The sequence below is a fragment of the Blastocatellia bacterium genome (genome assembly GCA_025055075.1).
Classification (GTDB): domain Bacteria; phylum Acidobacteriota; class Blastocatellia; order HR10; family HR10; genus HR10.
Genome location: JANWYV010000006.1, coordinates 114411 through 159969, shown reverse-complemented (window position 1 = coordinate 159969; position 45559 = coordinate 114411). Strand labels below are relative to the sequence as shown.

Below are 45559 nucleotides of genomic sequence, written 5' to 3'. Positions count from 1 at the left end.
GACTCTCCGGCACTCTCACACTCCAGAGCACGGCCACCACCGCCCGATAGCTGAGCCCCAGGGCATACAGCAGCACATTCAAGGCCCGCATCCGCTGGCTCCGCTCAGAATGCGCCTTGATCCCCTCCGGTTGACACGTCCAGGTCCGCCCACACCGCCCACACTGCATCCGCCACTTCAGTACCCGCCCCAGCCGGATATCCACCACCCCTCGCTCCTCTCGCTGATGGATATGCCCGCTCGCTCTCTGACAGGTGGGACATCGCCGATCCACTTGCGCTTCTTCCTTTACCACGGGAAGAATATAGCGCCGCATTCCCGCAACCATAAAGCATTACAGCTTGCCAGAGAAACCCCTCGCATCAAAACCGTTCGAGTGATCCATTGGCAAGTCGGGCGGCGATGAGTATAATCGGCCATTTGCATGACAGCGCACGACGCGGGAGGAGAATGGTGAAGGTGCGACAGCATGCGGAGATTCCGCCTCATGGTGGACGTCTCGTCAATCGGCTCTCGCACGGCGCAGAGCGGGATGCCGAGGAGCAGGTGGCACGCACGGCCCCTCGCCTCGCGCTGGATGCGTGGGCGATTTCGGATCTGGAATTGATCGCCACCGGGGCCTTCAGTCCCCTGGAGGGCTTCATGGGGAAGGAGGATTACGAATCCGTCCTTCATCGGAAGCGACTGGCCAATGGCTTGCCCTGGACGATTCCCATCACCCTCGCGGTGACGCGCTCGGAAGCTGACAAGCTCGGCGAGGGCGAGCCTGTCGCGTTGACCGATGCCGACGGACGCGTGCTCGGCGTGCTCTACCTGGAACAAAAATATCGCGTGGAGAAGGAGCGCGAAGCGCGTCTGATCTTCGCGACGACCGATCCGGCCCATCCGGGCGTTCGGCGCCTCTACGAGACAGGGGAGATCTACCTCGCCGGGAAGATCAGCCTGCTTCATCGCCCCGAGCACGGGGAGTACCAAGCGTACTGGCTCGATCCGGCCGACGCCCGCCGCGTCTTTCAACAGAAGGGCTGGCGCACGATCGTCGGTTTTCAAACGCGCAATCCCGTTCATCGCGCGCACGAGTACATTCAGAAGTGCGCGCTGGAGATCGTAGATGGTCTCTTCCTGCATCCGCTCGTTGGCCAGACCAAAGGTGACGACATCCCGACCGCCGTACGCATGCGCTGCTATGAGGTCTTGCTCCAGCACTACTATCCGCAGGAGCGCGTCGTGCTCGCCGTCTATCCGGCGGCGATGCGATACGCCGGACCGCGCGAGGCCGTCTTTCACGCCCTCGTCCGCAAGAATTATGGGTGCACGCATTTCATCGTGGGACGCGACCATGCGGGCGTTGGAAATTATTACGGGAGCTTCGACGCGCATCGCATCTTCGAGGAGTTCGATCCCGAAGAACTAGGGATCACTCCCCTCTTCTTCGATAACGCGTTCTACTGCCGGCGATGCGGAGGCATGGCGTCGGCCAAGACGTGCCCGCATGGGGAAAGCGAGCATCTCACCCTCTCGGGGACCGAAGTGCGGCGCCGCCTGCGCGCAGGTGAACCCCTGCCACTGGAATTCACTCGTCCGGAAGTCGCCGAAATTCTAGCCGCCGCGTTCGCGAGCGAAGGAGGAAGCTGATGGAGAGCGTACGGGAGCATGGATTCGCCCTCTGGTTCACTGGCCTCCCCAGTTCCGGCAAGACGACGATCGCGCGCTTGGTCGAGCGCGAGCTGCGTGCTCGCGGCCTGAAGGTCGAAGTGCTCGACGGCGACGAGGTCCGACAACATCTCAGCCCGCAATTGGGGTTCAGCAAAGAAGAGCGGGACGTGCACATCCGGCGGATCGCCTACGTGGCCCAGCTTCTCGTGCGCAACGGTATCGTTGCGATCGTCGCGGCTATCTCCCCGTATCGCGAGACCCGTCAGTATGCGCGCGATCTGATCGGTCGCTTCGTGGAAGTGTACGTGAACTGTCCTCTCGAGGTCTGCATCGAACGCGATGTGAAGGGGCTCTACAAGAAAGCCCTACGAGGGGAGATCACGAACTTCACCGGCATCTCTGATCCATATGAGGAGCCGCTCGCTCCGGAGTTGGTCATCTCCAGCCATCAGGAGACACCCACGGAGAGCGCTCGCCGCGTCCTGGCGCGATTGATCGAACTCGGCTACTTGCGCTCCTGAAGGCGCGCTGCCTCACGCCTCCGGCGAAGAGAGCTTCGCGCGCACGATCTCATTGACCCGGCGCCCTTCGACGAGTTGCCCAGCGAGTTTCGCCATCACAGCCTTCATCACCGGCCCCAGATCTTTCAGCGTCTTCGCCCCAAGCTCGGCGATCGTCTCTACGACGATCCGCTCGATCTCCGCATCGCTCAGCGGAGCCGGCAAATATCCCTCCAGAATCTCGATCTCCCGAGCTTCCTTCTCGGCCAGATCAGCGCGTCCGCCCTGCCGATATTGCTCGATCGCCTCTCGCCGCTGCTTGATCAGTCCCTTCAGTACGTCAATGACATCCGCATCCGTGAGCGACCGCATCTCGGCGACCTCCCGATGCTTGAGCGCCGTCTTCACCATACGCAGCGTGCTCACGCGCAGCTCTTCGCGTGCCTTCAAGGCGGCGAGGAAATCTCGCTCGATGCGCTCTTGTAAACTCATGGCCTCCTTCCCCCCTGACTCAGGACGATTTTCCGAGCGCGCTCCAGAGCTGATCCCGTTCCAACTTGCGCACCAGCTCCAGCGCCTGCAGCAGATTCTCCTTCACGACGCTCCAATCCGGGTAGGTCTCCGTCTCGATCCCTTGCTCGACTTCGACGAGCACCGGATGCAGGAGCTGCCGAAGCCGTTCCAGATCTGCCTTCAGTTCGGCCATCGCGTTTGCTCCTCATCAAATGTGACGCTCCCAAATATACCACATCTCGCAGATGGAAAAACGTCTCCCAGAACCTCTCCGCTGCTCTCGACACAGGACGCTCCAGTCGCTACACTCAATCGCCTATGACGACGAGACTGCGTGTCGGCGATCCCGCTCCGGATTTCGCTCTGCCGGATCAAAAGGGCGAAACGCGTCGGCTCTCGGACTTCCGAGGGCGATGGGTCGTCCTCTACTTCTATCCGAAGGACAACACCCCTGGCTGCACAAAGGAAGCCTGCGGCTTCCGCGATCGCTTTCCGGAATTTCAGCGGCGAGGGATTGCGATCATCGGCATCAGCACGGATTCAGTCCGCAGCCACGAGAAGTTCGCTGAGAAGTACGCTCTTCCCTTCCCCTTACTCGCCGATGATGAGAAAGCGGTCGTTCGCGCTTACGGCGTCTGGGGCCAAAAGTCCTTCATGGGACGCACGACGATGGGTACCCACCGCATCTCGTTCCTCATTGATCCGGAGGGACGCATCGCCAAAGTCTATGAGAAGGTGAAACCAGAAACGCATGCCGAGGAAGTCTTGCGGGACCTCGAGCAGTTGCAGAAAGCCAACTGACGCTGAACGTGGGATCAAGAGGCCTTTCCCGCTCGACCTTCCCGGGCGCGATGCTTCCGCTCTCGCCGGAAGATCCACACCGTGCCCAGGATCGTCATCATCCCTGGGAGGAGCAAGAGGAGGAATCCCCAATCCAAAGTCCACCGTCCGCTCGCCGGATCATGCTGAAGATGGTCACCATGGCCGTCGGCACCGAGACGAATTACAGAGATCACTCGCCTTAGAACCTACTGCCACTTCGGCTGCGCGAAGTCCATAATAGAGGTGCAAGCTGTGCCGAAGAACTTCACGAGGAGCGCGTCATCGGTGAATCCCGTCTCCGCTCATTTCAAGAACGAGAGCGCAAGGATGATCCAGGTCGCGAGAAATCCCCAAAGCACCGAGATCGAGCTAACTGTGGTGATCAAAATGCCGGAGGACTTCCGGCTCCGTCTCCTCTCCTGCCATCAGAACAGGGGTTTCACGGAGGGCGGAGATTCTGACAGGGATGCTCCGATACCCCGGCTGCGAATACGCTTTCTCACGCGATTCAGGTGTGATCCCTCATGCCGAAAGGCGAGCGGCGAGCGCGAGAGATCTTCTGCGCGCATCAAGGGGATTGCCGAGCGAGCGCAAAGATCATTCTATGGCTTCACCCCGCTCTTTTTTTCGTATCCGGGAAGAGAGGGCCTCCCCGAAGGGATCGGGGAGGCCGCGTGATTTCAATCTCCGACGCCGATGCCGACGTTCGGCGTCTTGCTCTTCAAGCCCCTCAACTGCACCAAGGGTTCGATCGGCTCGTTGAGCACGAGCTGACGATAGAGACGCGCCATCTGCTCGTTCTCCGCCTTGCTCAGACGACGCCGCCACAGCTTCTCCTCGCGCGCGTTCTTCGGGATGCCCAATCGCTCCAGATCATGCTGCACATCTTGCGTCACCAACTCTTCGCGCACGAGGAGCGAATGGGCGGTGCTGGAGAGGGGCACGCTCTTGCCGCCGGCGAAGATCTCGTGTCGCCCGTGTTGCTCGTACCACTTCGAGAGCGTCGCCGTCATATGCATCTTTTCGACGATCTTCCGCCAGCCGATGCCCGTATTGTAGGCGCAGAAGGAGATCTCTCCCTCTTGCGTCGCATAGGGGATGATGCAACGCTCAGTCCGCCGGAAGTCGTAGTTGAACAGGTCCTGGAACCACATGCCGGCAATGAAGAGGAAGTTCCACCGATCCCGGCGCCGTCGCTCGATGTCCTCGCGGGTACGATTGCCGCTGACATCCCCATAGCTGCGACCCGTCGCCCCGAAGGATTTGTCGAACTTCACCAGCAGGTCCCACAGCTTGAAATGCTTCGGCGCCTTGAACGGATCGTAATTCTTCATGAGCGCCAGCGCCATGCCCAGGATCGAAAGCCACTTCCCGCGCGCCGCATCATTGATCTTCATCACATCGCGGGCCAGTTGATCCCCATTCAGGAAGGCCGTAACGGGGACGGCCTCGCGCGTCTCCTTGTCCACCATGACGGCCATGCCCACGCCGCAATTGGGATGACAGCCACAACCGACCTGCCCCCAATCCGCCTGCGGCCCGTGCACGAGGTCGGACCAATCGCAGAAGGTGCTCACGAACGAGAGCGGGAACCAATCGCGCGCGGGCTCGCCCAATCCCAACTGATTCTTCAAATCGTGGGCCAGATGGCTGAGCGTATACCGCTGCGCCATGCGCCGCTCATCGCTGATCTCCTCGTCGCGTCCAGTGAAGGAGACCGGTTGGAAGGCGACGAAGGCGATCTTCTTCGGATTGTCCAGGGCAAATTGCACGATCCGGCCCACCTGCTCATTGTTGATCCCGTTGACGATGGTCGTCACCAGGATGATCTCCACGCCGGCGTTATGCAAGTTCTCGATCGCCCGGAGCTTCACGTCGAAGAGATTGCCGACGCGCCGATGCGCATTGGCGGCATTGCCGATGCCATCAAACTGCAAATAGACGTACCGCAAGCCGGCTTCGGCCGCCGCGCGAGCGAACTCCGGACTCTTGGCGAACTCGATGCCGTTGGTCGCCGCTTGCACGCTGTTGTAGCCGAGCTTACGCGCGTAGCGAATGGCATCCAGGAAATAGGGTGAGAGCGTGGGCTCTCCGCCGGAGAATTGCACCGAGAGCTGCCGCTTCGGTTTGAGCGTGATGGCATCGTCGAGCAACTTCTTGATGTCCTCCCAGCTCAATTCGTGCACGAACCCCACCTGATTGGCGTCCATGAAGCAGGGATCGCACATCATGTTGCAGCGATTAGTGAGATCAATGGTGAGGACGGCGCCACGCCCGTACTTGATGGTGCTCGACCCATGATTGTGCAACCGCTCATCATTGTGCGCACGAATGTCGCTCCCCGGATAGGCCTGCTCCAGGTGGCGCGTGAACTCCGGATCAATGGAGATGATGTCCTCAAAATGTCCGTGCTTCGGACAATCCTTCACCATCCAGATCTTTCCATCGCGCTCGATGATCTGCGCCTTGATTTGTCCGACGGGCTGCTCCCGCAAAATGTCCACCGGGAGTTTTCCGTCCAAGATCTGTTGCCGGATCTCCGGCACGCACTTGGGACAGAGGCTATCGGTCGTGCGCGGCCATCCGAGCGGTGGCTTCACCTTCTCATAGGACTTCAGCAGCGGCCGATCCGACCACTTCGGCGTGAACGAGGGATTCGGCCGAATGCGATTCAACCGCTCGAAGACAAACCAGGCTGCGCGCGCGACATAGGTCAGCGCTTTCTCCACATACTTGATCGGCTTATGCATAGACTCTCCCTCCTTCGCTCGAAGACCTCATGCTACAGCCCGCGGCCGCCTTCATTCAGCGCGCCGCACTTCGTACGCGGACGTGACCGGCGCCCGCCAGACCTTGACCCCCAACGTCTGCGGATCGCGCCAGTTGTCCAACTCCGCCACCTGCTGCACGCAGGAGATCGTGCAGTAGGGCGCACAGGCTTTCTCCGTCAGATACTCCCGCCGCATGTCCTCACGCGTGTACGTTTCCAGCGGGACTCCCGGATACCCCCGTTGCTGCGAACAGTAGTGCACCAGACCATCCTCGCACACGTAGAGGTACCGAGCGCCCGCCCGACACCGCCACCGATTGGGCCTCCCCTCAACCAAATTCCGCTGGAACCGATTCACCCGACTGTAACTCCACTTCCCGAGTTTCTGCACGGCCAGGAAAATCTCCCGCTCCCGCTGCGAGAGCGGTCGCAGCCGCCCCCACTCGTCATGGATCACTCCGACCGAGCACGAGAATCCTAATTCGACCGCTCGCCGCGCGATCACCAGCGCATCCTCAGGATTCCGCACGCCGCTTCCCAAGACCGTATTGATGTTCACCTTGAACCGCGCCAGCTCGCTCAACCACAGGAGCTTCTGATCGAGCACCTTCAAGCTCTTCTTCGAGACCTCATCCGGCTGAACATTGTCAATACTGATCTGCAGGTACTCCAACCCCGCCTCATTCAGCTTCTTGATCCGCTCGCGCGTCAGCAAATATCCATTGGTGATCAGCCCGGCGATGATCCCATGCCGTCGAATATGCCGAATGACCTCCTCCAACTCCGGATGCAAAAGCGGCTCCCCACCACTGATCGTGATGATGCTCGCCCCTAACTCCGCCAGCCGATCCACTCGCCGCCGCAGCACATCCGTCGGCACCGGTGTCGAGACCCGATCGTACTCGTTGCAATACCCACAGGAGAGATTGCACCGTCGCGTCACGATCAAATGCGCGAGCACCACGTGATCCGTCCAAAGCAATCCCCTCACGATCATCCGCAGCTCACGCCAGGAACGAATCGCCTCCCCGAAGATGCCCACAACATAAGAGGCCCCCTTAAGCCAAGCCTTCAGTTGGCGATACCACGCTGTTCGCTCTGATGTCTCCATATTAGCGCCCCGATTTCGTCCGAGTATATAAGCAAATTCCATGCCCAAGAGCAAGACCGTGCGCGCCCTTTCGACTCAAGTTAAGCCATTTCTTTCAATTAGCCTGAGTCCAGGATCCCACCGAGAGACTCCAAGTGGCTATTTTTGACACACAATGTCCGAAGAGGTCTCGGATTCACTGGACCTAAATGACACGAAGTCCGTCCGAGACTTCAGCCAGCGAGTCATTTTTACTCGATGTAGAGATGCATTCATCCGATCTCGACGGCTCTGACCCCTTGTGCTATGATGCCCGTTCATGACTCGAGGCGCTCGCGAAGGAGGAAGCGATGAAAGTGGATCTCATTCTCCCGCGATTTCGTTTGGAGGATGTTCCGGCTCTGGCTCGGCGCGTGGAGGCTCTTGGCTTTGACGGTCTCTGGTTCGGTGAAACCGGAGGGGATCCATTCCTGGCGATCGCGCTCGCCGCTGAGCACACGACACGAATCACATTGGGGACGGGCATTGCGGTCGCCTTTCCGCGCAGCCCGATGATCACGGCATACATCGCGTGGGATTTACAACGTTTGTCGCGGGGCCGGATGATCCTCGGACTAGGAAGCCAAGTGAAGGGCCACATTGAGCGACGATTTGGGCTGAAGTGGAAGGCGCCGGCACCGTGGCTACGCGAATACATCGCGGCGTTGCGCGCCATCTGGGCAGCATGGCGCGATGGTGCGCCGTTGAACTTTCGCGGCGAGCAGTACACGCTGAGTCTGATGACGCCGTTCTTCACGCCGGAGCCGAATCCATACGCGGACATTCCCGTACACATCTCGGCGGTGAATCGCAGGATGTTACGGCTTGCCGGGGAAGTGGCCGATGGCGTGCACGTGCATCCCCTGCATTCGGAACGATACGTGCGCGAGATCGCACTGCCGGAGCTTGAAGCTGGATGGCGAGCGGCTGGTCGGGAACGCTCGCAGTTTGAGATCGTCGCAGCCGCCATCATCGTCTCGGGGCGGGATTCAACCGAATGGGATGAGAGCCAACGTTTCGCTCGAGCGCAGATTGGCTTCTACGGCTCGACGCCAACGTACCGCCTTCTCCTCGAATTGCACGGCTTCACGGAGCAGGCGGAACGGCTACGTACGCTGGCCGCGGTCGGACGATGGGATGAGCTCGCTGATGTCGTCTCCGAAGAGATGCTGCAGACGTTCGCCATCGTCGCTCCACCGGAGGAAATGGCTGAACGACTCCGCGAGCGGTATCGTTCGCTTGTGGATCGAATCGTCTTTTACGGGCTGCGCCCGCCGCGTCCCTTAGAGGATGAAGCCTTTTGGAGAAAGACGATTCAAGTCCTGAAGGCCTGAGGCCCTCCCGAATCGAATGGGATCACGCCAGCACTCGTTCCGCGGCGTGGCTGGGCACGACGATCATCTCCTCGCGCTCAGCGCCGGTTGAGATGATGGGGATGTCACATCCGACCAGTTGACTCAAACGCTCGATGTAGCGTTGGGCTTTCGGCGGTAATTCCTCGTAGCGAGTGAGTCCGCTCGTCGGTGCCTGCCACCCCGGGACGGCCTCGTAGATCGGCTCGCATTCGCGGAGGGTTTCGCAGGAAGCTGGATATTCGTCGAGCAAACGTCCGCGATAGCGGTATCCCACGCAGATTTTGATCTCTGGCAGTGGATCGAGCACATCGAGTTTGGTGAGGGCCAGCGCCGTGCACCCGTTGAGCATCACGGCATAGGCGACGGCGAAAGCATCAAACCATCCGCAGCGGCGTGGGCGTCCTGTTGTCGCCCCATATTCTCCCCCTCCCTGCTGGAGGAGCTGCCCGATTTCATCTTGAAGCTCCGTGGGAAAGGGACCTTCTCCCACGCGCGTCGTATAGGCTTTGACGACACCCAAGACGGCTGTGACGCGCGTGGGCGGGACGCCCGTCCCTACGATCGCGCCGCCAGCCGACGCGTTCGAAGAGGTCACGAATGGATACGTCCCATGATCCACATCGAGCATCGTCCCTTGCGCGCCTTCGAAGAGGACGGTCCGCCCTTTGGCGATCGCTCGATTCAAGTAAGCGACCGTATCCGTCACGAAGGGCGCGAGCTTCTCACCTAGCTCTCGACACCGCTCGTAGAGCGATTGCGGATCCACTGGCTCAGCGTCGAAAGCGCGCAACATCCGGTTGACGTGCTCAGCAACCAGCGCGATTTTTTCACGCAAGCGCTGGGGCTCGCAGAGATCGTCCATGCGCAGGCCGCGCCGCCCATATTTGAACTCATACGCCGGTCCGATGCCACGCATCGTCGTCCCCACGCGCCGTTCTCCCAGGTGTCGCTCCACCACAGCTTCCAGAGCGCGATGATACGGTAAGATGACGTGCGCGCGGTGGCTGACGAGCAATCGCTCGGGCGTCACCGAGATCCCTTCGCGTCGGAGCATCGCCATCTCTTCGAGCAAGGCTTCGGGATCCACGACGACGCCATTGCCGATGACGCACACCTTTCCATCTCGGAGGATCCCCGACGGGATGAGATGTAAGACGAAGCGGCGCCCCCCGACTCGAACCGTATGCCCAGCGTTATGTCCCCCTTGATACCGGGCGATGATGTCGAAATGCGCCGCCAGCCAATCGACGATCTTCCCCTTCCCCTCGTCGCCCCACTGGGCACCGACGACGACGACGTTCCTCATATCCCTCCCAGATAGGGCGCGAACATGCGGACGATGTTCTCCTTGGCCGTCACGCCGATGATGCGATCCTTCTCCTCCCCATCTTTGAAGAGGACCAGCGTGGGGATCCCTTGGATCCCATACCGGCTCGGCGTCAGGGGATTTTCATCCACGTTCAACTTCGCGACCTTGAGGCGCCCGGCGTACTCTTCAGCGATCTGTTCCACCGTTGGAGCGATCGCCCGACAGGGCGCGCACCAAATGGCCCAGAAATCCACGAGCACAGGGATGGGCGACTCCAAGACTTCCGTCCGAAACGTGGCATCGGTGACTTCGATGACGTTTCCCGCCATATTCTCCTCCCTTCCAACCGAACGTTTCCTCACCTGTCATGCGGGCTCCCCGAAGGGCCCGTCCCCGCGGATCACCCGCTCGTACAGCTCTCGATATTGTGCAGCCGAACGATCCCAAGAGAAATCGGCGCGCATGCCGTTCTCCATGCAGGCTCGCCACAGCGATGGATCGGCATAAACCTGCAATGCGCGCTCGACGGCCGCGAGCAAATGATCGGCCCGATACTCGACGAACTTGAATCCATTCCCCGATCGCGTCGCTGGATCGAAGGGCTCGATCGTATCGTCGAGCCCGCCGGTCGCGCGGACGATGGGGACCGTGCCGTACTTCAAGCTGTAAATCTGATTCAGGCCACACGGCTCATATCGTGAGGGCATCAGGAACATGTCGGCACCGGCTTCGATCTTATGCGCCAATTCATTGTGGAATCCCACATAGACGCCGACGCGATCCGGATGAGCGCGTTGCCATTCCCGAAAGAACTCCTCCAACTCGCGCGCTCCCGATCCGAGCAGGACATACACGACACCAGCCCGCAGGAGGCCGTTGGCTGCCTCGCGCACCAGATCGAATCCCTTCTGCGCGACCAATCGAGAGATCGAACCGATCACTGGGCGCTCGAGATCTTCCGGCAACCCCATCGTCCGCAGGAGATCGGCCTTGCAGAGGCGTTTCCCACGCAGGTCCTCCATCGAGTATCGCGCGGCGATGAACGGATCGGTGGCCGGATTCCACTCCTCGTAGTCCACGCCATTGAGAATGCCGACGAGCCGCGCGGCATGCGCTCGCAGCAACCCGTCCAAACCGTAGCCGTACTCCGGCGTTTGGATCTCCTCGGCGTACTTCCGACTCACCGTCGAAATCGCTGTCGAGAAGACAATCCCGGCCTTCATGGCGCTCGCCTGGCCGTAGAACTCGATCCCCCCTTCGGTTCGATAGATCTCTGGACTCAACCCGAACCGTTCCAGAAGCATCGGCGAGAAGAGCCCCTGATAGCCGATGTTGTGAATCGTGAAGAGCGTCTTCGTCCTCTGAAAATGCGGGTCTTCACGATACGTCGTCCGAAGATAGAGCGGGATGAACCCCGTCTGCCAATCGTTGCAATGAATGAGATCGGGAGGGGGATTCAGACGCCGCGCCCACTCGATCACTGCGCGCGAGAAGAAGGCGTAGCGTTCGACATTATCGGGATACTCCTCGTTCGGATTTGGGCCGTAAATCCCTGGGCGATCGAAGTACTCCGGGGCATCCACGAAATAAAAAGAGACGCCCCTATGCTCATCGGCGTAGATGGCGACCGTCTTCGTTCCGAAGGCGAAAGGGACATCCACCCGCTCGTCCACGCAACGTCCCACGGCGCCCGCTCGCTCTCCGCGATAGCGCGGGAGGATAACCTTCACCTCCACGCCCAACTTCGCGAGCGCGCGGGGAAGCGCTCCGGCGACATCGGCTAATCCCCCGGTCTTCGCATATGGAGTGGCTTCGGAAGCGGCGAAGATGACCTGTAGACGTTCCCGCATGGTCGCCCCCTCGTGTCTCACAAAGTAGGCTATAGTAGGCCCTCACTCCAAGGCTTGTCAAGAATGGAAGACCAGCGCCTCTCTTTGCCTTTCTCCATTCGTTCGTGCTACAACGTCTTCTCGGCACAGGAGGCGCGCTTGTTCTGATGCGACGAGCGCATCGAAAGCGGAAGTTGATCCGCTGGATACTCGCAGGGCTCCTCGTGGGAGTTCTCGTCTATCACAGCACGATTCTCATTCAAGTCATTCGCTTCCGAACGATCGCTCCGCGGATGACGGCCCTCATGCGACAACGGGCGGAGGAAGCGCGAGCGCGCGGTCAGGTGCCCAAGCGCGTGCACGTGTGGATCCCCTACGAGCGCCTCTCGCCGCATCTTGTGCGCGCCGTGCTCGCGGGTGAAGATCCGCGATTCTTTGTCCATCACGGCTTCGATTGGGGCCAGATTCGGGAGGCGCTCAAGGAGAATCTCGAGGAGGGAGAGATCGTGCGCGGGGCTTCGACGATCACCCAACAATTGGCGAAGAACCTCTTCCTCTCGACGTCGCGAAATCCCTTGCGCAAGGTGCACGAGGCCGTGATCACCGTGGAATTGGAGGCGATCTTGGGAAAGCGGCGGATCCTGGAACTCTATCTGAACGTGATCGAGTGGGGGGATGGGATCTATGGCGCCGAGGCCGCCGCACGACATTATTTCGGCATTTCGGCCGCCCATCTCACGCCGGAGCAGGCGGCTTTCTTGGCGGCGATCATCCCCAATCCCCGCGAGACCTACAATCCGGCCAAGCATCCCGCCCGCGTTGAACGCCGACGTCGGATCATCCAACGCCGCATGCGAGAGGTCAGCATCCCCCCACAATTCCGCGCCGCAGGGACCGCCGTCCCTCTGCTCCTTTCACCTTGACTCGAAGTGACATCGCAGGTATGCTCTATTGCTCGCTCATCAATGCGATGTTTGGGATATGGAGTTGGCCGATGAGGGGCTCGCGGGGGTCAGCAACGTGATGCCCTCGATACCCTCACGGCAAGAGATCGGGCGCTTCGACTGGTCGCGAGATCTGCCGAGGTCCCCGTTCTGATGCTCGAAGCCCCGCGCGCAGAGCGCGAAGCCGCTATGCCTCTTCCGCCCTGCTTCGGTGGCTTCCAAGTAACGATGCTGAGGAGATGGTATGTCCGTGAAACTCTATGTCGGGAATTTGCCCTACAGCGTGACCAGCGAGGACTTGGAAGACCTCTTCAGGCCCTTTGGTCCCGTGCTCTCCAGCCACGTCATCACCGACCGGATCACCGGACGCTCTCGGGGATTTGGATTCGTCGAACTCGCTTCCGCTGAGGCGGCCGAAGCCGCTATCAGCCAGTTGAACCAGCGAGAATACGAAGGTCGCACACTCATTGTGAACGAAGCTCGGCCCAGGCCAGAACGTCCCTCTAATCAGTTCGGGTACGATCGTGGAGGTGGTCCTTCTCGCGGTGGGCGTCGTCCCCCGCGGGGATCGGGGCGCTCTCCTCGATGGTGAAGATCGAGTGATGGGCCTCGCGCTTCCGAAGGCGCGTCAGGCCCCCGTTCAGCACCGCGCGCACACTCGCCGAGTGAGATCCTCTCTCCTCGCCGAGGGAGATCTTCGCTCGCTCGCCGACCTCAACGATTCTCGCCGTTGACACGCTCGTTCGCACGGTGATATCCTCGGAAGGCATCGGAGGGGGATATGGAGAAACCAAATGTGCGACGGATCCCAATCCGTTTCGCCGAAGATCACGGAGAGACTGGATATACGGTGCGCCCATCCGAAGACTCTTCGACGACGCACGCTCCAACGGAGCCGGAAACGGAAGAACTCGGGGCGACGATTCATGAGCTTGGTCAGGAGCTGCTCGAGCCATCACCCCAACTGACCTCAGCGTCTGCGGAAGAGGGATCCGCGCTCGCCCAGTGGCAGCAGGAAAAACAAGCCCTTTATGATCGGCTCGTGCGTTTGGCCGCCGAATTCGATAACTATCGCAAGCGCATCGAGCGCGAGCGGGAACGCATGCGAGAAGATGCGCGGGCTGAAGTCTTGACCGAATTCCTCCCTATCGTGGACGACTTCGAGCGCGCCTTGGAGGGAGCCGAACTGGTACGCGACATGGATGGACTATTGTACGGGCTCCGTATGATCCATCGCCGACTCCTGGAGTTGCTCGCTCGGTTCAATGTGCGCCCTATTGAGACGATCGGACAGCGCTTTGACCCCACGCGCCATGAGGCCTTCGCCATCGAACCGACGGACGAGTTCGAGGAGAACACGATCCTGGACGAATATCAGCGCGGATACCTCATCGGCGATCGCCTGCTGCGTCCGGCGCGCGTCAAAGTCGCCGTGCGTCCGACTTCAAACACCTCATCACCTCCGCGCGAACCAGAGCGCTCCTCCCATGACCGATAGCCGATATCCTCTGTCTTGAGCGCGTTTCCTGACGAGCTGGAAAGGACAATCGCTTCCGACAAAGAGAAGGCTTACTCAGAGAGCCTTCTTGCGCGGCTCCGTGAAAATGGACATCAAGATCCCGACTTCCACAAGGAAGAACTGCTGCACAATCGGCCCCGCTGCGCCGCACAGCGACGCTGTCCCGATGAATCGCCTCCAACCCTCGATTCGAAGATCCGTCGCTCAAAAATCAAGGCTCGGGAGGAGCAAAATGTGAAGTTCCCGAACACCGCGGCCGGTTGTGGGCTCATCGAAAGCAGACCAACGGCCGCGATCAATCCGGCAGCAAGGAACTCGCCGATCGAAGCTCGAACGGATCCTCGCTCGTCGTAGGTCGGGAGGATGACCGACACGGTCTTGCTCCGCCTCATCGGCCCGCCTTCTGCATCGAGGTTCAGCTCACGAATCGGTCGCGCGCCTTTCCGTCTGCCGACGACCCCCATCATCGCCGAGGGGACTTCGCCAAGCTACAGCAAACGTTCGTACAAAAGGGCGAGAGCGGCCTGGGCCGCTAGTTCTCGGATGCGAGCGCGATCACCTGAGAACCAATGGCGATGGCTCTCCACGTGCACATCGTCGGCCAGCGCGATGAAGACGAGCCCCACGGGCTTCTCTGATGTTCCTCCCTCGGGTCCGGCGAGCCCAGTGACGGCCAGGCCAATCGTCGTCGCAAACTGCGCCTTCACCTGTTGAGCCATCGCCTCGGCGACCACTGCGCTGACAGCCCCATGGGCCGCGAGCAGATCGGCCGGAACACCCAAAAGCGTGGTCTTCGCTTCATCCGAATATGCGGTGATCCCGCCGCGAAAATAACGTGAGCTGCCGGGGACATCGGTGAGTCGCTTGGCAACGAGGCCCCCGGTCACGCTCTCGGCGACGGCGATCGTATAGCGCTTGATCACACAGAGGCGCCCGATCACCTCCTCGAGCGATTCGCCACGGGTCGTGAAGACGCGCGCGCCCAACGCTTGCTCGATGCGATCGGAGAGTTCATTGAGGCGCGTTTCGATTTCCTCCTCGGTCGGCCCGACGGCCGTGAGATGAATCTCGATCCCACTCGTAGTCGCCAAGATCGTCGTTCGTGGATTCGTGTACTGCGTGTAGATCGGCGCGATCGCTTGATCCACAGCGGATTCGCTCATGCCAGCGATCCGCAGCGTGCGATATCTGAGCTTGAGCCCACCGGCCAAAGGTTCCAGCAGCGGCACGACCTCACTCTCGAACATGACTCGCATCTCCGAAGGCGGCCCAGGCAAAGCGACGAGCACATGCCCCTGATGTTCCAGGAACATCCCCGGAGCCGTACCATACCGATTCTCCAGCACGATCGCCCCTTCCAAGACCAAGGCCTGCCGCTCGTTGATCGCCGGCATCACGAGCCCGCGACTGGCGAATCGCATCCGAATGCGCTCGAGGACTTGCTCGTCAAGCACGAGCCCTCGCCCGAGCGCGCGCGCGAGCGCTTTTCGCGTCACGTCGTCCTCGGTCGGCCCCAACCCCCCAGTCAAGATGAGGATCTCTGAGCGAGCGAGCGCTTCGCGCACGAGGCGTTCCAAAAGCGCTTCATCATCGCCGACGATCGTCTTCACGACCACCTCGATCCCGAGCGCGTTCAACCGCTCGGTGAGCCACAGCGAATTCGTGTCCACGTGAAACGGCGTCAGCAGTTCCGACCCGACGGCGATGATCTCCGCTTGGCGCGATCGCTCCGATCGCATCGGCCTCCCCTCATGAGAGTTGTCGCGCGAGGAGCAAGATGGCGTGGGTCGCGAGCCCCGCGTATCCCCCCGCCAACACATCGTCGGCCATGATCCCAATGCCAGACGGCCAGCGCTCGACTCGCCGAATGGGATACGGTTTCCAAATGTCGAATAGGCGAAAGCAGACGAAGCTCACGCCGATCGCACTCCATCTCGGCCATGCCGCTCCGCTTCCGAAAACAATTGCCAGTGCCAGATATTGTCCGACGATCTCATCAATGACGATTTGCGGCGGATCGGTCCGTTCGAAACGCCGACCCGCGCGAGACGACGCCCACACACCGACGCCCAGGAAGATGCTGACGACGATCCACCCTACTCCCTTCGCCTCAAAAGCGCGCTCTACGAAGAGAGTGCCCACGAAGAACAGGACGCCCAGAAACGCGCCTACCGTCCCCGGGGCGATCGGTGCCAGACCACTTCCCCCTCCCGTGGCGACCCACCAAGCAAGATGATCCCCAAGAGAGAGCCGAATCGGTGCTCGCTCCACGATCTCCGACTCAGCACGCGTTCTCATGACGCACTCGTCCGATCAGATCGGATCCGAAGACATCGAGGATTTCGACTTGGACGAACTCTCCTGGCCGAGGTGGCTGTTTCGCCTCTCCCACATCGAGGATCACACCCCCATCTATCTCCGGCGCTTGCGCGGCCATGCGTCCTCGCAACACGAGCGGCGTCGCAGTCCGATCGTCCGAAGAAGATGCGCTCGCCGCCACATATCCTTCGACCAAAACCTCGACGGTTCGCCCAATCCATCGCCGATGCCGCCGCTGCGCGATCCGCTCCAACTCGCGAAGGAGCCGCCGCTGACGCGCGCGCGCCACGGACGATGGTACCTTCCCCGTCAGCCCGTAGGCCTCCGTCCCCTCTTCGTCCGAATAAAGGAATGCCCCCGCATAATCGAATTCCACTGACCGACAGAAGTCGAGCAGCTCGCGAAAATCCTGCTCCGTCTCCCCCGGAAATCCCACGATGAAGGTCGTGCGCAGCGTCGCCTCTGGAAGGCGACGTCGAATGCGTTCGATCAAGCGCTCGAGCGAACGGCGCGTGCCTCCTCGACGCATGGCACGGAGCAGACGAGCGCTCACATGCTGCAGGGGGATGTCGAAGTACGGGCAAACCTTCTCCTCGGTAGCGACGGTCTCGATCAAGGCATCGCTCACGTGATTGGGATAGCTATAGAGGAATCGGATCCATCGAATCCCCTCGATCCGGGCCAGCGCGCGTAGAAGCGTCGCTAACCCCTCTCGCATCCCGATGTCCACGCCATAGTGCGTCGTGTCCTGCGCAACCAACACCAATTCTCGAACGCCACGCGCCGCCAACTCCTCGGCCTCCTTGAGGAGAGACTCCAGGGGACGACTCCGAAAGAGGCCGCGCAGTTTGGGAATGATGCAGAAGGAACAGGTGTGATCACAGCCTTCGGCGATCTTGAGATAGGCTGTGGGGCGCGGCGTCGTCAGCAACCGCGGATGCGTCGGACCCTCCACGTATCGAGATGCGATCTCCGCTGAGAGAACTGGCAAAGAACGCTTTCGACGCTTCTCCTCTCCCTCGCGGCAGATCTCGACGACGCGCTCCAGCTCTCGCGTTCCCAAGATAGCATCCACCTCGGGCAATGCGCGCCGCAATTGATCGCCATAGCGCTCGACCAAACATCCCGTGACGATCAGCTTGCGACAGCGCCCGCGTTCCTTCCACTGCGCCATCTCCAAGATCGTCTCGATGGATTCCCGCCGGGCCGGGTCGATGAAGGCGCACGTGTTCACGACGAGGATCTCCGCCTCCTCCACGTTCGTCGTGAGCGCGAATCCCTCGCGCACGAGCCATCCCATCATGACCTCGCTGTCCACGAGGTTCTTCGGACACCCGAGGCTGATCCACCCTACCTTCGGCATACCTGGGCATGGTAAATCGAGCGACGCCCCATTGTAAAGGAGGCATCCGAACGACGAGCGAAATCGCTCGCCGGGGCTTGACATGGAGACGAAACAGTTTATTATCTTCTCGAACAAAGTCATGGGCGAGCATGGATACAATTCGGCGACTCCGGCCAATCACGGGCTCCTCAAGCGGTTGAACATGCTGGCGTTGTTGGAGCTCGTGCGGGCCTCTGGGAGGACCTCGCGGGCGGAGCTGGTGCGTCGTTCGGGCTTGAGTCCCCCGGCTGTCTCCACGTTGGTGGCGAAGCTCGTGCGCGCTGGATTGCTCATCGAAGAAGGCACAGGCGAATCTCGCGGTGGACGACCGCCGGTGCTCTTGCGCTTCAACGCGCGCTTCGGATACGTGCTCGGCGCGGACCTGGGAGGGACGCGCGTGCGCGTCGCTTTAGCGGATCTCAACGGCGATTTCCTTGCGCAATTGGAAGAGCCGACGCGAAAGGCACCTCCTCATGCGCGCACTGTCGTAGAGCAAATCGTCCGACTCAGCCGCCAGCTCGTCCAGACGATGGGTTTGCGATGGCGCCAGGTGAAGGGAATGGCCATCGGCGCTCCCGGCATCACCGATGTCGAGAGCGGTGTCGTCCGCCATGCCCCGAATCTCCCGGGTTGGCGCGACGTCCCCTTGCGCAAACTCCTAGAGGAAGCGCTGCGCCTTCCCGTTCATGTGGACAATGACGTGAACATGGCCGTCCTGGGCGAACACTGGCGCGGAGTCGCGCAAGGACGCCAGAACGTCGTCTTCATCGCCATCGGCGCGGGGATCGGGGCGGGCTTGCTCATCAATGGGATGCTCTATCGCGGCGCCACGCATGCAGCCGGAGAAGTCGGCTACATGCTCTTAGACCCGAAGGCATTGTGGCAGGAATTCCGCGAATTGGGATTCTTGGAACTACGCGCGTCTGGGCCCGCTCTGACCGCTCGTGCCCGTCGGGAGATGAAGCGCCCACGTCTGTCGGACGCTCGGGCGATCTTCGAGGCTGCCCGTCAGGGCGATGCGGCCGCTCAGCGCGTGGTAGAAGAAGCCATCGAGTACCTCGGCACAGCCGTCGCCAATCTAGCCACGGTGCTCGATCCAGAGATGATTGTGCTCGGTGGGGGGGTGAGCTTAGCCGGGGAGATGCTCCTCGAACCCATTCGAGCGGCTCTCGAACGAACGGTTCCGGCCAAACCGGTTGTCGTCGCCTCGGCGTTGAGAGATCAGGCGCAACTCTATGGCGCCGTCTTCTCAGCTCTTCAACTCGTCGAGCGACAACTCGCCGATTTGGTCGCGCGACTTTAAAGCAGGAGGGGGGTATGAAGAACTTGCTTCTCGCGACGTTTCTGCTCATTCAGGCACAGGCGACCGATGGGGTCATCGAGGGGATTGTGATGGACCCATCAGGAGCGGTCGTTTCTGGAGCCACTGTACGCATCGTCAATCTGGACACGGGGTATGCGCGAACGCTGACGACGAATGAGCGGGGATTTTATCGCGCGACGTTGCTGCCACTTGGCCGCTACGAAGTCAGTGTGGAAGCCACTGGATTCAAGCGAGCCGTGCGCTCGGGCATCACGCTCACGGCTGGTCGAACGGCCGTCGTGGATGTCACGCTGGAAGTCGGACAGATCGAGCAAGCTGTGACGGTCACGGCCGATGTCCCTGTGGCTGACATTGGGAAGATCGAACAAGGCAACACGATCTCGGTGCAAGAGGTGCGGAACCTCCCCTTGGTTTCCCGCAACATCTACAACTTCATGCTCTTGCAACCGGGAGTCAGTGCGCGTCCCAATCCCGAATTCGGCGTCCCGCGTAAGGTGAATACCAACGGGTTCCTGGATCGGATCAACTACCAGCTTGATGGAAACACGAACACGCAAGCCGATCGCGCGGGCATTCGCTTGATGCCGATCTCGGAAGTGTTCGTCCGAGAGATCCAAGTCGTCAACAACGGCTTCGCTCCGGAATTCGGGACGACGACAGGTACTGTCTACAACGCGATCACCGACTCGGGGACGAACGAATTACGCGGCGAAGCCGGATATCGTTTCCGCCGCAAGTCCTTCTCGGCGCGTCCGACGCTGCTGGCGCCCACACAACCCAAACCGGATTTCGCCGCCGATACGGTGACGGTGCGGCTGGGCGGCCCGATCCAACGCGACCGACTCCACTACTTCAGCGCCTATGAGTTCACGCGGCGTGACATCCCGCGCCCGATTACCATCACGCCGGAGAATGCCGCGCGCATCGGATTGACCCCCAAGCAGATTGGCGTCGTCCCGGCCTCGCAACGGGTCAACTTCTTCATCGTGCGGAGCGACTACACGATCTCCGAGCAGCATCGCCTGATGTCCCGGTATAACCTGTTCCGCAACAGCTCGCCGAACAACATCGGTGGCGCGCTCTCGGCCGGACTTCTCTCGCTGACGCGCTCGACCGATTTCATTGACGCTGCCGATTCGGTGGCGACGCAGTTGACCTCGACGTTCTCGGCGCGCGCGATCAACGAGTTTCGCTTCCAATACGCGCGGCGACGCTTCTTCCGCGTGGCCAATCCGGAGAATGCCGTGCGCGGTCCGGCCATCACGATCTCCGGCGTAGCGCTGTTTGGGGGTCCGACCGACGATGGGCAGCGCTTCCGTCAAAGGAGCGTGGACGTCGTGGACAACTTCACGTTCATCCGGGGGAACCACGCCTTCAAGTTCGGATTCGCGATGACGACCTATGACGATTTCCGACGGGAACCGCTCTTTGCCGAATACGTCTTCCCGAACATCGACGCCTATCTGAACGCCGTCAGAGGGGTGAACCCGAGAGGATACACGACCTTCCGGCAGCGGTTAGGGGATCCGGAGATCAGCGAGCGCGCGTTCTTCTACTCGGCGTTCTGGCAAGACGATTGGCGCGTCACGCAGAACCTCAAGCTCCTCTATGGCGTCCGCTATGAGCTGTACGACGTCCCGAACGCGGATCGGAATTCTCCGCTTCCGATCTCGCGCGACTTCAACGTGGACAAGAACAACTTCGCTCCGCGCGTGGGCCTCTCCTACGGGATCGGACGAGAGCGGAAGACCGTTGTGCGCGCGAGCGCCGGCATCTACTACGACTTCCCGAAGCTCGACTTCTACCGCCTGGCGATCCTGAACAATGGCAATCCGCGCTTCCGCGAGATCTCGGTCGCGGGGACGAGTCCCTTCGCCCCGGCCTTCCCGCAGACGCTCGAGCAGTTGCCGCCGGGATTCCCTCTGCCGCGCGTGAGCGTGAACGCCGTCGCTCCGGACTTCGCGAACCTGTACTCGGGCAATGCGAATCTGCAGATCGAGCGGGCGCTCACCAACGACATGTCCGTCGTCCTCAGCTACGTCTTCTCCAAGGGGACGCGCATCCCTGTGCGGCGGAACATCAACCCGATCAACCCGATTCGAACGCTCGCGGACGGGCGTCCCGTCTTCGACACGGCCGTGAATCCGCAGACGCGGCTCTTCCCCGAATTCGACAACGTCTTCCTGGACGAGTCCGTGGGGAACTCCAACTACAACGGCGTCACCGTGCAGCTCATCAAGCGATTCTCGAACGGGTACCAATTCACGGCTTCCTACACGTGGTCGCACGCCATTGACGATGCGCCCGAGGTGAACGTGCTCGACAGCAACGTGCAGCTCTCGGACCCGACCAATCGGCGTCGCGATCGCGGCAATTCGCTCTCGGATCGCCGTCACATCTTCTACGTGAGCAGCGTCCTGGCGCCCAAGGTGAACGTGGAGAACCGATTCTGGAATGCGCTCTTGAACGACAATCAGGTGAGCCTCATCGTGAGCGCCGACAGCGGCGACACGTTCAATATCTTCGCCAATCGCGATCTCAACAACGACCGCATCTTGATGGATCGGCCGCTCTTCATCGGACGCAACACGGTGGATGGGCCGAACAACTTCAACGTGGACCTGCGGTACTCCCGCTTTGTGCGCTTGAGCGAGCGCGCCAACGTCGAGTTCTTCGCGGAGTTCACCAATCTGACCAATCATCCGAACATCACGGACCTGACGACGACGGTGGCCGTGAACGCCGACGGGAGCTTAGTCTCACCGTTGCCCACACGCTTCCCGCGGGCGGGAGCGCTCGAATCGCGACAGTTGCAGCTCGGGTTCAAGCTGAATTTCTGAACGAGATCGCGTGAAGGCAGCCGAGGGGATGTCGGAAAAGCGCTCGCCGACGTCCCCTCGTCTTTCATCTCGTGATCCATCGAGAGGACCTATGCCACGACGATCTGCGAGTCTCCGCGCGTGCTGCGGTTTCCTTCTCCTCTTCCTGTTCGGAGCGGCTCTGCGCGCAGGGTGGGGAACCCCACAGCCGATTTCGACCTGGGAAGCTGATGAGTCGTGGACCGAGGTTGTCCCCAAGCCCAGTGTGGATTCCGGGCTGCCGGGACTGGTGCAGGCGCTGCGGAAGTTGCGCACGACGGCGCGACTGCTGCATGTGACGGCGCATCCGGATGACGAGGATGGCGCGATGCTGACGCTGGTCGCACGGGGCTTGGGCGCTGAAGTGATGCTGCTGACGCTCACGCGCGGCGAAGGGGGACAGAACAAGATAGGGCCGGAGTTACTGGATGCGCTCGGTCTCGTGCGCACCCTCGAGTTGCTCGCGGCCGATGCCCACTATGGCGTCCGGCAGCGTTTCACGCGCGTGGCCGATTTCGGTTTCTCCAAAACGGCGGAGGAGACGCTTCGGAAATGGGATGGAGGTGAGCCGGCCCTCGCCGATCTGGTGCGCGTGATCCGCAGCTTTCGTCCTGATGTCGTGGTGGCGCGCTTCCACGGAGCCCCCCGCGATGGACACGGAAACCATCAAGTGGCGGGGATCCTCGCGCGCGAAGCGTTTGAGGTCGCAGGCGACCCCACACGCTTCCCGGAGCATATTCGAGAAGGATTGTCGCCGTGGTCGCCGAAGAAGCTCTACGTCAGCGTGCGCGCCGATGAAGCGCACACTGTGCGTTTGAACACGGGGGCCTATGATCCGGCGCTCGGACAATCCTACGCGCAACTGGCCATGAAGGGCTTGAGCCTTCAGCTCACGCAAGGCGTGGGCGGCGTGATCGTTCCCCCCGGAGATCGGTACGTTCACTATCGGCTCATTGCTTCGCGGGTGCCAACGGCAGAACGGGAAGAGCATTTCTTCGATGGTCTGGACACGAGTCTGCCCGGGTTAGCCGCTCGCCTGGGAGCGGAGGAGCGAGCGCTGCCGTTCCTTCGCTCCATGTTGCGCGAGGTGGATCAACACCTCGCTGAAGCCCAGATGGCGCTGTCCCTCGAACATCCGGAGCGCGCGGCGCGTCCCTTGCTGCGCGGTCTCGCGGTGCTCACCGATCTCATCGCCCGCATCGAACGCGCGCCGTTGTCGCCCGCGATGCGAGAAGATCTCCTGCTCCATTTGCGCACGAAGCGGATGCAGCTCTCGCACGCGATCAATCTGGCGCTCGGTCTGGTCATGGAAGCCCGCGTAGACGCGTCAGCGACGACCGGGGATCGGGGGGACGAGCCGATGGGCTTCGCGCGCTCCCGCGAACCCTTCGTCGCGGTCTCTCCGGGGCAAACGTTCACGGTGACGGCGCGATTGTGGAATCGCGGCCGCGCCGCGGTGATCGCCGAAGACCTCGCGTGCGAGGCTCCGAAGAGCTTCACCGTCGTCACGCTTCGACGCGATCTGAAGTCGCTCGGCTCTAACGAGAGTGCCTTCCTTCAATGCCGCATCACGATCCCTCCGGATCTCGATCGCATTGCTTGGACGCGTCCGTATTGGAGGCGCGAGGATCCGCATCGGGAGGCGATCCTCCGACTCGACGTCCCGGATTATGCCACGCTTCCTTTGCCACCACTGCCCGTGCGCGTTCGCGCGCACTACACCCTCGAAGGAATGCGTAGTGAAATCGCCACCGTCGTCCGCGCCCGCTCCGTGGATCCGATTTACGGCGAGGAGGATCGGCCCCTTTTGATCGGCCCCCCTCTCTCCGTTCAGGTCCATCCGGAATCGGTCGTGATGCGCGCGTCTTCTCCCGAAACGATCCCTGTGACCGTGAGCGTGCGCTCTCACGTGCCCGGCGAAGCCCGCGTCACGCTTCGCTTGGCGACGCCGTCGGGATGGCGCGTCGAGCCTGCTGCGCAATCTTTGAGCTTCTCGCGCCAGGGAGAAACGCAAAATGTCACGTTCCAGATCACGCCCGGGAATGTGCGCGAAGGCCACTACGACGTGACGGCCATCGCCGAGTATCAGGGACGATCGTACACCGAGGGCTATACGCTCGTCGGGCGACGCGAGATCGGGTGGTTCCCCTTCTTCCAACCGGCGCGCGTGCGCATCCACGTCGTGGACGTCGTCGTGCCCTCGACCGGCCTGCGCGTCGGGTACATCATGGGCGCGGGCGATGAGATCCCGCGCGTCCTCGCGCAGCTCGGATTGACCGTCGAAGTCCTCGCTCCGGGACAGCTCGCGCGCGAAGATCTGAGTCGCTTTCAGGTGATCGTGCTGGGCATTCGAGCGTACGATGTGCGAGAAGATGTGCGCGAGCATAATCGACGACTTTTGGATTTCGTCGAGCGCGGAGGGACGTTGCTCGTGCAATACAACCAGGACATCGCGATATTCAACGGCGGGAACTTCACGCCTTATCCAGCGACGCTCGGGCGCGGACGCGTGAGCGTAGAAGACGCTCCGGTCGAGATCCTCCTGCCGGAGGATCGGCTCTTTCACTGGCCGAATCGCATCACCGAACGCGATTTCCAGGGCTGGGTGCAGGAGCGCGGCCTGTACTTCATGGAGCGATGGGATGAACGGTTCACGCCGCTCCTGGCCTCGCACGATCCGGGCGAGCCGCCCCTCCAGGGAGGACTCCTGCGCGCTCGCTACGGACGGGGGACATACCTCTTCACCGGCTATGCGTTCTTCCGCCAACTTCCCGCCGGCGTGCCCGGCGCCATTCGCCTTTTCGTGAACTTGCTTTACGCCGGGCGAGAAGGACGCTGAGGAACGCTTCCGCTTGGACAATTGGACAAATGGATCGGGAGAGGACGACGATGCGAGAACTCCTCGCGATGATTCTTCTCCTGGCTCACGTGGGCTCGGCCGTTCCAGGACGCCCACCATCATCTTTGCCCCCCTCCTCACGCGTGCGCATCCGCATCGAACATCCGCGCGAGGGAGCGCCGATTCTCTTCGGGCTGCCCTTCCCCAAGGGCGCACTTCATTCGCCCGACCATGTGCGCGTCCTCGCTCCGGATGGGCGCGAGATCCCCTCGCAGATCACGGAAGTGAACACGTGGGCGCCCGCCGATGAGAGCGTGAAATGGATCTGGGTCTTCTTTTTCGCCGAGGCCTTCGATGAATATTTCGTCGAGTATGGGCCGACGGTGCGACGAACGTGGCCGCCTCCGCAGCGCGCGATCGTCATCAATAACCAAGGCGAGCGCGGGTTCGCCGAAGTGACAACCGGACCATTGCGCTTCCTGGTACGGAAGGGCGAAGGGGGATTCTTGCATCGCGTCCAACTGGATGTGGAGGGGAACGGGTTCGATGAGTCGGATGTGATCGCCGAAGGTCCCGTCGGACGCGGATCGTTCCTCGACTTTCTCGATGACGCCGGCGTGGATCCCTCGCGCGCGGTCGTTACGCGAACGGTCGTTGAGAAGGGATCCGGCCCGCTCCACATCATCCTGCGCGTCGAAGGCGAATACCGGTACGCGCGCGCCGATAATCCGGCGGCGCCTTTCGTGATGCGCATTCACGCCTATGCGGGAAAGCCGTATATCCGCGTCCTCCACACGTTCATTTACACGGGCGTGCCCGATAAGCATCGGCCGCTGGAAGGCGAGCACGCGCACGTCGCCACACAGGGCGAGAAGATTCGCCGCGAAGAGCCGGGCGATCCCGGATGGACGCAGCCGAACGATCGTATCGCAGCCGTCGGTCTGGCGCTCGATGTGAAGTTGTCATCTCGACGGCGGATGCAAACGGTTTATCGCGAAGGAAAATGGTGGCAGGACGGACGGCGTCGCGAGCACGTTCGCGAGATCGCAGGAGCGCGCACGATCTCTCTGCTTCAATCTGGTCCACAACCGACGCGCATGCCCCCTGTTCCCGAATCCACGCCGGATCGGCGATTGGAGGGCTTCTTCGCCCATCTCGATGTAGACGAGCAGACGGTCGCCCGGGCCGAACGCGCCGATGGATGGTTGAGCCTCTCGGATGAGCGATGGGGCGTCGCCGTCGGAATCCGACACTTCCTCGAAGAATATCCGAAGGAGCTGCGCTGGGAGGCGCCGGGACGTCTGACGGCGTTCCTCTGGTCGCCGCGCGTCGAGCCGATGAGCTTCGCGCGTTGGTCGAGCGAACTGGAGTACGAGGACGGTTCCGAAGGGACGGTGGAGAATTGGGCGCAAGGGCTCGCGAAGACGAGCGAGCTGATCCTGTACTTCCACAAGAGCGGCGCGGCCGACATCGAACGAACGATGAGTTACGTTCTCGCCCCTCCCGTCGCTCATGCCGATCCAACGTGGTACGCCGAGAGCGGGGTATACGGCCGCTTCGCCCCGCGCACTGACCGCTTTCCCGAATTCGAGCGCGCGCTGGATTACAAATTCGAGTGGTGGCTCTTCAACCAACGCTGGGCGCCGTGGTTCGGGATGTTCGACTACGGCGATGGGAAGTTGAACTTCGATGGGGAGAAGTGGGACGTCTGGGTGTGCAACGAACCGGCTGTGGACTTCATGCTATGGTTCCACTTTTTGCGCACGGGAGACCGTCGGATATATTTGGCGGCGGAAGCTGCGAGTCGGCATTCGATGGACGTGGACAATACGCATTGGCCCGCGGATCCAAAGTACTACGGGGATACGAACTCCGCGCTCGACTTTTGGGAGACGCTTCGGCAGCCGCCAGGGACGAAATACCTCGGCATTGGCCGCCGACACGGGATGCAGCATTGGTCGCGCGCCTTGAGCGCGCATGTTTGGGTCGCGGGATGGCTGGCCAGTTACTACCTATCGGGCTATCACCGAGGATTGGAGGTGGCGATCCAAACGGCCGAGACCTATCTCAAGCGGATTTGGGGCGACCATGACCTGACCGGGCGTCGCCTCTATCTCTCAGTGTGGAATCTCGTCGAAGTGTGGGATGCCACTAAGGAGGAACGGTACCACCAAGAGCTGCGCGATCGGATCGCGCGCATGCTCTTTTGGCAAGAGCGAGAGCAAGGGGGGAGTCTCGTCATGGATCGCTTCGGATATGCGCAGAATTATGCCTCTCACGCGCTGGCGCGATATCTCGATCTCACGGGAGATCCTCGTGTGCGCGCAGCGCTCGTACGACATGCCCGGCGCGTGCGAGATGTCCCTCCGCTCAGTCACCGGATGGAATCATACTTGGCGACGATCCATAGCCTCGTCGTCGGCTATGATTTGACGGGTGATCCGAGCTTCCTCCAAGAGTTGCGGCAACGCATCGAGCCACTGAAGATGGAGGCCTTGCCTCGCCCGATTGACGATTCCTGGACCCAACGGGAATTGTTCGCGGCCTTGGAGAAGGCGAGCCATCTTCCTCGAAATCCTGACGGGAGCCGTCCGATCTGGAGCTTCACGCACGGATTGCGCGTCTTCGGATGGACGCACGCCTATGGCGTGCCCTACGCCCTGCGCGTGCTCGCTCGGCCATGAGCCTCCGTTCTGTCTCTGCAGAACTCGAAGGCTCTCACGGACGACTTCGGCGATCGGCGCGAGGCACGCGCCATCACCTCGCATTTCGCAGCGTTCACCGAGAACCCGTCGAGAGGCGGATGTTGTAGACGTCGAGCGTCGTTCCCATCACCCGCTGCAGCTCGGCGATCGCTTTGTTATACGCAATGAGCGCTTGAAGCTCGGCTCCGCGCGCTTGAGAGAGCTGATTCTGATATTGCAGGACGAGGAAATTCGTGGACATGCCGGCAGCGAAGCGTTCCTGCTCGCCTTCGAGCTGTTTCTCGCGGGCCAGGCGCGCAGCGCGCGCGGCCTCGATACTCTGACGCGCGGCTTCGACGTTCTGCAGCGCGTTTCGCACCTCGATGGCGATCCGTTGAAGGAGTTGCTGTTCTTGAAAGTCCAAAGCGCGCGCTTGCGCTTTCGCCTGTCCCAGTTGCGCTTCGGCCGTGCGATTCCGAAGGGGGAAGCTGATGCTCACCCCAATGGCCACGTTGCGAAATCGCTGGCGCAGCGCATTCTCAATGGCTTGACTCGGACCGCCGAGGAACTGCGCAGCAACTCCCCCCGCCAGAAACGGAAACTCTGGAGGAGGGGGGACTTCCGTCCCCGCCAATCCGAAGGACGCATAGCGCGCGATCAGATTGATCGCCGGTCGCGTCTGATTCGCGAAATACTGAATGGCGATGTCCGTTTGTTCCTTCTGAAGCCGCAACTGCTGCACCTCCGGGCGATTCGTCAGCGCCACTCGCAAGGCGCTCTCCTCGTCGAGAGCTAGCGGCACGAATTCGATGCTCTCCGTCGGCACGATATTAGCCCGCCAGAGCGGATCGTTGAGACTCGGGAGAATCAAGCCCTTCAACGTATTTTCGGCGACCGTGACCTGCGCGACGGCAGCGATCAGCTCCTGATTTCGCCGCTCGATCTCCGCCAGCGATTGATGCAGCTCGATAGGGGGAAGCGTTCCTGCCTCCACGCGCTGCTGGTTCTCCTCATGTTGCCGCCGCGCCAGCTCGACGGCCTCTTCCAAGATCTCGACGTTCCGAATCGCGAAGACGAGGTCGTAATAGGCCTTTTGCACCTGGGTGATGATCTCGATGACGCGCTGCCGGAATTGACTATCGGACAGGTCGAGCGCCTTCTTGGCGACTCGAATCTGCTGCTTCGTCGAATTCCACCGGAAGTTGCGCCAGAGCGGCTGCACGAAATCCAAGGAGAGCGTCGTGAAGAACTGAGGGTTCAGTGTGGCGAAGATCGAGTTCGTCGTCGTGCGCTGATTCGATAAGGTGAATTGCCAGCTCCCTCCGGTCGGGAGCAACTGACTCATGCCGACGTTGTAGGTGAATGTTCGACTTCGCAGGGCATTGGCATCGCGCCCGGCCTGCAAGCGCGAAGCCACGGGCGTCGAACGCGACTCGAAGCCGAAGCCCTGTGTCGCGGCGCCCCCGATGAAACCTCCGGCGGCTGCGGCCGCCGCTGGAGGCGGCGCGCCGATCGAAACGACGGGATCATATGCGCCTTGAGCGGCACGAAGCGCAAATTCGCTCACCTGAACCCCAGTGCGCTGCACCTGGATTTCGGTGTTGTTCTCCAACGCCTTCAGGATGGCATCGTGCAAAGAGAGATACCAGAGGTTCTCCACGTCCACGCCCACGCGCTTGACCATGAGCGGTCGAACGCGTCCAAGCGAGACCGATTCTTGAGGGGCTGGCTTCTTCGAGGATGGCGCGGGCTCCTGTGCCCTGGTCCCCCGAACAGGAAAGAGGATGAAGCCCAGGATCCACACGCTCATCCAGACGCTGAAGGCGACATGCCGTTTCCTCATTGTATGTTCCTCCCGCGAGTGAGATCATGGCGACATATTCTTCCTCGCTCGCCATCGCTGAGGCAAGCGCTCTTGACAGCGCCGAGGCGCTTCCTCCTACAATCCCGCCGTCATCACCACAGCAGAGGGAGGGAGAACATGATGCCGAAGACGTGGGTGAAACGCATCCTCGTCCTCTCGATAGGCGTTGCGAGTCTGTGGCCGGGAGACGCTCGGATGGACCTTCGAGCCATCCAGCGCGGGAGCGCCTCGCCCGCCCAGATCGAGGCATACAAGCAAGAACTACTCGCGACGGTCGAAGGCATGCGCAAGCTCACGCAAGTCATGGTCGACATGATCTTCAGCTTTGCCGAATTGGGCTTTCAAGAATTCGAGACCTCGCGATACGTGACCGAGATCTTGGAGCGAGAAGGCTTCCGCGTCGAGCGTGGCGTCGCGGGCATTCCAACGGCGTGGGTGGCTAGTTGGGGGCGGGGTCGTCCAGTGATCGGCTTCATCGCCGACATTGACGCCATCCCCGGTGCCTCGCAAAAGCCCGGCGTCGCCTATCACGATCCGATCGTCGAAGGGGCGCCAGGACATGGCGAGGGACATAATGCGGGACAAGCGGTGATCGTCACAGCCGCTCTTGCCCTCAAATCGCTCATGGAGCGGCATCAGCTCGCGGGAACGCTTCGACTCTATCCCGGCGTCGCCGAGGAGCTGCTCGGGAGCAAGAATTACTTCGTGCGCGCGGGCCTCTTCAAAGATGTGGACATCGTCCTCGGTGCGCACATCAGCGATGGCTTCAGCACAGCCTATGGGGTGACCAATACGGGTTTGGTCTCGACGCAGTTCACTTTTCGCGGGGAAGCGGCGCATAGTGCGGGAGCGCCTTGGCGCGGGCGCAGCGCCCTAGATGCCGTCGAGTTGATGAACGTCGCGTGGAATTTCCGACGCGAGCACCTCCGCCCGCAGCATCGGTCGCATTACGTCATCGTGGAAGGAGGGGACCAACCCAACGTCGTCCCTGATCGCGCGACCGTGTGGTACTACTTCCGCGAGACAGACTACGCGCGCATCAAACACCTGCACGAGATCGGACAGCGAATCGCCCGAGCGGCCGCGTTGATGACCGATACGGAGGTCACCGAACGAATCCTCGCGGCTACCTGGCCCACGCACTTCAATAAAGTCGTGGCCGAGGTGCTGCAGAAGAACATCGAACGCGTGGGCATGCCCGCTTGGAGCGAAGCCGATCAGATGCTGGCGAAGGCCTTGCAGAAAGAGATTGGCGCCGATCCCATTGGTCTTCGCACCGAAGTCGGTCGGCTCGAAGCCGGCGGCGATGTGATGCGCGCGGGATCGGACGACATCGGCGAGATCTCCTGGAACGTGCCGACGGTCTACCTGCGCTTCCCAGGAAACATCCCCGGTCTTCCAGGCCATCATTGGGCGAATGCCGTGAGTATGGCCACGCCCATCGCGCACAAGGGAGCAACCGCGGGCGCCAAGGCCATCGCCCTCACTGCGCTGGACTTCCTCATGCAACCGGAGCTGGTGCAAGCCGCGTGGGCTTACTTCCGCGAGCAGACGAAAGAGCAATCATGGGTCTCGCTCATTCCCGAAGGGACGCCGCCTCCGATTCATCTCAATCGAGAGAAGATGGAGCGATTTCGGCCGCTGCTCGAGCGCTTCCGCTTCAACCCCGAGAAGTACGACACCTATCTCGATCAACTCGGCATTCGCTATCCGACGATTCGACCAGGGCGTTGAGCATCGCCCGGAGCTGCGTCGGTGGGCTCCGGGCTTCCGCTCATCGCTTCTCGGATGAGCGCGGACCGAGCAAGAGGGCATTGAAGAGCACTTTGAACGTGCCCCAACTCTGTCCGCGATGCTGCGGACGGAATCCAACCAGGATCACGCGTCCATGTCCATAAGGCACATCAAGCAGTGCCGCGCGTCCGGCGATCTTCTCGCGCCCGAGCAAATATCCGCTGCGCAATGGATCCTCGGCATATCGCGCGACGATCTCCGGCGCCGAGGCGTTCTCGGCATTCCCGCTCACTTCAAATGCGAATCCCCCCACCACATAAACATCCGTCTCGACCGGCAGACCATAGGCCACGGGATGATCGGGATTCATCGTCACGCGTAAAATGGACCCGGGACAGAAGTACTCGTTGGGCGAGAGACCGCGCAAGACGTTGCGCACCGGGAGTCCGAACTCCTCGATGAGGAGATCGGACGATTCTCCCAAGGCGAGCAGCACGCCTCCATTCTGGACGAAGGCCTTCAATTGCTCTACGCCCTCTTTCCCAATTCCCCCCGTGTATTCGGGAGGATAGGAGCCCGGGCGATGTCCATCTCGGATCTCGCGCGGGGAATCGCTCGGCAGGATGATGACGTCGAAGCGAGCGCGCAAATCGCCCGCGCGGATGTCACGATCGCGCAGCGTCGTGTAAGAGAAGCCGAACTGTTCGAGGACCCAGCGCGTCCATCCTTCGTCCATCGAAGGCACCCAACTGCGGTAGAGGCCAACGCGCCGCTGTTCCAGAGGCACAAGCTCCGACACTCGTTGCGTCACGGCGCGAATCTCCACTCCGTGCCGACGCGCGATCTCCTCCAATGTCTGCCGCGTGGTCGGGCCCGATGGTCGCGCTCCATCGGCAACGCGAAGGACGAAAGTTCCAGCCGGATAGCTCTGCCCCTCGATTGTCATCGGACGCGGAAGGCGACTCACGCGGAAGAGACCGGAGGTCAGAAGTTCATTCACGGCCGAGAACGCGCGATTCGCCTTCGGCTCCAGGAGCCACACGACCTCTTGCGTCCTGCGCGGGCTCAGATCGCGTGGTTCGCTCACGCGGCCGATGAGTGAAACGGCCTCGGTGACTTTCTGCAACCGCGCCTCGAAGGGGCGCGCAACTTCGACAACGCGCACGCCCATTTGCAACGGGAGCGTCCATCCGGCGACATCATAGGGACGCTCGGGCGGCCCGCCCGGATAGAGTCGCCGCTCCGGATAGCGCTGAATCTCCAAGAGCGTCTTCACCAGCGCGCGAAGGGGTTGCGCCAGAAGCAGGACGAAACTGCCGGCCGGATATTCCACCCCATCGGCCATAAATCGCTCCGTCGCCCGATGGACTTCGACCCCCTGCGCCATCAGGACGTTCACCATATGCGCAGCCGTCGGCGGATCCCACTGATCGGGTGGGATGATGTAAGCGAAAGGCTCTTCGGTCCGCCCCCGCTCGATCGCGCGCTTCCCCAACTGATAGAAATTGCGCAGAAACTCCTCGCGATAGCGCGCCGCCACTTGTAGCAGCGCGCGCGCGGCCACCAGTTCCATTTGCAAGATGTCCATCGGCCGCCAGACGCCCCCCGGCCACGGATCGGGGAAATTCGTCGTTCGCTCTAAGGGGTTCGACAAGCCGCGCGTCGCTCCGCGTAACTGTTCGCGCGTGAGCGTGATCGGCGTCATCAGACGCGCGCTCGCCGCTTCCGTCAAAATCCCCACCATGTTGTGATAGTACGGCATCGTGCGCAACCCACCGGCCCACCACGTGTCGTATTGCGCGCTGGTCACCACGCCGCGAAATCCCGCTGCCGTCAACGCCCACGCCATGTGATAGCCGATCACCGCCACGCTGCGCAGCAGGATCGGATCAATATTCGGATTGGGCGGATCGTAGAACGGGGGCACGAACATGCGCGCGCCGGTCGACCCCATCTGATGCACATCGTAGAGAATTTGCGGAAACCACTCTCGATAGAGCGCGCGAGTGATCGCTTGCGTCTCGACCTGCGTGAGCATGAACCAATCGCGATTGTTGTCGTGTCCGGTGTAAGGATGATACAACTCCGGCGGCGCCGTCCCCTCATACGGCGTTCCGAGCGTGCGCCGATACCATGAAGCGACGATGTCAATCCCATCGGGATTCGCGCTCGGGAAGAGGAGCACGATCGTCCGGTCCAAGATCTCGCGCGTCTCCGGCGAAGCGTCCGAGGCCAATCTATAAGCTAGCTCCATCGCCATCTGCGAACCCACGATCTCCGTCGAATGGATCGAGCAGGTGATGGCGACGATCACCCGCCCTTCCGCGATGAGTCGTTCGGCCTCCGCCTCATCGGCGATCGTGCGTGGATCGGCCAATCGGCGCGCGATCTCTCGATACCGATCCAAATGGGCCATGTTCTCCGGCGACGTGATCACGGCCATGAGGATGGGGCGATTTTGCGTCGAGCGCCCGATCTCCAAGACCCGCACGCGCGCGGATGCTTCATCCAATCGCCGGAAATAGTCGGTGATCTGCGTCCAATCGGCCACCTGCCGATCCTCGCCCGGCTGAAAGCCGAGGATCGAAGCCGGCGACGGCACAACCTCCTGGGCGGGAACAACAATCGTCCCCAGGACAAGCCCCACGATTACGAAGAGAACATGGAGTCGCCTCATCCCCTTCCCTCCTTCCGGATCTCGTCTGAGAGCGTCCAAGCCTCGCATTCTACAGCCCTCCCGTTGTCGGGCAGAGAGCGAGAGTTTATCATATCCTCGACGCGTTTCAAGTCGGGTATGGAAGGAGCACACGTCGCGATGCGCGATCGGGCGAGAGGATGGGCGATGTTCGCCTTCTGGGGCTTCAGTTTAGCGGTGATCGCTCCAGTGCTGTTCGCGCTCTTTCTGCTTTCTCGGCAAAAACGTGTGCTCTATGCTCCCGCGCGGCTCTTCATTCGAATTGGGCTTTGGCTCAGCGGCGTGCGCTTTGAGGTCGTCGGGTTGGAGCGGCTCGATCCGCACCAAACGTATCTCTTCCTGTCGAATCATCAGAGCCTGCTCGACCCGCTCATTCAGCTGATCGCGCTTGAGCGGGATATGGCGTTTTTGGCCAAGAAGGAACTGTTTCGATGGCCGCTGCTCAACCCGGGTTTGTATTGGATTGACTGCGCGCCGATTGATCGCTCGAACCGCGAACGCGCGATCGAGAGCTTGCATCGAGCGGCCGAGAAGCTCCGGCGAGGCGTGAGCTTCCTCGCCTATCCTGAAGGCACGCGCACGCCCGATGGAACGCTGCTTCCCTTTCGGAAGGGAGTCTTCCTCATGGCGCTAGAAGCGGGCGTGCCGATCGTGCCGGTGACGATTCGCGGGACTTACGAGGTGATGCCCAAGGGACCGCTGCGCTGTCGGCCCGGGCGCGTTCGCGTCATCGTCCACGAACCGATTCCGACGACGGCCTATAGCGTGGCGACCCTGGAAGTCCTGATGACGACGGTGCGTCGCGCGATCGCCTCTGCCCTTCCCGAGTCATCCGCATCGGCTTCATCATGGCGCGCGAGATCTATCTCGATGTAGAGACGCAGCGATTGGCCCATGAGGTCCCGGGCGGATGGACGAACATCCGCGCCTTCGGCCTCTCCGTCGCCGTCACGTGGGATGAGGGACACGACTTCCGCACTTGGTTCGAATCCGACGCGCCACGATTGATCGCCGAGTTGGAGACGTTCGACCGCATCATCACCTTCAATGGTGAGCGCTTCGATTTCTCCGTCCTGAGCGGATATGGGCCTGTGGGCAAACTCTACTTCAAATCGCTCGATCTGCATGCCGACTTGATGCGGAAGCTCGCGCGGCGCGTCCCCTTCGAATCGCTCGTGCGGGCGACGCTCGGGCGGAGCAAAAGCGGAAGTGGGGAAGACGCCGTTCGATGGTGGCGCGCCGGAGAAGTCGCGCGCGTCATCGCGTACTGCCAGCGCGATGTCGAATTGCTGCGCGAGATCGTTCGCTTCGCGCGGGAACGCGGCTACGTCCGCGTCCCCCCCAATCGCATCGTGCCCGTCGTGTGGTGAAGGCACGCGCGACCTCAGGCGCGGGACCACTCGAAGAGATTCTTCAGGACGAACCAGATGTTCTCCTTCCGCTCTCGCAGCCGACGAGAGAAGTAAGGGAACCAGTGCGTCCCGAAGGGGACATAGACGCGCACGCGATAGCCTTGGCGAGCCAACCGCTCCTGCAAGCGCGGCCGAATCCCATAGAGCATTTGGAACTCGAAGCGATCCGGGGTGATCTCCCGCTCGATCGTCATGCGTTGGACGGCTTCGATGAGCTGTTCGTCATGCGTGGCGATGGCCGGATTGCTCCCGCGCTCGAAGAGGATCTCGGCGAGTCGAAGAAAATTTCGCCGAATGTCGCGCATTCGCCGATAGGCGATCGTCTTCGGCTCCTTGTACGCCCCCTTGCACACGCGCACGCGCGCCCTCACGTCGGCGAGGCGGCGCACGTCCTCTTCGCTGCGATAGAGGTAGGCCTGAATGGCCACACCGACATTGGGATGAGTGCGAAAGAGGCGAAAGAAAAGGTCCAACGTGCGCTGCGTGTAGGCTGATCCCTCCATGTCGATCCAGACGAAGTTGCGACATTCAGCGGCGCGGGAGAGAAGCCGCTCCATATTCTCCTCGCAGAATCGCTCGCTGATGTCCAATCCGAGCTGCGTGAGCTTCACCGAGATGTCCGACTCGATGCCGGCCGTCGCGATCTCCCCCAGGAGAGAAGCGTAGGCCTCGACGGCCTTCTCGGCCTGCTCGCGATCTCGAACGTTTTCGCCGAGGAAATCCAGCGTCGCCTGTAACCCTCTCTCATTCAATCCCCGAACGACGCGGATGGCGCTTTCGACATCCACGCCCGCGACGAAGCGGCGAGCCAGGAAGAAGAGGTCCATAGCCTGCTCCTCGAAACGCCCAACATGATGCGCGAGGGATGCCAGCACACTCTCGCCGTGTTCTTCGGCTGTTGCCCCAAGAGCTCGCGCGTCCGCACCCTCGCATAGCCCCTCTCGAATTTTACGGCGTCGCCTGAAGATTTCACAAACGAGGGGCGCGCGTTTGCGCACATCGTCCGAGTGCGATACAGTTAACGCTCACGACGATGAGCGGGCGAGGCGGCGACATCGCGCATGTCCTACCGCGCGGGGGGGAACGACGTTTCTATCGCGCCTTCATCGCCGCGCTGAAGAAAGCGCGCGCGGGTCAGCGCCTAGACCGCGAAGATACCTTGCTTCTCATTCAAGCTGAAGGGGACGAGTGGTGGGCGCTTTTGGAGGCGGCGGCCGAAGTCCGCGATCGCGAACGCGGACGCACGATCACCTTCTCCAAGAAGGTCTTCCTTCCCCTCACGAATCTGTGCCGCGACTATTGCGCCTATTGCACGTTTCGCAAGGATCCTGGGGAGCCCGAGGCGAAGACGATGACGCCCGAGGAAGTGCTCGCCGTCGCGCGGGCCGGGGAACGACTCGGGTGCAAGGAAGCCCTTTTCAGCCTGGGCGATAAACCGGAGCGAGCGTTTCCCGAAATGCGTCGGACGCTCGCGGCACTCGGACACGAGACGACGCTCGGCTACTTGCGCGCCATGTGCGCGCGCGTGTTGGCGGAGACCGAATTGTTGCCCCACGTGAACCCGGGAGTGATGACCGAAGCCGATCTGCGCGCGCTCAAAGAGGTGAGCGTGAGCATGGGCTTGATGCTGGAGAATGCGAGCCCGCGTCTTCTGCGGCGAGGTGGGCCGCATTCCCGCGCTCCGGACAAACACCCGCGCCTTCGATTGCGCACGATCGCCGATGCCGGACGTTTGCGCATCCCGTTCACGACGGGCCTGCTCATCGGCATCGGGGAGACCCTCGAGGAGCGCGTGGATTCGCTCCTCGCGTTACGCGCGATCCACGAGACCTACGGGCATATTCAGGAGATCATCATCCAGAACTTTCGGGCCAAACCGAACATCCCCATGCGCGCACATCCGGAGCCGACCGTGGAAGACCTAGCCCGCACGGTGGCCGTCGCTCGCCTTCTCTTCGGTGGGCGGATGAACATTCAAGTGCCCCCGAATCTCATTCCGGATGCCCCCTCGACGCTATGGTCGCCTTCGCCGCAAGCCAGTGAGGCGATGGGCATCCTCCTTCATGCCGGAATCAACGATTGGGGGGGGATTTCTCCGCTCACGCCCGATCACATCAATCCTGAACGTCCCTGGCCTCAGATCGAATGGCTGCGCGAACAAATGCGCGTCCGAGGGTTCGAACTCCGAGAACGCTTGGCCATTTATCCGGAATTCATTCGACGGCCTGGGTTCCTGACCCCAGAGCTTTCGGCGCGCGTTCTCGCGCGCGTGACCGAGGAAGGGTATCCGGCATGAGAGAAGACTTGCTGACGGACATCATGGGGAAGCTCGAAGGCGAAGAAGCATCGGTGGAGCGCGCGCTCGCGCGCGCGCCTCGTGATCTGGCTCGAATCTTAGAAGCCGCGTTGGCCGGGCGCGAGTTGAATTTCGAGGAAGGTCTTCGGCTGGCTCGGGCGAGGGGCGCGGAGGTGCGCGCCCTTGTGACCGTCGCCGATCAGGTGCGGCGGGAGACCGTCGGCGATATTGTCACCTACGTCGTCAACCGGAACATCAATTTCACCAACATCTGCTTCGTCGGCTGCAGCTTTTGCGCCTTCAGCCGCACACCGAAGGAGCGAGACGCGTACGCTTTGACGCTCGATCAGATCGCCGAGAAAGCCGTCGAGGCTTGGCAACGGGGCGCGACCGAGGTCTGCGTGCAAGGCGGATTGCCCCCAAATATGGACGGATTCTTCTACCGCGACATCCTGCGGGCGATCAAAGAGCGCGTCCCCCAGATTCACATCCACGCTTTCTCGCCGATGGAGATCGTCTATGGCGTCGAGCGAACGGGGATGGCGCTCCGCGATTACTTGCTCATGCTGAAGGAGAACGGCTTGGACACGCTGCCGGGGACGGCCGCCGAGATCCTCGACGACGTGGTGCGGTGGCGCATCTCGCGGCAGAAACTCACCGTCGCCCAGTGGGTGGAGGTGATCACGACGGCCCACGAGCTAGGCATTCGCTCCACCTCCACGATGATGTATGGACACGTGGAGACGCCGGAGCACTGGGTTGGTCATCTGCTGCTGTTGCGCGAGATCCAGAAGCGCACCGGCGGATTCACGGAATTCGTCCCCTTGGGCTTCGTCCCTTGGAACACTGTGCTCTACAAGCTCGGGAAAGCGCGACCGGGACCGACCCTGGAGGAACATCTGAAAGTTCATGCCCTCGCGCGACTGCTCTTGCGAGGATGGATCGAGAACATTCAGGTCTCTTGGGTGAAGCTCGGGCGCGCGCTCTCGCAGCTCTGCTTACGGGCGGGCGCCAACGACTACGGGGGCACCCTCATGGAAGAGAATATCTCCCGATTGGCAGGAGCAACGGCCGGAGAGTATCTGGCGCCCGAGGAATTTCATGCCCGCATCCGCGAGCTGGGCCGCATCCCCGCCGAACGCACGACGACTTACCAGATTCGGCGCATCTTCGCCTGAATTGTCGAACATCTCCCTCCCGCGCAATTGACCGTCATCCCCCTCTCGGAGTTAAGATGTGAGGGTCGAACATGGAAGCGGTGATGTTTCAGCTCATTGCCGAGGATCGGACGACGCGCGCGCGGGCGGGCCTTTTGCGCACGGCACATGGCGTCGTGGAGACGCCCGTCTTCATGCCCGTGGGGACGCAAGCGACGGTGAAGGCGCTGACGCAGGAGATGCTCGAGGACCTGGATGCCCGCATCATCCTGGCCAACACGTATCACCTCTTCCTCCGCCCCGGCGAGCAGACGATTCGCGAGCTGGGTGGGCTGCACCGTTTCATGGCATGGGAACGCGCGATCCTGACCGACAGCGGGGGGTATCAGATCTTCAGCCTAGCGCCGCTGCGAACCGTGCGCGAAGAGGGGGTACACTTCCAATCCCACTTGGATGGGTCGCGCCACGTATTGACGCCCGAACGCGCTATCGAGATCCAAGTGGCCTTGGGATCGGACATCATCATGGTTCTCGATGAATGCATTGAGAATCCCGCCGAACGCGCGGAGGCCGAACGCGCCGTCCGCTTGACGACGGCATGGGCGCGCCGCAGCAAGACGCGCTTTGAGGAGCTGCGCCGACAGAATCAAGGGATGCAGGCGGCGCTCTTTGGGATCATCCAAGGGAGCCTCTATCCCGACTTGCGTCGACGCAGCCTGGAGGAACTACTGGAGATCGGGTTCGATGGCTATGCCATCGGCGGCCTGAGCGTGGGAGAGGAGAAGTCGGTCATGTTCGACATCGTGGAATATGTGGCTGAGCTGATGCCGCGGGATCGTCCGCGATACCTGATGGGCGTGGGCACGCCCGCCGATCTCGTTCGCAGCGTGGAGCGAGGCGTAGATATGTTCGACTGCGTCCTCCCCACGCGCAATGCGCGCAATGGCCAGGTCTTCACCTCGCGCGGCCCCCTCAACATCAAGAATGCCGCTTATGCTCGCGATTCGCGCCCCCTGGACGAAGATTGCACCTGCCGGGTCTGTCGGCGATATTCGCGAGCGTACATCCGCCATCTCTATGCGAGCGGCGAAATCCTCTCGGCCATCCTCTGCACCTATCACAACGTGCACTTCTACCTTGACACGATGCGGAAGATCAGGCAAGCTATCGTGTTTGGCAACTTCGCAGAGTTCGCGCGCGAATTCTTGCGCCGGTATGAAGAGGTTGCTCTGCGGGTTGACCATAACGAATAAGGAGGGATCGTTGCCAAGCTCTCGCCAGCGGGCGCATCAATTATGAACGTCGGAATTCTTCTGCAGGCCGGAAATGCTTTCCTCTCGCTCGTTCCACTGTTGTTGATCTTCCTCATCTTCTACGTGCTCATCATCCTGCCAGAACGCCGGCGCCGGAAGAAGTTGCAGGAGCTGATCGCTAATCTCAAAGTCGGCGACAAGATCGTGACCACAGGGGGCATCTACGGGACGATCATCAGCGTGCGCGATGAGACGTTGGTCGTCCGTTCCGATCAGTCCCGTTTGGAGATCGCCCGCAATGCCGTCATTGGCTTGCAACAACCGCGCCCGGAAGAGAGCGAGAGAGCGACGGCGAAATGATCCCTCGGGCCTTTCGGCCAAGAACACACTTCGCGCGCAGGCGGTGAGATGAGTCGGAAGCTTCGGAACCGCTTCCTTCTGATCGGGGGCGTCACCCTGATTGCCCTGTATCTCTTGTTCGGCCCCTTCCAATTCCGTGACGCTTCGGGGCGCATCACCGCTCAGGCGATCGCAGCGAACTTCACGCCGAGCCGCCTCAAAAAGAACCTCTCTGAAAACATCAAGCTCGGCCTTGACCTGCGCGGGGGGAGCCACCTGATCCTCCAGGTTCAGACCGACGATGCCGTTCGCTCGATCACGGCGGGGAATTTGGAGAAGGCGCGTTCGATCCTCCAGCAAGCGGGAATCAAATTCACGAACATCACCTCACCGGCGCTTGGCCGGATCGAGGTCGATCTGGAGGACAGCGCACAGATAGAGGATGCCAAGGCCCGCATCACGCTCGATTTCGGCCCAGGTTGGACAGCGCGCAACGAGGGCAAACGCCTCATTTTCGAGATGAAGGATGAAGAGATGCGCGACGTCCGGGAACGGGCGACCGAGCAAGCCATGCGGATCATCGAGCAGCGGATCAATGCCTTCGGCGTCGCCGAGCCGACGATCGCGCGGCATGGGCCAGCGACCGGATACCAGATCCTGCTGCAGTTGCCGGGCGTGGACGATCCCGAACGGGTGAAGAATCTCATCCGCGCTGAATCCCGCCTGGAGCTGAAGCTCGTTCATAGCGGCCCGTATCCGAGCGAAGAGGCCGCGCGACAAGCTGTGGGAGGCACCGTGCCTCCGGATAAGGAGATCCTCCCGGCGCGCGAGCGCCGGCGTGATCCCGCTGCCCCTCCCGTGCAGTACTATGTCGTCGAGAAGACCCCCGTGATCACCGGGGATGATCTTCGCAACGCTCAAGCCGTTCCCTCGCAAGCTGGAGGGACCGTCTACGAGATTCTCTTCTCGCTGCGTCCCTCGGGAGCCGAACGCTTTTACACGGCCACAAGCGCTAACATCGGGAAGAATCTGGCCATCATCCTCAACAACGAGATCAAGAGCGCTCCCGTCATCCGAGATGCGATCCGCGACGAAGGGCGCATCGAGGGGGATTTCACCAAGGAGGAAGCAGAGGACCTCGCCCTGACGCTGCGCTCGGGCGCGCTTCCGGCGCGCGTGACGTATTTGGAGGAGCGGACGGTCGGACCGAGCCTGGGCGCTGATTCGATCCGACAAGGATTCGCGGCCTCGATCGCGGGATTAGCCGCCATCACGATCTTCATGCTCTTCTACTATCGGCTCTCGGGTGTGAACGCCGTCATCGGACTCGTTCTGAATCTCATCCTGCTGCTCGCGGCGATGAAGATTGTGGGCGCTGTGTTGACACTGCCGGGCATTGCCGGCGTCGCCCTTACCATCGGCATGGCTGTAGATGCCAATGTGCTCATCTTCGAGCGCATTCGGGAAGAGTTGCGCAATGGGAAGGTTCCGGCTTCGGCCGTCGCCCTGGGCTTCGAACGCGCGTTCACGACGATCTTCGATACGAACCTCACGACGATCATCGCCGCCCTCTTCCTCTTCGTCTTCGGGACGGGACCGATTCGAGGATTCGCCGTCACGCTCACAGCTGGATTGATCGCGAATTTCTTCACGGCGATCTTCGTGTCGCGGGCGATCTTCAGTTGGGTTCTGGAACGCCAGGGAGGCCGACCAGAAGCGTTGAGCATTTGATATGTACGAGCTGATCAAGACGCCGAATATTGACTGGATCCGCCTGAAGCGGAAGTTCATCTTGGTCTCGCTCGCTCTGCTCGTACTGGGAGGGGTGTCAGCTTTCACGCGCGGTTTCAACCTCGGCATCGACTTCGCCGGTGGGACGCTTGTGAATGTGAAGTTCAAGGACACTCCCCCACCGGAGGATCGCTTGCGCGAGGCACTCGGCAAGCAGGGGATTGATCCTGGGAAAGTCATCATCCAACCGATCAGCGATCCCATCAGCGGGATCAAGAACGAAGTCTTGATCCGTCTTCCGCAGCGCGAGGCGGGACAGAAGGCGGGCTCTTCCGTGGAGAGCGATCTCGATGTGGAGAAGCGCGCGATCCTGGCGGCTTTGAACACCTTCAATCCGCCCTCGGAAGTCGCGACGAAGGTGGACCTCAACACGATCAGCCGAGATCGGTTGCGAGAGGTGTTCTTGACGGAAGATCCGCTGGGGCTGATCTCCGCTTCAGGGCGTGCCGCAGCCGAACTCGAATATGGCCGATATGCGGATGCCATCATCCGATATCGGGATCAAGACCAAGGCGGCCTGCTGCGCGATCTCGCTGATCTACGAGCTGTATCGGGAGTGCCAACGGCCTTGATCCAGTGGATGCCGCAGCGATTCTTCGCCGGCAATGCGGCGATGATCAGCGCGGAGATCGTCGGCCCGCAAATCGGACAGGAACTGCGACAGCGCGCCATCTCGGTCACGCTCGCCTCCTTGGTCGGCATGCTCATCTACATCGCCTTCCGCTTCGAATGGATCTACGGAGTGGCCGCCGTCATTGCCATCTTCCACGATGTCTTAGTCACCCTCGGCATCTTCTCGCTTGTGCAAAAGGAGATCTCCCTGAATGTAGTGGCTGCCCTCTTGACGCTCGTGGGATATTCGGTCAACGACACGATCGTCATCTTCGACCGCGTTCGCGAGAACCTGCGGTTACGGCGGCGGGAGGGTTTGACGAAGATCGTTAACGATAGCATCAATCAGACGCTCTCGCGGACGATCCTCACGTCGGGATTGACGTTGCTGGCCGTTCTTTCGCTCTATCTTTTCGGCGGCGAGGTGCTCAGCGGATTCTCGCTCGCTCTGCTGGTGGGGATCATCGTAGGGACCTATTCCACGATCGCCATCGCGAGCCCGATCATGCTGTGGTGGCAAACGTGGCAAAGCCAGCGGCAGGCGCGGCGACCTGTCGTCCGACCAAAGCCGGCGGAGGCGACGCCGAGCCAAAAGGAGCGGCGCGCGACAGCTTCTCGCTGAGGTACGTGGTCTCGACGCGATACATAAAAGGGATCTTGACCGAAAGGGGGAGGGACGATATACTTCCGTTTGGTTGCTGGCCTGAGAGAGAGCAGTGGGGTGGTATGTGGAAGTATTTCCGTCCCTTGACCCATCGGCATCACACGCGTAAGGGGGGCCTATGTTTGAATGGTCTCTGATCGAGTCAACGACGCAAAAGCAAAAGTCGCCGACCAAGTGGTTCTTTCTCGCGACGATGGTCGTCTATAGCTTCATCGTGGTGACGGCCATCGTAGCGAGCATCATGCTCGTGAATCCCGAGCTGAGAGAGCAATTCATCTCGGCGGCTTTGGTGGCGCCACCACCACCGCCACCGCCTCCTCCGCCTCCGCCCCCAAGTGCGGCCGTCCCGGCGGCGACGAAAGTCGTCGTCGTGCCGACGGAGTTCATCGCGCCCAAGGAGATTCCGAAGGAATTGCCGCCTGCTAATCTTCCTGTTGTTGCGGTCTCCGCGGGCGTGATGGGAGGTGTGCCAGGAGGGGTTCCAGGTGGAGTCCCTGGAGGAGTCCTCGGTGGAGTTGTTGGGGGAGTCTTAGGGAGCGTAGCAGGCCCCGTGGAAGCTCCTCCTCCGCCGCCGCCACCAAGAGAGGAGAGGAAGGAACCGCCACGACGCGTATCGCAAGGCGTGCTGCAGGGGAATGCGATTCGGAAGGTCACCCCGGTCTATCCGGCGATCGCTCGCGCGGCCCGAGTCCAAGGGACAGTTCAGGTTGAAGTCGTTATTGACGAGGAGGGGAACGTCATCTCGGCGCAGGTGATTGATGGCCATCCGCTCCTGCGGCAGGCGGCCTTGGAAGCCGCATGGCAGTGGAAGTTCCGTCCGACGCTCCTCAGCGGGGAGCCCATCAAGGTGACGGGCATTCTGATTTTCAACTTTAAGCTCTGAAATCTCACAACCAAGGAGGGAGAAAGCATATGGGCTACAGCATCTTGACGCACGCGGGCATTGGCCTGCTCTTGCAAGAGGGCGCGGGAGCCGTGGAGTTCACTCTCTGGGCTATGCTCCAACGATTGGGGACGGTGGGATTGATCGTGATCATCATCCTGTCCCTGATGTCCATGTACTCGATCGCGGTGATGATCGAGCGACTGCTTACCTATTCGGCGGCGAAGAAGCAATCGCGCGAGTTCGCCCCGAAAGTCGCCGCGGCCTTACGCGAAGGTCGTTTGGATGATGCCATCGCGCTCTCGAGCAAGTACAAGAAGAGCCACCTGGCGATGGTTGTCAACGCGGGACTCCAGGAGTTCCGCTCCCACCAGCTCTCTACGGACATTCCGGGCGAGATCGTCGAAGCGACACGGCGCGCCCTGCAGCGAGCGATCGCTATCAAGACGGCTGAGTTCAAACGTGGTCTGTCGCAGTTGGCAACCATTGGTTCGACGGCGCCATTCGTCGGCTTGTTCGGTACGGTCGTGGGCATCGTGAACGCCTTCCAAGGGCTGAAGCAAGCAGAGACGGCGGGAATCGCGGCGGTGGCAGGTGGCATCTCCGAGGCCCTGGTGAATACGGCCTACGGGCTCTTTGTGGCCATCCCGGCCGTGTGGATGTTCAACTACTTCACCAACCGGATGGAGTCCTTCGTCGTGGAGATGGAGAACTCCTCATCCGAATTGGTGGACGTCGCATTGATGCCCTTCCTGAAGAAAAGGAGCTGAGCCCCTATGGGAATGCAAGTCGGCGAGCGAAAGGGGGTCATGGCCGAGATCAACGTCATCCCCATGGCCGACATCATGCTGGTGTTGCTCATCATCATGATGGTTGTCACCCCCTTCCTACAAGCGGGCATCGCGGTGACGCTGCCCAAAGCACCGCACGGTGAGGAGGATCCCGACATCAATAAGGAGAGCGCCGTCGTCGTAGCGATCCCGATTGATGGGACCATCTACGTGGGACGTGATCTGGTGAGTCAGAGCGAGCTGGAGACGCGGATTCGTCGGATGATGGAAGCTCGCCCGCTGGACCAGCGCGTCGTCTACGTGAAGGCCGATAA

37 protein-coding genes (1 of these 37 running past the window's edge) are annotated in these 45559 nt (G+C 61.4%); 23 read left to right on the top strand and 14 right to left on the bottom strand.

What is annotated here, in order from left to right:
• A partial coding sequence (locus tag NZ746_02620; GenBank protein MCS6816255.1) for a hypothetical protein occupies positions 1–208 on the bottom strand: 208 nt, incomplete at its 3' end.
• A gap of 242 nt (positions 209–450) precedes the next feature.
• Here NZ746_02620 and sat point away from each other — a divergent pair.
• Together sat and cysC are read left to right on the top strand one after the other, a co-directional pair.
• A complete protein-coding gene (gene sat, locus NZ746_02615; protein MCS6816254.1) occupies positions 451–1635 on the top strand; it encodes a sulfate adenylyltransferase in 1185 nt (394 codons plus the stop codon).
• A complete protein-coding gene (cysC, locus tag NZ746_02610; protein ID MCS6816253.1) occupies positions 1635–2177 on the top strand; it encodes an adenylyl-sulfate kinase in 543 nt (180 codons plus the stop codon). Before sat ends, cysC begins: the two co-directional genes overlap by 1 nt.
• A gap of 12 nt (positions 2178–2189) precedes the next feature.
• Here the strand turns inward: cysC and NZ746_02605 are convergent, their stop codons facing one another.
• Both NZ746_02605 and NZ746_02600 read right to left on the bottom strand, forming a co-directional pair.
• On the bottom strand, positions 2190–2648 hold the full coding sequence (locus NZ746_02605; protein MCS6816252.1) for a GatB/YqeY domain-containing protein: 459 nt from the start codon (positions 2646–2648) through the stop codon (positions 2190–2192).
• A gap of 19 nt (positions 2649–2667) precedes the next feature.
• Positions 2668–2862 carry a hypothetical protein gene (locus NZ746_02600; GenBank protein MCS6816251.1) on the bottom strand — a complete coding sequence of 65 codons (195 nt, stop codon included), beginning with the start codon at positions 2860–2862 and terminating at the stop codon, positions 2668–2670.
• Positions 2863–2987: 125 nt separating this feature from the next.
• Here NZ746_02600 and bcp point away from each other — a divergent pair, with 125 nt between their 5' ends.
• Positions 2988–3470 (top strand): thioredoxin-dependent thiol peroxidase, encoded by a 483-nt coding sequence (bcp, locus tag NZ746_02595; GenBank protein ID MCS6816250.1) that lies wholly within the window; start codon positions 2988–2990, stop codon positions 3468–3470.
• A 701-nt stretch (positions 3471–4171) separates the two neighbouring features.
• On the opposite strand, the gene NZ746_02590 is transcribed toward bcp, so the two are convergent.
• Both NZ746_02590 and NZ746_02585 read right to left on the bottom strand, forming a co-directional pair.
• Positions 4172–6241: a radical SAM protein gene (locus NZ746_02590; protein MCS6816249.1), complete on the bottom strand. Its 2070-nt coding sequence runs from the start codon at positions 6239–6241 to the stop codon at positions 4172–4174.
• A 51-nt stretch (positions 6242–6292) separates the two neighbouring features.
• Positions 6293–7258 (bottom strand): radical SAM protein, encoded by a 966-nt coding sequence (locus NZ746_02585; GenBank protein ID MCS6816248.1) that lies wholly within the window; start codon positions 7256–7258, stop codon positions 6293–6295.
• Positions 7259–7701: 443 nt separating this feature from the next.
• Between NZ746_02585 and NZ746_02580 the strand changes: the two genes are divergently transcribed.
• Entirely contained in the window at positions 7702–8724 is a 1023-nt protein-coding gene (locus NZ746_02580; GenBank protein MCS6816247.1) for a TIGR03617 family F420-dependent LLM class oxidoreductase, read from the top strand.
• A 22-nt stretch (positions 8725–8746) separates the two neighbouring features.
• Here the strand turns inward: NZ746_02580 and NZ746_02575 are convergent, their stop codons facing one another.
• Genes NZ746_02575 through glgA form a run of 3 tightly spaced genes read right to left on the bottom strand, consistent with a single transcriptional unit; the run spans position 8747 to position 11904 of the window.
• Complete coding sequence (locus NZ746_02575) at positions 8747–10051, bottom strand: adenylosuccinate synthase (protein ID MCS6816246.1); 1305 nt, start codon at positions 10049–10051, stop codon at positions 8747–8749.
• Entirely contained in the window at positions 10048–10383 is a 336-nt protein-coding gene (gene trxA / locus NZ746_02570) for a thioredoxin (GenBank protein ID MCS6816245.1), read from the bottom strand. Before trxA ends, NZ746_02575 begins: the two co-directional genes overlap by 4 nt.
• A gap of 36 nt (positions 10384–10419) precedes the next feature.
• Positions 10420–11904: a glycogen synthase GlgA gene (glgA, locus tag NZ746_02565; protein ID MCS6816244.1), complete on the bottom strand. Its 1485-nt coding sequence runs from the start codon at positions 11902–11904 to the stop codon at positions 10420–10422.
• Positions 11905–12050: 146 nt separating this feature from the next.
• Here glgA and mtgA point away from each other — a divergent pair, with 146 nt between their 5' ends.
• The 3 genes from mtgA to NZ746_02550 all read left to right on the top strand — a co-directional run bounded on the left by mtgA (position 12051) and on the right by NZ746_02550 (position 14325).
• A complete protein-coding gene (gene mtgA, locus NZ746_02560) occupies positions 12051–12806 on the top strand; it encodes a monofunctional biosynthetic peptidoglycan transglycosylase (GenBank protein MCS6816243.1) in 756 nt (251 codons plus the stop codon).
• A gap of 265 nt (positions 12807–13071) precedes the next feature.
• The gene (locus tag NZ746_02555; protein MCS6816242.1) at positions 13072–13419 is read left to right on the top strand and encodes an RNA-binding protein; all 348 of its coding nucleotides are present in this window, start codon (positions 13072–13074) and stop codon (positions 13417–13419) included.
• Positions 13420–13608: 189 nt separating this feature from the next.
• Entirely contained in the window at positions 13609–14325 is a 717-nt protein-coding gene (locus NZ746_02550; GenBank protein ID MCS6816241.1) for a nucleotide exchange factor GrpE, read from the top strand.
• A 509-nt stretch (positions 14326–14834) separates the two neighbouring features.
• Here the strand turns inward: NZ746_02550 and NZ746_02545 are convergent.
• Genes NZ746_02545 through rimO form a run of 3 tightly spaced genes read right to left on the bottom strand, consistent with a single transcriptional unit; the run spans position 14835 to position 18028 of the window.
• On the bottom strand, positions 14835–16085 hold the full coding sequence (locus NZ746_02545; GenBank protein ID MCS6816240.1) for a competence/damage-inducible protein A: 1251 nt from the start codon (positions 16083–16085) through the stop codon (positions 14835–14837).
• A gap of 10 nt (positions 16086–16095) precedes the next feature.
• The gene (locus NZ746_02540) at positions 16096–16644 is read right to left on the bottom strand and encodes a phosphatidylglycerophosphatase A (protein MCS6816239.1); all 549 of its coding nucleotides are present in this window, start codon (positions 16642–16644) and stop codon (positions 16096–16098) included.
• Positions 16628–18028: a 30S ribosomal protein S12 methylthiotransferase RimO gene (gene rimO, locus NZ746_02535; GenBank protein MCS6816238.1), complete on the bottom strand. Its 1401-nt coding sequence runs from the start codon at positions 18026–18028 to the stop codon at positions 16628–16630. Before rimO ends, NZ746_02540 begins: the two co-directional genes overlap by 17 nt.
• An 82-nt stretch (positions 18029–18110) precedes the next feature.
• Between rimO and NZ746_02530 the strand changes: the two genes are divergently transcribed.
• From NZ746_02530 to NZ746_02515, 4 genes are all read left to right on the top strand, one after another.
• Positions 18111–19352 carry an ROK family transcriptional regulator gene (locus NZ746_02530; GenBank protein ID MCS6816237.1) on the top strand — a complete coding sequence of 414 codons (1242 nt, stop codon included), beginning with the start codon at positions 18111–18113 and terminating at the stop codon, positions 19350–19352.
• Between the two features lie 14 nt (positions 19353–19366).
• A complete protein-coding gene (locus NZ746_02525; GenBank protein MCS6816236.1) occupies positions 19367–22213 on the top strand; it encodes a TonB-dependent receptor in 2847 nt (948 codons plus the stop codon).
• Between the two features lie 91 nt (positions 22214–22304).
• Entirely contained in the window at positions 22305–25070 is a 2766-nt protein-coding gene (locus tag NZ746_02520) for a PIG-L family deacetylase (protein ID MCS6816235.1), read from the top strand.
• 50 nt (positions 25071–25120) lie between these two features.
• Positions 25121–27754: a hypothetical protein gene (locus tag NZ746_02515; protein ID MCS6816234.1), complete on the top strand. Its 2634-nt coding sequence runs from the start codon at positions 25121–25123 to the stop codon at positions 27752–27754.
• Between the two features lie 94 nt (positions 27755–27848).
• Here NZ746_02515 and NZ746_02510 read toward each other — a convergent pair whose 3' ends face one another.
• A complete protein-coding gene (locus NZ746_02510) occupies positions 27849–29597 on the bottom strand; it encodes a TolC family protein (GenBank protein ID MCS6816233.1) in 1749 nt (582 codons plus the stop codon).
• Positions 29598–29735: 138 nt separating this feature from the next.
• On the opposite strand from NZ746_02510, the gene NZ746_02505 reads away from it, so the two are divergent.
• Positions 29736–31352, top strand: a complete 1617-nt coding sequence (locus NZ746_02505) for an amidohydrolase (protein MCS6816232.1) — start codon at positions 29736–29738, stop codon at positions 31350–31352.
• Positions 31353–31392: 40 nt separating this feature from the next.
• Here the strand turns inward: NZ746_02505 and NZ746_02500 are convergent, their stop codons facing one another.
• Positions 31393–34029, bottom strand: a complete 2637-nt coding sequence (locus NZ746_02500; GenBank protein MCS6816231.1) for a M14 family zinc carboxypeptidase — start codon at positions 34027–34029, stop codon at positions 31393–31395.
• Positions 34030–34167: 138 nt separating this feature from the next.
• On the opposite strand from NZ746_02500, the gene NZ746_02495 reads away from it, so the two are divergent.
• Together NZ746_02495 and NZ746_02490 are read left to right on the top strand one after the other, a co-directional pair.
• Entirely contained in the window at positions 34168–34923 is a 756-nt protein-coding gene (locus tag NZ746_02495; GenBank protein ID MCS6816230.1) for a 1-acyl-sn-glycerol-3-phosphate acyltransferase, read from the top strand.
• Entirely contained in the window at positions 34896–35417 is a 522-nt protein-coding gene (locus NZ746_02490; GenBank protein MCS6816229.1) for a ribonuclease H-like domain-containing protein, read from the top strand. Before NZ746_02495 ends, NZ746_02490 begins: the two co-directional genes overlap by 28 nt.
• Positions 35418–35431: 14 nt before the next feature.
• Here the strand turns inward: NZ746_02490 and NZ746_02485 are convergent, their stop codons facing one another.
• A complete protein-coding gene (locus NZ746_02485) occupies positions 35432–36286 on the bottom strand; it encodes a proline dehydrogenase family protein (protein MCS6816228.1) in 855 nt (284 codons plus the stop codon).
• Between the two features lie 206 nt (positions 36287–36492).
• Here NZ746_02485 and cofG point away from each other — a divergent pair, with 206 nt between their 5' ends.
• The 9 genes from cofG to NZ746_02440 all read left to right on the top strand — a co-directional run.
• Positions 36493–37755: a 7,8-didemethyl-8-hydroxy-5-deazariboflavin synthase CofG gene (cofG, locus tag NZ746_02480; GenBank protein MCS6816227.1), complete on the top strand. Its 1263-nt coding sequence runs from the start codon at positions 36493–36495 to the stop codon at positions 37753–37755.
• Positions 37752–38933 carry a 5-amino-6-(D-ribitylamino)uracil--L-tyrosine 4-hydroxyphenyl transferase CofH gene (cofH, locus tag NZ746_02475; GenBank protein ID MCS6816226.1) on the top strand — a complete coding sequence of 394 codons (1182 nt, stop codon included), beginning with the start codon at positions 37752–37754 and terminating at the stop codon, positions 38931–38933. Before cofG ends, cofH begins: the two co-directional genes overlap by 4 nt.
• Before the next feature lie 71 nt (positions 38934–39004).
• Positions 39005–40165 (top strand): tRNA guanosine(34) transglycosylase Tgt, encoded by a 1161-nt coding sequence (tgt, locus tag NZ746_02470; protein ID MCS6816225.1) that lies wholly within the window; start codon positions 39005–39007, stop codon positions 40163–40165.
• Positions 40166–40207: 42 nt separating this feature from the next.
• A complete protein-coding gene (yajC, locus tag NZ746_02465; GenBank protein ID MCS6816224.1) occupies positions 40208–40525 on the top strand; it encodes a preprotein translocase subunit YajC in 318 nt (105 codons plus the stop codon).
• 48 nt (positions 40526–40573) lie between these two features.
• A complete protein-coding gene (gene secD, locus NZ746_02460) occupies positions 40574–42235 on the top strand; it encodes a protein translocase subunit SecD (protein ID MCS6816223.1) in 1662 nt (553 codons plus the stop codon).
• Position 42236: 1 nt separating this feature from the next.
• Entirely contained in the window at positions 42237–43529 is a 1293-nt protein-coding gene (secF, locus tag NZ746_02455; GenBank protein MCS6816222.1) for a protein translocase subunit SecF, read from the top strand.
• Between the two features lie 160 nt (positions 43530–43689).
• Positions 43690–44454, top strand: coding sequence for an energy transducer TonB (locus NZ746_02450; protein ID MCS6816221.1), 765 nt, complete (start codon positions 43690–43692; stop codon positions 44452–44454).
• A gap of 29 nt (positions 44455–44483) precedes the next feature.
• On the top strand, positions 44484–45224 hold the full coding sequence (locus tag NZ746_02445) for a MotA/TolQ/ExbB proton channel family protein (GenBank protein ID MCS6816220.1): 741 nt from the start codon (positions 44484–44486) through the stop codon (positions 45222–45224).
• Between the two features lie 6 nt (positions 45225–45230).
• A protein-coding gene (locus NZ746_02440; GenBank protein ID MCS6816219.1) for a biopolymer transporter ExbD crosses the window boundary here: on the top strand, positions 45231–45559 show its 5' portion. Its footprint extends 115 nt past the window's final position; the window shows 329 of its 444 coding nt (coding positions 1–329); the start codon lies at positions 45231–45233; the stop codon falls past the right edge of the window.

Coding starts and splice junctions, on each gene's coding strand:
- NZ746_02515 (MCS6816234.1), top strand. CDS start 25,121: ATGCGAGAACTCCTCGCGATGATTCTTCTCCTGGCTCACGTGGGCTCG.
- yajC (MCS6816224.1), top strand. CDS start 40,208: ATGAACGTCGGAATTCTTCTGCAGGCCGGAAATGCTTTCCTCTCGCTC.
- rimO (MCS6816238.1), bottom strand. CDS start 18,028: ATGCCGAAGGTAGGGTGGATCAGCCTCGGGTGTCCGAAGAACCTCGTG.
- trxA (MCS6816245.1), bottom strand. CDS start 10,383: ATGGCGGGAAACGTCATCGAAGTCACCGATGCCACGTTTCGGACGGAA.
- NZ746_02545 (MCS6816240.1), bottom strand. CDS start 16,085: ATGCGATCGGAGCGATCGCGCCAAGCGGAGATCATCGCCGTCGGGTCG.
- NZ746_02450 (MCS6816221.1), top strand. CDS start 43,690: ATGTTTGAATGGTCTCTGATCGAGTCAACGACGCAAAAGCAAAAGTCG.
- secD (MCS6816223.1), top strand. CDS start 40,574: ATGAGTCGGAAGCTTCGGAACCGCTTCCTTCTGATCGGGGGCGTCACC.
- NZ746_02575 (MCS6816246.1), bottom strand. CDS start 10,051: ATGAGGAACGTCGTCGTCGTCGGTGCCCAGTGGGGCGACGAGGGGAAG.
- sat (MCS6816254.1), top strand. CDS start 451: ATGGTGAAGGTGCGACAGCATGCGGAGATTCCGCCTCATGGTGGACGT.
- NZ746_02555 (MCS6816242.1), top strand. CDS start 13,072: ATGTCCGTGAAACTCTATGTCGGGAATTTGCCCTACAGCGTGACCAGC.
- NZ746_02585 (MCS6816248.1), bottom strand. CDS start 7,258: ATGATCGTGAGGGGATTGCTTTGGACGGATCACGTGGTGCTCGCGCAT.
- NZ746_02445 (MCS6816220.1), top strand. CDS start 44,484: ATGGGCTACAGCATCTTGACGCACGCGGGCATTGGCCTGCTCTTGCAA.
- NZ746_02525 (MCS6816236.1), top strand. CDS start 19,367: ATGAAGAACTTGCTTCTCGCGACGTTTCTGCTCATTCAGGCACAGGCG.
- NZ746_02550 (MCS6816241.1), top strand. CDS start 13,609: ATGGAGAAACCAAATGTGCGACGGATCCCAATCCGTTTCGCCGAAGAT.
- NZ746_02490 (MCS6816229.1), top strand. CDS start 34,896: ATGGCGCGCGAGATCTATCTCGATGTAGAGACGCAGCGATTGGCCCAT.
- cofG (MCS6816227.1), top strand. CDS start 36,493: ATGAGCGGGCGAGGCGGCGACATCGCGCATGTCCTACCGCGCGGGGGG.
- NZ746_02505 (MCS6816232.1), top strand. CDS start 29,736: ATGATGCCGAAGACGTGGGTGAAACGCATCCTCGTCCTCTCGATAGGC.
- NZ746_02510 (MCS6816233.1), bottom strand. CDS start 29,597: ATGAGGAAACGGCATGTCGCCTTCAGCGTCTGGATGAGCGTGTGGATC.
- secF (MCS6816222.1), top strand. CDS start 42,237: ATGTACGAGCTGATCAAGACGCCGAATATTGACTGGATCCGCCTGAAG.
- tgt (MCS6816225.1), top strand. CDS start 39,005: ATGGAAGCGGTGATGTTTCAGCTCATTGCCGAGGATCGGACGACGCGC.
- NZ746_02500 (MCS6816231.1), bottom strand. CDS start 34,029: ATGAGGCGACTCCATGTTCTCTTCGTAATCGTGGGGCTTGTCCTGGGG.
- glgA (MCS6816244.1), bottom strand. CDS start 11,904: ATGCGGGAACGTCTACAGGTCATCTTCGCCGCTTCCGAAGCCACTCCA.
- bcp (MCS6816250.1), top strand. CDS start 2,988: ATGACGACGAGACTGCGTGTCGGCGATCCCGCTCCGGATTTCGCTCTG.
- NZ746_02530 (MCS6816237.1), top strand. CDS start 18,111: ATGGAGACGAAACAGTTTATTATCTTCTCGAACAAAGTCATGGGCGAG.
- NZ746_02605 (MCS6816252.1), bottom strand. CDS start 2,648: ATGAGTTTACAAGAGCGCATCGAGCGAGATTTCCTCGCCGCCTTGAAG.
- cysC (MCS6816253.1), top strand. CDS start 1,635: ATGGAGAGCGTACGGGAGCATGGATTCGCCCTCTGGTTCACTGGCCTC.
- NZ746_02520 (MCS6816235.1), top strand. CDS start 22,305: ATGCCACGACGATCTGCGAGTCTCCGCGCGTGCTGCGGTTTCCTTCTC.
- NZ746_02580 (MCS6816247.1), top strand. CDS start 7,702: ATGAAAGTGGATCTCATTCTCCCGCGATTTCGTTTGGAGGATGTTCCG.
- NZ746_02495 (MCS6816230.1), top strand. CDS start 34,168: ATGCGCGATCGGGCGAGAGGATGGGCGATGTTCGCCTTCTGGGGCTTC.
- NZ746_02485 (MCS6816228.1), bottom strand. CDS start 36,286: ATGGACCTCTTCTTCCTGGCTCGCCGCTTCGTCGCGGGCGTGGATGTC.
- cofH (MCS6816226.1), top strand. CDS start 37,752: ATGAGAGAAGACTTGCTGACGGACATCATGGGGAAGCTCGAAGGCGAA.
- NZ746_02600 (MCS6816251.1), bottom strand. CDS start 2,862: ATGGCCGAACTGAAGGCAGATCTGGAACGGCTTCGGCAGCTCCTGCAT.
- NZ746_02540 (MCS6816239.1), bottom strand. CDS start 16,644: ATGAGAACGCGTGCTGAGTCGGAGATCGTGGAGCGAGCACCGATTCGG.
- NZ746_02590 (MCS6816249.1), bottom strand. CDS start 6,241: ATGCATAAGCCGATCAAGTATGTGGAGAAAGCGCTGACCTATGTCGCG.
- mtgA (MCS6816243.1), top strand. CDS start 12,051: ATGCGACGAGCGCATCGAAAGCGGAAGTTGATCCGCTGGATACTCGCA.